The organism is Nonomuraea sp. NPDC000554 (genome assembly GCF_040300065.1).
Taxonomy (GTDB): Bacteria; Actinomycetota; Actinomycetes; order Streptosporangiales; family Streptosporangiaceae; genus Nonomuraea.
The window spans coordinates 74614-120023 of record NZ_JBEPDC010000033.1 but is presented as its reverse complement, the minus strand read 5'-3'; the positions used below and the strand labels follow the sequence as shown (position 1 = coordinate 120023).

Genomic DNA, 45410 nt, shown 5'->3' with positions numbered 1-45410 from the left:
AGACGCTCGACGAGATCGGCAAGGTGTACGGGGGGGACCGGCCCCCCAGGCCGCACGCCCGGACGGCGGGCGGGCGGAGGGCCGGGGTGCGGCGGCGCGCCGCGCCGCCGCCTTGATGCCGCGTAACAGGACTCGCACAGAAGGACCCCGGGACATCTCGGGGTCCTTCGTCGTTGTCGCGGAATCTCTGAAGAGCGCATCCGAATTGCCATCTCGACCTGGGGAAACGCGTCAAGATCCATTCCGCGTATATTCCGGGAAGGGCGGCATACGGCTGCTCCGGGCGGCCTGTGGCTGCATGTTGGACACCCCGCGTTAGGGCAAAACCCCAGGTCAGAAGCATGATCCGAGGTGGAGGGTGGTAGGGCGCCCGGGGCTCGAACCCGGAACCTACGGATTAAAAGTCCGCAGCTCTGCCAATTGAGCTAACGCCCCTCGCAACAGCAAGGGTACAGAGATTACCGCCCCCTACGCGACGTCCCCTCGCATACTCGTCACCGGTACGCCGGAAGCCCCGTCAGGGCCTCGCCGAGCACCAGGGTGTGGATCTCTTCGGTGCCCTCGTAGGTGAGCACCGACTCCAGGTTGGTCATGTGCCTGATCACAGGATATTCCAGGGTGATGCCGTTCCCGCCCAAGATCGTACGGGCCTGGCGGGCGATGTCCAGGGCGGCCCGGACGTTGGCGAGCTTGCCGAAGCTGATCTGCCGGGGTTCCAGCCGGCCGGAGTCCTTCAGCTGGCCGAGATGGAGGGCCGTCAGCCCCGCCTGGCCGGCGGCGACGTACATCCAGGCGAGCTTCTGCTGCGTCAGCTGGAAGGCGCCGATCGGCTTGTCGAACTGGACGCGGGTCTTCGCGTACTCCACGGCCGCCTCCAGGCAGGCGCGGGCGGCGCCCACGACGCCCCAGAGGATCCCGAACCGGGCCTCCGACAGGCACGACAGCGGGCCCTTCAGCCCAGTGACCCCGGGCAGGACCGCGGAGCCCGGCAGCCGGACGTCGTCGAAGTACAGGGACGAGGTGACCGATGCCCTAAGGGACAGCTTCTTGTGGATCTCAGGGGCGGAGAAGCCGGGGGTGTCGGTGGGGACGACGAAGCCGCGGATGCCGTCGTCGGTCTGCGCCCAGACCACGGCGACGTCGGCGATCGACCCGTTGGTGATCCACATCTTGGACCCGTTCAGCACCCAGTCGGACCCGTCGCGCTTGGCGTGGGTGCGCATGTTGGCGGGGTCGGAGCCGTGGTCGGGCTCGGTGAGGCCGAAGCAGCCGATCGCCTCGCCCGCGGCCATCCGGGGCAGCCACTCGTCCTTCTGCTCGTCCGAGCCGTAACGCCAGATCGGGAACATCGCCAGCGAGCCCTGGACGGAGACGAAGGACCGCAGCCCCGAGTCGCCGGCCTCCAGCTCGCGGCACGCCACGCCGTAGGAGGTGGCGTCGGTTCCCGCGCAGCCGTACCCGTCGAGGTGCATGCCGAGCACGCCGAGGGACCCCAGCGCGGGGGCGAGCTCGCGCGCGGGGAAGACGGCCTCCTCGAACCAGTCGCCGACGTGCGGGAGCACACGCTCGGCGACGAACGATCGCACCGTGTCACGGATCAGCCTCTGGTCGCCGTTGAGCTGGTCGTCCAGGCGCAGCAGATCGTCCATCACGGGGTCCTCTCCTCGCATAGGGGGCTACCAGGGTTCTACCAGGGGGAATCCCGATGTGCGAACGCCGACCCGGCAGGCAGTCTTGAGACATGAGCGAATACAACGTCAAGCAGCTTCGTCGGACGCACCAGGGCAGGGTCATCGCGGGCGTGTGCTCGGGCATCGGCGAGTACGTCGGCGTCGACGCCAACCTGGTCCGCATCGCCCTGGCCATCGCGACGCTCTTCGGTGGCGTGGGGGTCGGCGTGTACGCGATCGGCTGGCTCCTCATGCCCGAGGAGGGCAGGGACACCTCGATCGTCCAGGACCTGTTCAACAAGCAGCAGGCCAAGTCCACCTGGCAGAACAGCACCGACTGGAGCGGCGAGCAGAAGCCCCAGCAGTGATCAGGCGGCGGCCTGGGCACGCACCCGGGCGGACCCGTCTCCGCGGGACTCGGCCCAGATCATGGCCAGGACGGCCGCTGCCGTCACCCCCGTGATGCCGGCCAGCGCCACCACCGGCTCCGGGCCGAGTCTCTCCGCGGCGAGCCCGCCGACCAGGATCCCGATGCCCTGCACCGCCATCAGCCCCGACTGCACCAGGCCGAAGGCCTGGCCCCGCTGCTCGTCCGGCACGCACTGGACGAACGCGGCGTTCGCCGCAAGCTGGTACGCCCCACCTATCCCCGACAGGACCCAGGCGCCGAGCACCATCGCCAGCGGCGGGTGAGTCGCCGTCACCACCAGCGGCGCACAGCTCAGCATGGCCAGCCAGCCCATCATGCGCAGCCGCCGTGACGGTGAGACGAATCGGCTGAACACGAACGCCCCCAGGACGGTGCCGGTCGGCATCGCGGCCATCAGCAGCCCGGTGATCACCGGGACCGACAGCGCCCCGGTGTGGAGCTTCGCCGCGTACGGCACCGCGAGGCCCTCGGGCAGGATGTAGAAGCCGCAGAGCCAGGCGAACAGGACGAGCGTGCGCAGCTTCTTGTCGCCGAAGACGAGCCGCGCCCCTGCGCGCGTCATCGTCCACATGGACGGTTTCGCGGCGGAACGCACCGCGGCGGGACGCGGGCGCACGCCGGAGAGCAGGATCAGCGCCGACCCCAGGAACGTGGCCGCGTCGAGCGCCAGCGCGCGGTACGGGCCCATGGCGGCGATCACTGCTCCTCCGGCCGCGAACCCCAGCATCTGCACGGCCTGGTTCGTCATGTTCTGCAACGCCGAGCCCACGACGTACCGGTCGTCTTCGAGTACCTCGGGCAGCAGCGCCGCCCGCGCGGCCGAGAACGGCGCGCTGAGCAGCACCACCAGGAACACCAGCGCGCAGAGCGCCCAGAACGGCATGATCGGCAGCGCCATCGCCGCGACCAGCAGCGCACGGATCAGGTCGCACGTCATCATGACGCCCCTGCGCGCGAACCGGTCGGCGAGCCCGGCCAGCAGCGGGCCGCCCGCGATCGACGGCAGGTAGGTCAGCGCGTAGACGCCCGCGGTGGCGAGCGGCGAGCGCGTGCGGTCGTACACGAGTACGGCCAGCGCGACCTGCGCGAGTTGGTCGCCGAGCAGGGAGAGACCCTGGCCGTACCAGAGCGCGCGGAACTCCTTGACGGCGATGACCTCGCCGTATGTCGTTTGGCGTTCTTCGGCACGGCGATGCCGTCCCGGCAGCCGTCGCGTCCGCATGGCCCCCATTGGACTCCGCTGTGCCTGACTCACAGTGTTCGCTATGTCACCTAAGGTGCCCGATCACGCGGCCTGCCGCAACCCAAAGAAGCCAACACGTTGCAAGCGGTTACCAGCCGAGTTCGTGGAGCCTGTCGTCGTCGATCCCGAAGTGGTGGCCGACCTCGTGGACGACCGTGACGCGCACCTCGTGGACCACGTCCTCCTCCGTGTCGCAAATCCGGCATATCGGATTGCGGTAGATCTCGATGCGATCGGGCAGGACCGCGGAGTACCAATCACCGCGCTGCGTAAGGGGGATTCCGGTGTACAGGCCCAGCAGGTTGGGTTCGGGCGGATCGTCGACGACGGTGACGACGACATTGCTCATCACGCGGGTCAGGTCGGGCGGGATCGTGTCCAGGGCCTCGGCCACGAGCTCCTCGAACTTCTCCCGCGAAACCTCGATCACAGGTGCCATTCTGCCCCGGCGGTCGGGTAAGCAAGAAACTGTATGAAGTTCGTCGACAGGCTGAACGCTGTCATCCGGTCGCGGTCGTCGAGGGTGCTCGGGGTGCTCCTCGTGGCCGCTACAGGCGCCTGGTTGGGCATCTTCTTCAGCGGGACGGTCACAGCCGAGGTCGGCCCGGTCGAAACCGGGATGTCCCTGCGTCCCGCCTGGCGGGGCGAGACCGTCGTCGACGCCAGCCCGCTCGGCACGCTCACCTTCCGCACCCACGACGCCCCTCTGCGGCTCCGCATCACCCTCGAGAACATCGACCAGGACCGCGCCAAGGCGCTCATCGAGGACCCGCGCCTGGCCGACCGCCTGCCGGGCCTCATCGAGAGCGATCTCCTGGACGGCGTGCGCGCCCTCGTCATCCGCTCGCTGCTGTGCTCAGGGGCGGGGGCGCTGGTAGCGGTCCTGTTGGTCTACAGGCGTCCGAAAACGGCTCTCCTGGGCCTTGTGGCGGCCTCTGTGGCCCTCGCGGGGACGGGGGTGCTCGCGGCGCTCACGTTCCGCCCCAGCTCGCTCGTGGAGCCGCGCTACTCCGGGCTGATCGCCGCCGCGCCGTCGCTGGTGGGCAGCGCGGAGTCGATCGTGACGCGGTTCGAGTCGTATCGCGCGCAACTCACCAAACTGGTCACGAACGTCTCCAAGCTGTACGACACCGTCTCGACCCTGCCGCTCTACGACGCGGATCCACGATCCATCCGAGTACTCCACGTCTCGGACATCCACCTCAACCCGATCGCCTGGAACGTCATCCGGTCCCTCAAGGACCAGTTCGCGGCCGACCTCGTCGTCGACACGGGCGACATCTCCGACCACGGCACCAAGGCCGAGAACAAGTTCGTCGACGAGATCCGGCGGCTCGGCGTCCCGTACGTCTACGTCCGCGGCAATCACGACTCCATGGAGACCCAGAAGGCGGTCGAGAAGCAGAAGAACGCCATAGTCCTGGACGACAAGACCCGTAAGGTCGCCGGACTGTCCATCTACGGCCTCGGCGACCCCCGCTTCACACCCGACAAGTCCGTCGCCGTCGACTCCGACCCGGACGCGCTTGAACAGTTCGGACGCTCCCACCTGCCACACCTGTCCCGCCCCGACCTGGTGGCCGTCCACGACCCCGAGATCGGACGCGGCTTCTCCGGCGCCACCCCCATGATCCTGGCCGGACACACCCACGAAAGATCGACCACCCTGCTACCCACGGGCACCCGCATGCTCGTGCAGGGCTCCACCGGCGGCGCCGGGCTGCGCGCGCTCGAACACGCCCAGCCCACCCCCGTCCAGGCCTCGGTCCTCTACTTCGACAAGCAGACCAAACGCCTGCAGGCCTGGGACGACATCACGCTCGGCGGCCTCGGAGAGCAGTCGGTGTACATCCAGCGTCACGTGGAGCCGGACCCTGGACGTATGATTTCTCCGGAGCCGACGAACGCCCCGACGCCATCGGGAACGATCAACGGCACCACAACGCCGGCCGCCGGTCCGCCGCTTTGGCATCAGAGGCAATCGTCCCCTATGCTTCAGAGGTCTCCGACGGAAGGCGACAGGGAATCCTGAGCCCCCATCGTCTAGCGGCCTAGGACACCGCCCTTTCAAGGCGGCGGCACGGGTTCGAATCCCGTTGGGGGCACTGCGAGCGCCTGGCGCACCCGCAAAACGGTCGGTCGAAGACCACCGAAGAGCTGGTAAGCTAAGCGAGCGCAAAGCGGAAAGAAAGAAAAGCAAGGTCCTGTAGAGCAGTTTGGAGTGCTCGCCACCCTGTCAAGGTGGAGGTCGCGGGTTCAAGTCCCGTCAGGACCGCTCTGGGTCAGGTAGCTCAGTTGGTACGAGCGTCCGCCTGAAAAGCGGAAGGTCGGCAGTTCGACCCTGCCCCTGACCACCTCTCTTGAGCAGCACGAATGCCCCGAAGCGAAGATCGCTCCGGGGCGTTTCTGTGTCCGGTGACGGCAACGTCCAACTCGACCTCGTTCAACACCACCACCCACCACTCTCGATCGACGAGCTCAAGCCCACGTAGAAGGTGTCGGATTCGTCTCCCGTCCACACCGTCAGATCGGTGTCCTTGCCGTCGATGGCTTTGGTGAAGCAGAAATCGTCCGCTTCCCTCATCTCCGGTGATGGCTTCCATCCGTCTCTCAGGGCGAGCTTGCGGTAGAAGTCGATCACATCGTCTCGGCTGCTGGGGAGCCGGTATTCCTGAGACACGTCCACCACTCGATCGTCGTCGTCGCAGGTGGATTCCCGTTGACCCTGTGCCTGAGCGCCTGGCGGGTACGTTTCAAAGATCCGATGTGCCTTCATGGACTCAGCCAACTGATCCTCGGCACCATGGCAGCCATAGGTCACGAGGAACGTAAGCGCGGGCGCGCCAATGGTTGACACTGCGACCACGGCTATGGCGGCGAGAGCGGCGATGACGCCGAGGGCTACCTTCATCGCTACCTACATTTCGGTGGGAGTCCCATCCTGGCGTTTGATCGCATAAATGATCAAGCCGTCCTGGCGCAGGAGGCTCATGCAGGTGTGTCGGAGGTCGTGAAGCCGCATGTCTCCCAGGCCCTCTCGGGATGCCTTGAGGACACGCCGGGCTTGCTCCGTTGTCAGGCCACGGTTCACGTTGTACTTCAGCGTCGAGATCGTGACCAGCGTCGCCATGTTGCGCGGGATGACCTCCTCCCGGACCGCGCATGCCAGGGAGTTCCGAAGGGCAGCGTGGATGGACTGCACCATGCGCGTGGACAGATAGGACTGGCAGCAGGTCCCGCCCTTGAGCGCGCAGCACAGCGGCCGGGCCTTGAACGCATCCCACCCGTGCTTGCAGCACTGGCACTCCTTGCGAACTCGGGTGATGAAGACCCGAACGTCCTGAACCGTGAGCTTGCCGAGCCGCTTCTTGCCCAGAGCAGGGACGAGATGTCGCGGAGTTGTTCGCCAAGCGGTAGGCGCACGGGCGGGTGACCGCCGGTCGGTTCGGTCGGGGACCGGTCGCCAAGCCGGAGGCGGCCTGGCCGTCGGCGGACGGTGATGCCGTTGCCCGCCTGGACGGTGACCGGGAAGTCGGCGGCCTCTGGCGACGACGCGGGGGCGGTGGGGGTGGGGGCGGCCGAGGCGGTGTCGACGGACCACCCTTTTCCACGAGGGGTGATGGCGTCGGCGCGGCATGCAACCAGCCTGGACGCCGCGCGGGACCGGCGGAACGCCACGTACGGGGCCGGCACTCTCGACCGAGTTTCACCGGTTTTGGGGAGCTCCGTGGATTCAACGCCGTGAGGCAACACCGGCATGTCGTCTTGGGGCGGCTATCGGCCAGACCGACCTTGCTAACAACGTCCCTGGAGACTGGTGTCTGTGACAGCAACGCTGACAGTAACGTCAGCGAGCGATGGGCATTGATGTATCACGGCATGAGTGCCGCCGCATCTCACCGTCGAGTTGGCGGACGCAGAGGCTTCAGGTTCGCGTGCGGGGTGAGCCGGATGCGACTGCGGCCGGCCGGGAGCGTGGTGCGGAATCAGGCGGGCGCGCCGAGCCAGGCGGTCAGCGCCGCGCGGAGACCGACGCCGTCGGTTTCGCCGAGTGCGACCCAGGCGACGTGGCCGTCCGGGCGCACCAGCGCGGCCATCGGCTGATCTGGGTACGCGGTCGGCCGCGCGGTCACCACCGTGACCCGGTCGCACCATGCCTCAGCCGTCGCGGCGGCGCCGGTGCCCGCGTCGAGCAGTACCGCGCGGCCGTCGCGGAAGTGCCCGGAGAGGGTGGTGCCGTCGTCGAGCGGCAGGACGGGCACCCGGCGGCCGATCAGGGGATGACTGCCCGGTAGGTCGTAGCGTTGCCAGTTTCCACCGATCATCGACACCACGTGCGTGGCGCCGTCAGGTGTGTCGAGCAGGTCGGACATCACCTCGCGCAGCGCGTCCGCGCGCGGTCCCCGCGCCGTGCTCAGCGCGGTCTGCGCCATGCTCCACCGCTGCACCCACGCGCCGATCGGGTGACGCTCGGCCGTGTAGGTGTCGAGCAGCGGGTCCGGCGCCGCGCCGCGCGCGACGAGTGCGAGCTTCCACCCGAGGTTGATCGCGTCGCCGATGCCCAGATTCATGCCCTGCCCACCGGCGGGCGAGTGCACGTGTGCCGCGTCCCCGCACAGCAGCACCCTGCCCCGCCGGTAAGTGGTGGCCTGCCGGGTCGTGTCGGCGTAGCGGGTGCCGACGTGCACACGGGTGACTCTCACGTCGGTACCGCTGACCCGGCGCAGGCTGGCCTGCATCTCCTCCGCCGTGACGGGTGCGTCGCGGTCGGAGGGAGGGGCGTCGTACTCGACGGTGTGGACGCGGAGTGGACCGTCGCCGTCGGCCCAGCCGCCGAGCGTGTAGGAGCCGTTCTCACCCGGCTGCCAGCCGCCCGCGGTGAGCTTGCCGGGATCGTCGAGGTCCACTATCGCCTGGCGGCCGGTGAAGACGGGGTCCACGCCGGGGAAGTCGAACCCGGCGAGTCCGCGCACGGTGCTGCGACCGCCGTCGGCCCCCACCAGCCAGGCCGTCCGGACATCGCCGCGTCCGGTGCGGACGATGATGCCGTCGGCGTCGGTGTCGAGTCCGGTCAGCGCGACCCCACGGCGCACCTCCGCACCCAGCGCCGACGCCCGGTCCCCGAAGACCGCTTCCAGGTCTCCCTGGCTGATCACGCCCGCGCCGAGAAACTCCTCGCCGGGTCCGGGGGGCCTTAGGCGGTCGGCGCGGATGTCGATCCCGGCGAAGTGGCCCACGAAGATCTCAGGGCGCTCGCCTGTCGTGGGCTCGGGGATCTCGGGGATCGCGCCAATCCACATGATGGCGGCCTTCTCGACGGCGGGCAGCAGGCCCCGCAGGTGCAGCGCGTGCACCGATGGCGCGTTGACCGCGCGGGCACCCATGGACCCGAACTTGGCCGGCGGTGTGTCCGCCTCGCGTTCGAGGACCAGCACGCGAGCGCCGCCCAGCCGGAGTTCGCAGGCCAGCAGCAGGCCCACCGGGCCCGCGCCAGCCACTACCACGTCGTAGTCCACGTTTTCCTCCAAACCCGGCAACACTGTTCTCAGTATCGTCACGGTAGGGCACTGGGTACAGTGTTCGCAATATCGACGGAGGCGAGAGTGGCGGATGACTACCCGGTGATCTGGATGCGTCCAGAGCACGGAACACGGGGCCCGAAGCCCACTCACAGCAGGCGCGACGTCGCGACCGCCGGGGTCAGGATCGCGGACGCGGAGGGGCTCGACGCCGTGTCGATGCGGCGGATCGCCGCCGAACTCGGCACCGGGACGACCTCGCTGTACCGGTATGTGGCCAAGAAGGACGACGTGCTGGAATTGATGGCCGACGAGGTCATGGGCGAGTTGCGTGGCACGGTGTTGTCCGGCGACTGGCGGGCCGACCTGCGCACCATCGCGCGCCTGCTGCGCGAGACAGCGCTGCGGCACTCATGGCTGCCTACACTGTCATCGGGCCGTGCCAACCACGGCCCGAACAGCCTCTGGTGGATGGAGCTGTCACTGTCGGTGTTCGACGGCATGGACCTGGACACGGACGAGATGCTTGCCAACCTCGGCACGCTGTCGGCGTTCGTGCTCGGCCACGTGCTCGGGGAACTGGGAGACCGGGAGGCGGCGCGGCGGTCCGGGCTGAGCCACGAGCAGTGGATGGCACGACAGGGCGAGTACGGCCCGGCGATCATCAGCAGCGGTCGCTATCCGCGGTTCACCAGGGTGATCATCGAGGCGGAGACCCCGCACGCCGCCGACCGCCAGGACCGCGCGTTCGAAGCGGGGCTGGAACGAGTACTGGACGGCCTGGCCATGCACCTGCCGACACGGAGCTGAAACGGTTCCTTCCGGAACAAGCTGAACGCGCTGGCCTGCGGCACGTCATCTTGATCTGGCCGGTCTCGGGTGGGTCGTGCAGGTCGTGTGGTCGGTGACCATCCAGGGGTAAACCGTCAGCCCCGTCTTCAGGCGATCCGCTGCAGGGTCTCCCCTCTCGCGCCGGTGACGACGATCGTCCGCACTTCGGCTCCCGAGGGATACTCGACGGCCCAAAGCCCGAGCCCCGCGGCGACACCCCGCGTGAGGCTTCCTGGAAACTTCCGCCCGTCCTTGGTGATGACCGTAACTCCGTGAACGTCGTCCTTGGCCACCCCGAACCAGACCCCCACACCGCGAAGCTTGCCCTGAGGGCGGGCGAACTCCTTGGCGGCAAGCGGAGGAAATCCGCTGCAGGAGCCACCGTTCGGCCCACTCTCGCAAAGGAAGAGCTCGTTCTTGCTGGGCGCGTCACTTACCCACATCAAAAGTGGCGGCACGGAGGCGATTTTTCCCTTGGGCGGAAACTTCTTCTTCAGGGACGCGAATCCCTTGTAGGTGGGCCGTGGCGTGGCCGTGGCGGATGGCACGGCGGGTGCGGTCGGCACGGGGGCGGCGACGGCGACGATGTCCCGCTGCCCCGACCACGGATGAACCGTCCAGGCCACGAGCGCGGCCGCGACCGCCACCGCCGAAATCCCGGCGACGGCAGCACGCTGACGTCTGCGCATGGCGTGTCCTGCCGCAATGGCCTGGCTCACGTCCACCGCGATAGGTGGCTGCTCCTGCCGCGCCAGCGAGTCGAAAACCTGCTTTACGTCCATCAGCATTTCTCCGTACGTGCTAGACCGGATTCCGGTGCGGCGAGCATCGAGCGCAGGGTGGCGAGGCCGCGGGCGGTCTGGCTCTTGACGGTTCCGGTGGAGCAGCCCAGCGCGTGGGCGGTCTGCTCCACGCTCAGATCGCAGTGAAAGCGCAACACGAGGGTGACGCGCTGGCGCGGAGGAACGGCGGCGAGGGCCCGGTTAACGTCCATGGCTATGTCCCGGTCGCCGCCTTCGAACGGCTGGTGGGGTATTGCGGACGTCAGCCGTACCCGAGAGAACCAGCCCCCTCGCTGTTCGGCGAGGAAGACCCGGATCAGCATCACCCGTACGTAGGCGTCGAGGTCGTCGGCGGCCCGCGCCTGGCGCCATTTGACGTAGAGCCGTGTTATCGCCGTCTGCACCAGGTCGTCCGCGCGGTGCCAGTCCTGGCACAACGGGTAAGCGATCTTCCGCAACCAGGACAGCCGGCCACTCACGTAGGCGGTGTACTCCTCGTCGTCACGGCTCATTGCTCTCCCAGATAGATGGCTTCACATCAGAGGAGATGCGTCCTGCCTGGGCGGGGGTTGCATGGAACGGGCGGGATCTCTCTGGTGCCGAGCAAGACCCGCGCAGGATTGAACGGTAAGGAGTTTCCACGACATCGGCCCAGCGCCCAGCCGCTGCCTTTCGAGAAGTGCTGGCAGTCCAATGCCCTTCGGAGAACGCCGGGAGGAATGTCACCGGCATCCGATTGGATGGAACTCATGATTGCTCACGATGTGGCCCGTTTACTACCCGAGGTCCCGGTGCTCCGCGACCTGTGCCGGTCCATGGCTGTACTGGAAGCCATCCTGAGCCCGGAATGGTCCAGCCGTTACCACTCCTTCGATGCGAGTTGGAGCCCCGGGGAGGAGATGGCCTCGATGCGCAACGGCTCGGGAGACGAGTACTCCATCGTCTTCTCAGCGGTAGGCGCCTACATCCGCGGCTTCGACCACGAGGCGGTGATGAGCCCATACGGCAACGACGGGCCGTGGCCGGGGGTGCTCGACTCCGTCCCCGAGGTGTTCCGCCACTGCGTGCAGGAGCCGGCGTTCTGCGACGAGGACGGCATGCCGATGGTTACCGCTTGTCTGTGGCGGGAAACCGGTGATGAGCGCTGGCGGGTAGGCGAGATCGACTACCCGGACGGCGTGAGCGACCCCGATGGAGCGGCATACCTGTTCGCGCGGCTCGTCGATCTGTCTCCGGAGGCGTTTCGGCGGTTTGCCGAGGACTACTACGAAGTCCCCGTGGACCTCGATTCGGTGCGGCACGTCTACGCCCTTCGCCCGCTGACGCAGGCGGTGGTCACCGAGCTGAACGCCGATCTCGCCGTGCAGGACCTCGCCGATGACCTTGCGGAATGCCGGTACCCGTCAGCCGACGGCTGAGATGCCGAAAGGTCGGCGTCGCACCTTCCGAGCGGCGAACCAGGTGACAACTGCGCCACAGCAGGTTGACCGAAATGCTGTACAGCAGCCCCGTACAGCAACGCTGCCTTACGTGATCACACGCCACCGGACCATATCTGCCAAGTGACCAGGGCGGCGGCTCCCGTTTGCGATCAGGCACTCAATGTGTCGTTCAACCTCGGGCCCATAGGGCGAGGGATCGGCCTATTTCAGACGGGTAGCGGCGAAGACGTAACACGTCGTGCTGTGTACTGTCCTCATCGTGGCTGCCGCCCATCACCCGCGCTTGGCGGAGGTATTTCCCGGCCTCGCCGCTGACATCATCGCGTTACTGCGTGCCGAGGATGAGGGTGATCCTTTAGCGGACACGGTAGAAGATCTGCTGTTCTACGGCGTGTGCACCTGTACTCCCACCTGCACCAACCTTTTGACCGCCCTGCCGGGGTCGTCGGGTTTCTGGGTGGTGCAGCTGGAACGTGATGGTGAGGACGTCATCTGGCTGAGCCTGAATCCAACTGCGACGGTCATCACCGACATCGAGGTCCTCGACGGACGCGACCTTGGAGCTGCGGGCCACCGACCTCACGCCACCCGCACGACCTGCTGAGGTCGAGCGGATGGCAGGGGCCGAATCGCTGGCTCCCACCATCCTGCGCCGGCTACCGGCTACGAGCGTCCCCGAACCGTGATGATGATCTGCCTGGCCACCGTGACGGTCGCCAAGGTCCTGCTCCACCGGAAGTTCGAGTTGCCGTTCCAGAGCACGTCATACGTGATCGCCCCGGAGACGGACGGAATGTCGGCGAAGGTGAACGCGCCGTCAGGGCCAGCGCGGACGCCGGAAGTGCGGCGCCTTCCGCCCGTCACAGGTGGAGCCGCCGTGCAGACGTCTGCTCCTCCAGTACGTCGAACACGTCGGCGCCCGAGAACGCGAGCGTACCTGTAACGAGCCAGGCGCCGGAGGCGCTGGAGCCCACGACCTCGCTGATTCGCCGCTTGACGATCTCGTCTTGACCCATGAGGCATTTCTCGAAGGCCCGACCTCCACACCGTTGCCTGCCACTCGGCTACCTGCTTCGGCGGAACGCCCGCGTTGAGCCACGTGAAGAGGCAGGCAGTGAGGCGTGGTCCTCGGCGCTCCGAGCCGTCTCACGGGCCTTTCGCCAGATCCGCAGGAAAGCTCGGCCACGGATGAAAAGGGCTCAGCGCCTCCTGATTAGTTCCCATGCTCCTCCGAAGGGGACGCCGCTCCGGCGGGAAAGATGTAAGCGAGTTGCCCGCCGACGTCGGTTCCTTCTTGGCGCAGGTTAGAAGGGGCCGCTCTCCGGATAGCCAGCCTTTATGACGGCCTTGCGGGTCTTCGCGTTGAGTTTCGTCTCGCTGATGACCTTGTTGGCCGCCGGTGCGGCGATCTTCACCTTGACGCCCCAGTCCGAATACTTGGTATCGGTGTGGAAGACCATCTGGTCATAGGCCGTGGTGTCGCCGTCCGGGTAGGCAGTCGTGTCGACGACCGTGCGGGTGAGCAGGTTGTGCGCATCGAAGTACAGGTGGAACTCGACGTTGCCTTCCCCGGCGGACTTGTCGTGCCGGAAATCGGCGAGTGTGGCGGTGCCCTGATATTCGCCGGTCGCCACTTCTGATGCGTTATCCAGCATGAACTGGAGTTCCGTTGGAGTGACGCCCACGTTGAGGACGGCGTTTTCGTGCCCACTGGTCTTCGACTGGATCCAGGGACGACCAGAAGGCAGTGCCTTGGCGATTCCGGCGTTGGTCACGTAGGCGTTTCTGCCCTCAGCGATGACCCGATAGGGAGGGTTGGGCCCTTTCTGGCGTGAGGACATCCGGATACGGAGGTCGGCAGCCGCTGCGTTGCCCTTGCCGAAAGCCAGGGTGCCGAACGTGCGGGTGCTCACCTTTACCTGCATAGCCTGGTCGTTGGCGGTGAAATCGAGGGTGATGTCGCTTGATTGGTTGATCTTTACGCCTTTGCCCGGGACCAGCTGGGCCTTCAGGGTTTTCACCAGGTCCACTGGAGCGGCCTGCACGGATGCCGCCTGAGCGGGTACGGCCACCGCGCACACGGTCGCGGCCGTTGCGACGAGGCCTGCTAATAAGAGCTTCATCAGCGTCCTTGCTTGGGGGGATATAGCAGGGAAAGAGTATGAGGGTGGTGGTGGCGAGATAAGAGATGTCTTATAACGATCCTGTGCAGACCGGTGATTCCAAGTGGTAGGCGCACAGCGCCTGTCAGCGGCATGCTGGAGCTTCCCTACAGATCAGAAGACTGCGGGTGGTCGCTGAGGCCGTGACGATGCTCAATGAAGTTGTCAAGGTGTAGGAATGCGGAGTTGAGAACGGGTAAGCGTGTAGATCCGTGACTGGCCGTCGTCAGGTGCCTGACATGCAAGGATGTCCTATGAGCAAGCTAACCGGACAGCAGATCGCAGACGAAGGGCTGGACGGGTGGGCGTACCTGCTCGGCGGCCTGCAGACCCGCATCCACACCAAGAACTTCGCGACCGGGCTCTCAGTCGTCAACGCCATCGGCGCGGCAGCCGAGGAGATGAACCATCATCCCGACCTCAACCTGCGCTACACCCACGTAGACGTTCGGTTGAGCAGCCACGACGAGCGCGCGGTCACAGACCGCGATATTCGGTTGGCCCGCGTCGTCTCCTCCATCGCTGCCGACGCCGGGGTGCAGCTGGAGTCCTCGAACGTCTCCCGGCTCGAACTCGCCCTCGACACCCCGGTCCAAGAGTCGATTCTGCCCTTCTGGGCCGCGGTGCTGGCGATGGAGCATCTGTCCGGCCCTGACATCGGCGACGAACTCCGCGACCCAGCCGACGTTCATCCGACCGTGTGGTTCCAGACGTCCGGCACCGAGGAACCCCGCCAGCGCTGGCATCTCGACGTGTGGGTGGATCCTGCGCAGGTCCAGCCACGGATAGACGCGGCACTCGCCGCCGGTGGCACGCTGGTCAGCGACGATGAGGCGCCGAGCTTCTGGGTACTCGCCGACCCCGAAGGCAACCGGGCCTGCCTGTGTACCTGGCAGGCTCGTGGCTGATAGCACCGACACCTGTCCGCGGCCTGGCAACAGAGCAAGAGCGTCTAAAGATCACACCTGGCACCTGGCGATCATCTCTTCACGGAGATCTGAACCTGGTCTGCGCTGGAACCCGTACGCCGACACAAGGTGAACCGCTATGCCGCTTGAGGAAGTGGCGAGATCGCCTCGTAGCAGCGCCCCTGACCGCCATCTTTGGACAGCCAAGATGCTGACGTACGAGGTGGCGTAGCGGATCCATGCGGCAGGCTGGAATCACGGCAACGCCCTGGAGCGGGTGTGCTCATGGCGGTGCGGTCGGTGCCGTTTGTCAACCGAGGGAGTGGAATTGTTCGCGCCGAGTCCTCTGTCTCGGGCTTGACGAACTGGGGGCGACCGCCGACCCGTTGGAGGGTGTGGGCCACTTCCAGAGTGCCGAACTCCAAGTGGACGTCTTGCCGGCGGGGCCCGAGGAGTTCGCCGCGCCGCAGCGGGATCGCCAAGGCATTCCTTCAGGGCTCCTGCGGGATCTCCATACGAATCGGATCTGTGCTTGCGGGAGGTTTTCCTGGAAAGACGCCGGTAAGCAGGGCGGCGACCGTGTAAAGGTTCCAGGCCAGTGCAGGCTGCTTCACGACAGGTTCGGAGAAGAAAGCCTTCAACTCGTCGCCGCGTACGAGGGAGGCCAGGGCGTCGGCTCGCTCGAGCACGAACTCTGCGAGCAGAGCGGACAGATGGGGCCCTGGGCTGGTACGCCAATTCCAGTTGTTGCCACGCTTCGGAGCGGGCGGCATGGAAGTCCGCACTCGCTGCCACCATCTACGCGGTGCTTTCGCCTCCCCGGTTTGGAAGCGCCAGGGCTTGCCCTCAAGTTCGATCTCCTGCAGGCCGGGAGCCAATCGGCTGATCAACGCGTAGACGACTTCTTCCGAATGCCGCCATTGCGGATCGAGTGACAGCGCCTCGACCACCATGCGATTGTCGAGGAACGGCTGAATCGGATCCCCGCGCCGCAGGGACCCTACTCTTGCCGAGGCGTGCCAACGTCCCACGCGGTACGTGACATACAGGTGGTCGAGCACTTCCCACGGGTTCTCGCCAACTCGTCGCAGCCATGGCTCCGCAAGCCCGCGGGCATGCTCGTTCGCTTCGTCGGTGAACAGCGGTTCGTTCTTGAGGAAGAAGTCATTGACCCTGCGATGCATCGCCTTGTCGGTGGTCTGCCCCTGACTGTAGAGGAAACCGCCCCTGAGGATCTCACCGCTCTGCCCGGACATGGTCGGCATCGTGGAGTACGGGCGGTAGTCCACGATGCTCTCGTACGCCGAGGTCATGCCTTCGCAGGCTCGGATGACCTCATAGGTGCGCAGGCTCGGGTGCGGGACGAGCACGGCGTCCTTCGCCTCGGTCTGCACAGGTGGGATGACCGTGTGGTGTATACGTAACCGAGCGGCGATCGCCCTGGCGATGATCACGTCGGGGTGGGTATCGAGACCGTTGGTCGTTACGCGGAAAGGGATATGGCCCGCGTGTAGAAGCGCCGCCATCAGACGGCTGTCGCGCCCACCGGTCAGCGCTAGATTAACCGGTTCAGATACGGCCATCAACGGCTCAACGGCGGCGACGAGGGCGTCACTCAACTGCCTGATCGACTTACGTTTGGCTCTGGCCGATGTCGGCGCTGGTGGTGCCGGCGGCAGCGGACGCGTGATGATCCTCCTACGACCGTCCTTGATCGTGATCACGGAGGATGGCCCAAGCGCCGTCACACCTCGGTAAGGGGTCTCATCGGAGAGGAAGTACCCCTGACGGATCATGGTTTGCAGGGCTATCTCGTTCCAGGAGACCTTTCCTCCGTTCGCCACGAGGTGCACGTGCAGAGCGCGAGTTCCCACCAGATGGAGATCTTCGTTCTCAGCGTAGAAGACGGAAAGAGCCCTGGTGCTTGCCGTTGCTGCTTGAAGCTCTCCCTCCGCCACGCGGAGGGCGGAGAAGCAACCAGCGATATCCGCCACCACATCACTCAGATCGGAAGCTTGGATGAGACGCCGTGCGTCCCGCTGTGAGGCAAGCGTGCCGCTTATGCCTAAGCCGCCATGGTCCCCCCGCACGATCAGCAGTGGGTGTGCACCGGCCCCTTCCTCATTGGACCAGGCGAGCAACGCGGCGCCCCTGCCTGCCCACTCGGCGGCATCGACGGTTTCCAACGGCACAGGAAACACGTCACCGAGAAGCGAACGGGCCAAGGAGAGAGGTTGACCGATATCCACCCCCGGACGCTTCGCGGCCATACCTAAGAACACGCGCATTAGCCTCGGCCTTTCGATTTTCATGGGGCCGGCTGAGCGGTTCGGCTGGGGCAGCCACCAGGCCGCTGCCTTGAGCTCGTGCCCGCCGCTCAACCGTCTGGCTCTTCAATGACTGATTGCCGCTGAGCGGCCTTCGAGTTCGCGTGGTCGGACTGCTGCAAAAGGCACACATCTGCTGAGACTTGGCCAGTCAACTGAGAACAGGCGACAACGGCCCCGGAACACCGCTGCGGAGCGCTCTACCTGGCGCACTCGATCGGCACGTCATGGACGGGGGAGCGGTGGGGTGGGACGCCGGCGGCGCTGGGCGACTCCGGTGCGACGTACGATGCGCAGGTGGCCAGCAGACCCGCCGCAGAGCAGCACCTGCGCGACCTCGCGCGGCTGCGCCGCGTCCGCGACCGGATCGACCGGGAGTACGCACAGCCGCTGGACGTCGAGGCGCTCGCCCGCGGTGTGAACATGTCGGCCGGGCACCTCAGCCGCCAGTTCCGGCTCGCCTACGGCGAGTCGCCGTACGCCTATCTGATGACGCGGCGCATCGAGCGCGCGATGGCGCTGCTGCGTCGTGGCGACCTCAGCGTCACCGAGGTGTGTTTCGCGGTCGGCTGCTCGTCGCTGGGCACTTTCAGCACGCGCTTCACCGAGTTGGTCGGTGTGCCGCCCAGCGTGTATCGGCGCCAGGCGGCGCGCACGACGGCGGGGATGCCGTCCTGCGTGGCGAAGCAGGTGACCAGACCGATCAGGAATCGAGAAGCGCCGATTGCCGAACCGCGCCTAGCGTGACCGCCATGGACATCACCATTCACGCGAGCTTCCTCCCGCACAACGACCCGGACGAATCCCTGGCCTTCTACCGCGACACCCTCGGCTTCGAGGTCCGCAAGGACGTCGGATACGGCGGAATGCGCTGGCTCACGGTCGGCCCCGCCGGCCAGCCCAGCACGTCCATCGTCCTGCACCCGCCGGCCGCCGACCCCGGCGTCACCGACGACGAGCGTCGCACCATCGCCGAGATGATGGCCAAGGGCACCTATGCCGGCATCCTCCTGGCCGCCGCCGACCTCGACGGCACCTTCGAGCGGGTGGAGGCCAGCGGCGCCGAGGTCGTCCAGGAGCCGACCGAGCAGCCGTACGGCGTTCGCGACTGCGCCTTCCGCGATCACGCGGGCAACCTGATCCGCATTCAGGAGCTGCGCTGAGCCGTCCGGCGCTCGCGGCCCTGACCTGCACAGACGTCACGTGAAGGAGGCCGCGCACGACCGGGACGGCGAGGCGCCGCTGGTTCCGTATCTCCTCGCGCCGCATCCAGGCTTGGCGCGAGGTGAACGAGATGCGCGACGGCCGGGGCCCGGAGGCTCCACGGGCCGAAGCGGCCTGGATGCCGTGGTTCTTGCGCCGAGCGCGACCCCGGCCGACCCCGCCGATCAGGTAGACAGGGGACCGTTGCCGCGACCCGCGCCAACGACGGAGAAACCAGACATAATGCTCAAAACTGGTCAGATTGAGCCGGGCGGCGCCAACGGAGGCCGCGAAGGCGGCCCCGCCGAACAGATGGAGACACGATGACCATGGCCACGAGGACGGACACGCAGTCGTCCGCGCCGCACGTTGCCGACAGCCACGATCTGATCCGCGTGCACGGCGCGCGCGTGAACAACCTCAAGGACGTCAGCGTCGAGCTCCCGAAGCGCCGGCTGACGGTCTTCACTGGCGTCTCCGGCTCGGGCAAGAGCTCGCTGGTGTTCGGCACGATCGCCGCGGAGTCGCAGCGGCTGATCAACGAGACCTACAGCGCCTTCGTACAGGGCTTCATGCCGACGCTGGCGCGGCCCGAGGTCGACGTACTCGATGGGCTGACGACCGCGATCATCGTCGACCAGCAGCGGATGGGCGCCGACCCCCGCTCCACCGTCGGCACCGCCACCGACGTCAACGCGATGCTGCGCATCCTCTTCAGTCGGCTCGGGCAGCCGCACATCGGCTCTCCTCAGGCGTTCTCCTTCAACGTCGCCTCGATAAGCGGAGCGGGTGCGGTCACGCTGGAGCGCGCCGGGAAGACCATGAGGGAGCGTCGCAGCTTCAGCATCACCGGCGGCATGTGCCCGCGCTGCGAGGGCAGGGGCGCGGTCAACGACATCGACCTGACCCAGCTGTACGACGACTCCAAGTCACTCGCCGAGGGCGCGTTCACCATCCCCGGCTGGAAGTCCGACAGCTTCTGGACGGTGCGGGTCTACGCCGAGTCGGGCTTCGTCGACCCGAACAAGCCGATCCGCCAGTACACCAAGAAGGAGCTCCAGGACTTCCTCTACAAGGAGCCGACCAAGGTCAAGGTCGACGGCGTCAACCTCACCTACGAGGGGCTGATCCCCAAGATCCAGAAGTCGTTCCTGTCCAAGGACCGGGAGGCGATGCAGCCGCACATCCGGGAGTTCGTGGACCGGGCGGTCACCTTCACCACCTGTCCCGAGTGCGACGGCACCCGGCTCAGCAAGCAGGCCCGTTCCTCGAAGATCGAGGGCATCAACATCGCCGACGCCTGCGCGATGCAGATCAGCGACCTCGCCGAATGGATCCGTGGCCTCGACGAGCCGTCGGTCGCGCCGCTGCTCGCCAAACTGCTGCACACCCTCGACTCGTTCGTGGAGATCGGGCTGGGCTACCTCTCGCTCGAACGGCCGGCGGGCACGCTGTCGGGCGGCGAGGCGCAGCGCGTCAAGATGATCCGCCACCTCGGCTCCTCGCTCACCGACACCACCTACGTCTTCGACGAGCCCACCATCGGCCTGCACCCTCATGACATCCAGCGGATGAACGACCTGCTGCTGCGGCTGCGGGACAAGGGCAACACGGTGCTCGTCGTGGAGCACAAGCCGGAGACGATCGCGATCGCCGACCACGTCGTCGACCTCGGCCCCGGTGCTGGTACGGCGGGCGGCGCCGTCTGCTTCGAGGGCACCGTCGAGGGGCTGCGGGCCAGCGGCACCATCACCGGCCGCCATTTCGACGACCGGGCCGCCCTCAAGGAGACGGTGCGGAAGCCCACCGGCACGCTGGAGATCCGCGGCGCCACCCGTCACAACCTCCAGGACGTCGACGTCGACATCCCGCTCGGCGTCCTCTGCGTCGTCACCGGCGTCGCCGGCTCCGGCAAGAGCTCGCTGATCCACGGCTCCATCCCCGCCTCCGCGGGCGTCGTGTCGGTCGACCAGGCGCCCATCCGCGGCTCGCGACGCAGCAACCCGGCGACCTACACCGGGCTGCTCGACCCGATCCGCAAGGCGTTCGCGAAGGCCAACGGCGTGAAGCCGGCGCTGTTCAGCGCCAACTCCGAGGGCGCCTGCCCCAACTGCAACGGCGCCGGCGTCATCTACACCGACCTGGCGATGATGGCCGGCGTCGCCACCACCTGCGATGAGTGCGAAGGGAAGCGGTTCCAGGCATCGGTGCTGGAGTACCACTTCGGCGGCCGCGACATCAGCGAGGTGCTCGCGATGTCGGTGACCGAGGCCGAGGAGTTCTTCGGCGCCGGGGAGGCGCGCACGCCTGCCGCGCACGCCGTCCTCAACCGGCTCGCCGACGTCGGGCTCGGCTACCTCAGCCTCGGCCAGCCGCTCACCACGCTGTCCGGCGGCGAGCGGCAGCGGCTCAAGCTGGCCACCCACATGGCCGAGAAGGGCGGCGTGTATGTCCTGGACGAGCCGACCACCGGCCTGCACCTTGCCGACGTCGAGCAGCTGCTCGGCCTGCTCGACCGGCTCGTCGACTCCGGCAAGTCGGTCATCGTCATCGAGCACCACCAGGCGGTCATGGCGTACGCCGACTGGATCGTCGACCTCGGCCCCGGCGCCGGTCACGACGGCGGCCGGATCGTCTTCGAGGGCACTCCCGCGGACCTCGTCGCCGCCCGCTCCACCCTCACCGGCGAGCACCTCGCGGCCTACGTCGGCACCTGACCCCGACAGCACTCAGCCTGTTTTGATCTTGTTGCCCTCCGGGTTGACCACGTACCACTTCGCGCCAAAGGAGTTGAGACCCTGCCCGACGGTGTCGCCGGGCTTGATGTCGTTGACGAAGTAGTACAGCGGGTGGCCGTTGTAGGTGACCTGGGTGGTGTGGTCGGTCCTGGTGGTGGTGCCGAGCAAGGCGGCTGATGCGCCGCCGGCGGCCTGCGGCTTGTCCGTGGTGGTCAGTGGCGGCCAGGCGTTCGTGCACGTGCTGTAGCAGGTCGAGCTGGTGCCCTTGTCCGCCTCGAACACGTACACCGTGCGTCCTTGGCCGTCGACGAGGATCTTGCCGAGCTTGGAGTCTCGGACCGTGACGGTTGCGCTGGCGGGGGTGGCGCTGGCCGCCGGGGTCATTCCGGTCGGCGAACCCGGGACGGCTGGGGCGAGCTTCGACTGGCCGAGCACGTAGCGGGCGATGGAGGTGCCGAGTTCATTGCCTGCCTGATGATCGAGCCGGCTGTGCAAGCCTCCCCAGATGCGGCTGAGCCCGGCTTCGGTCGCGGTGGCGCTCAAGCTGGTATAGGGCTTGCGGTAGGTCTGAGGGCCGCCGGCGGGTGAAGTGAGGGTGAAGGCGTTGCGGTCGCCGTAGAAGCGGGTGAGGACTGTGGCGGCGGCCGTGCTGATCTCGCTGTGCATGCCTGGGTAGGACGGGTCGGGAGGGGTGACGACGAGCGGGGACCAACTCGGGTCTCGTTTGACGTTCGGGTTGTCGGCGGCGAGGCGGATGGCGGTGATCGGTCGCCAGAACCGGTATGTGTACTTGGCGTCGTAGATGCCGATGGTGGCATCGGCGAGGGTGAGGTTGAGCAGGGCGAACAGGTCCGCCGACTGGTCGAGGTCGCTGTGGCGGGCGAGGGCGATCTGCTGGGCGGTGTCGTACCAGTAGTTCTGGGCGGGGCCGCTCCAGAGCTTGGCGAGCGTGGTCTGTTCCGCCGTGCGCGTGGTGCTGTGGGCGGCGCCGACGGCCTTGACCTCGTTGATGGCGGCCGAGTACGCAGGGCTGGTCAGCGCCGGGGGCGCGGCGGGACGGAACTGGTGGCCGGTACGGAGTACGAATGGGGTGACGTTGCCCCAGTGGGTGAACTCCGGTGGCTTGAAGCCGGGCGGGGTCGGCCGGTAGTCGCCGGGCTTGCCGGTGGTGGTGTAGTGCGGCGGGGTTGCGTCGGCGCCGTCGTGCGCGCGCAGGGCGATGATGGCGTGGGCCGCCTGGGCACCGACCTTGATGCCCTCCTGCTTGGCGCGGCCGTCGGGAATGCCGGCGAGATCGGTGGACAACTGGCGGTCCAGGCTGACCTTACGCGCCGGGTACAGGGCGGTGAGGGTGTCGTGCGCGGCTGCCGCGGCTGCGGCGGGGCGGGAGGCGTCCCCCGGTGCGACGAGGCTGGAGCCGTAGAGGGGATGAGCGTGGCTGATCGCGTTGACCGCGTCATAGACGGCTGCGCTCATCATGGCGAAGTTCCGGGTGGGGTGGATGGTGGACGGCTGTGCGTGCGGACTGCGCACGATGGTGAGCAGCGTCCGGTTCCACTCGATCACCACGTTGCCCCGAGCCTGCCGCGCGACGACGTTCGCGGTCGCGAGCGGGACGGCGTGGGCGGCGGGTACTGCGACGTGCTGGGCGCCGAGTGTCAAGACGGCCACCGCAAGCGTGAGCACAGGCCGCCGCTGGGTTCTCCGCGGTTCTGGAAGCGCGAACACGATCCTCTCCTGTCAGGTAGCGGAGGGAGGAAAGGGTGAAAAGCACCGCAGCTAAAAGCCGTAATCTCGGTCGTTCTTTTCGGAGAACAGTGCCCCTTACGTTGGCATTGGCTCGCTGGTTCGAAACTTCCCGAACGGGTGGCTGGCGGCGAGCATTCTTCTGCTCACGGGCCGTTGCAAGCAGGGCGCACTCGGTGTCGAATGTCACCAAACGTCCCGTACTGTCGCATTTACTACCATAGCCGACAGCAAGGGCGCGTAGCCATCGCCGAGGCAAAGCCCAATGCAAACTGGGCCATTCAACTCCGCGGTGCGGGTAAGCCTAACCTCGATCGGAGAAAAGGGCTCAGGCACAAAGCTGGGAACTGTAAGACAACGGTGCACGTCCTGATCATGGTCTGCTGCGCCCGTCTGCTGGCCGATCGCCAGAGAACCGGGCGCCCCCGTCAGCGAGCCGTACGGCGGCCACACCCGGACCTCGTCGCTCCACGACCACATCACCGAAGAAGTCGCTCTCGTCGGAGACTTCTCCTGGGGTGGGACGCCGAGGTTGAGCAGGAGCGTCACAACGTCCATGTCGTGACCGGCGCCCGCTTGCAAGCAGGCCCTCCTTGTGCGCCACGCGAAGGGACGCGTCAGTCGTGCGGTCTCATGAACGCCCCCGGCGGTTCGGTTCATGGGATAGTCGCCCTGATTCGGAATCGTGTGGGTGATCGGAGATGGCGGGTGTCGGACGGTCTCGCTCAGCTCGTATGGTCCTTCGTGGACGAGGAACTGGTTCTCGACCAGGGGAATGTGAACGCGGAGGCGCGGGGCAACCTGGTGGCATTCGGCATCGCCCCAGAGGGCTTCGATGTGCAGCGGGCTCTCGTCGCGGTCGGCGAGCGGCTGAGTGCGCGGTTCGCCGATGTCGCCGGACCAGTGACGTTCTATGCCTGGTATGACGAGCAGGCTGGCCAGTTGCGGTGTTCGGTGGCCTCTGTCGAGCCGGACGATCTGCCGTTCGGGGGCCCGTTTCGGTCCGTGGACAGTCCCGCACCTGTGCTCGCCCTGATGGCGGCGGACGCGCAGCCCGGTGTGGTGCCGTGGGCTGATCTGCGCGAGGTCTCCGCGGAGGAGGATGCCGACTCGGATGAGCAGGTCGAGTACTCGTTCCCGGTGTTCGCCGTGAAACTCACCCGATGAAGCGCCTTGGTACTGCGGAGCCTTTGCGGCTCAGGGCACACTTGGCTACTCGGCTGATCAATGCGTGGCTTCAGAAGCGCTGAAGCAGGACGACTCCCCTGGACCGGGCCAGGGGAGTCGCAGTGGAGAGGGTCAGCCTAGAACGGGCGTCACGTTATGAGGCGGGCGGGATGTTCTGGTTCAACCGGAAGAGGTTCGTAGGGTCGTAGACCGCCTTGATCTTCGTGAGCCGCTCCCAGGCGCCTCCCGGGTAGGCCGCACGCACACGTGCCTCGCCCTCGTCGCCCAGGAAGTTGACGTACGCACCGTGGTCGCTCTGACGGAGGGCCACGACGTAGTCGTCGACCCAGGCGTCGTGGACCGGTGCTTCCCCCAGGTCCTCGTAGATGGCGGCCAGGTTGACCATGATCCTGCTCTGACGGAGGGCGAAGGCGGTGGCGTCGGCGGGCACGTCCGCCATGGCACCGCCGAGCACCCGCACCTGTGTGGCGGCCATCGACGCGGTCGACGCCTGGATGCGCTCGACGATCGTCTCCGCCGTCGCCCGGTCGATCCGGTCGATGAACATCGTGCGTGAGGAGGCGATGGGGCGGAAGTCGTCCTCGTCCGGAGGGAACATGCCGGAGTACGGCATCGGCTGGACCATGTCCGCGAGCGGCGTGGCGATGGCGCGGAAGGGCGCGAGGGCCCGCTCTCCGTCCTCTGCCCCGCCCGCGTAGCACATCATCGCCATGATGATGAGTTGCCCGTGCTGCTCAGGGGGCAAGAACGGCATCGGCGGCGCGGGCATGATGTTGCCGATGGTCGTCAACTCCAGCGGCGCCGCCTCGGACGCCGCAGCGAACGCCTCGATGGTCTCGGCGGTCGCGGGCAGGATGAGCATGCCTCCGACGATCGACTCGAGTTCATGGAGGCGGAACTTGAACCGGGTGGCCACCCCGAAATTGCCTCCGCCGCCGCGGATCGCCCAGAACAGGTCGGGGTGGGTGTCGGCGTCGGTGTGCAGGATCTGGCCGTCTGCCGTCACGATCTCGGCGGCCAGCAGGGCGTCGATCGTCAGCCCGTACTTGCGGACGAGGAAGCCGATGCCGCCGCCGAGGGTGATGCCGCCGACCCCGACGGTACCGGTGTCGCCGAACCCGGTGACGAAACCATGGGCGCCGACCGCCTCGGTGTAGGCTCCGGCGCTCATCCCGGCCTGCACCCACGCGGTACGTCCCTCAACATCGATGTCGATCTCACGCATGTCGTTGAGATCGAGCACCAGCCCGCCGTCGCACACGCCGTATCCGGCGTTGCTGTGGCCGCCGCCGCGAACGGCCAGTTCGAGGTCGTGCTCCCGGGCGATCGACACGACCCGGGAGACCTGCGCCGCATCCCGGGGCCGGACGATCGCCGCCGGACGGCGGTCGATCCCGCCCTGGTAGACGGTGCGTGCCGGATCGTAACGCGGATCATCGGGGGTGATGACCTGCTCACCGAACTCAGAAAGCAGTTGGGCGACCGGAACGAGAGTCTGATCAGAGGAAGCAGTTGTCACGAGGCTTTTCCTTATCCATTGGATACGGCACTCACGAGCAGATCTGACGGCGAAAGGCGGCATGAGCGCGTGGCCTGGCCAAATGGCCGCCCTCCGGCACGTCGATGAATTCCCACAGGTGATCCACACTATCAAAAGTAAGCCCTCAGCCCGCAGCCGCTTCTTCGAAAATACGGAACTGGTGCCGTGATCTGCCTCGTGCCCGCGGTCCCTTTCCGCGGCAGGCGGGCCTACCAGTCTCCCGGCTGAGGAAGCCTCGGAAACGGCCGGCACGCCCGTGCGAGTCGCGCGAGATCTCCTGGGAGCCACCGGGACCGACGGGATGGATTTGGACTTCCGGAAACCAGCGCGACGAACGGACCTAAACAAATCTGGAAATCCTTTGGGGCGCCACGGATCAGAAGGGCAGGGGTTCGAGTCCGCTCGTCCGTCCATCGTGGAAATGGCCCGTGACCACGCTGAACGCGTCCCGGAAACGTGCTGCCTTACAAGGTGTCAAACGCCGGGCCCCGGCCCGCCGAGGCCCGGCTGGTGGTCTTCGAGTGGCTCATCCGCTACAACACGCGCAGGAAGCACTACTCCAATGCGAACGGCGGACCGATTAATGTGCTAATCGCTGCATGACAGTCGGTGTCCACATTCCGGGGTGAATCCCCGAGCAATGATCACGGCAGGGAGACCAACGACCATGGTTGATGATCCGCGCCCGACAGTCCACCTTCCGGCCCGCGACATCGCGGTGCCCGCATCGGTGAGCCCGGAAGCCCAGGCCGTACTCGCGCGAGGGGTGGCGGGGCCGCCCTATCAGTGGCCGGCCTCACCGCCGCCCGCGATCGACGACCTGGACGGCTGGCGGCAGATGGTCGCCGCGCAGGAGAAAGCGATACTGGAGCTGTTCGGCGGCGCGTTGCCCCCCGGCGGGGACAACGTCCAGGAGATCGACCTCGGCGGCTTCCCGGTCTACGTGGTGACCCCGGAAGACGTCTCACCCGACGACCGGCGCGTGTATCTCGACATTCACGGTGGTTCCTGGACCCTGGGCGGCGGGCAGATGTGCCGAGCCATCGCCGTCGTCACCGCCACGCTGGTGGGGGCCCGAGTGTGGTCGGTCGACTACCGGATGCCGCCCGATCACCGCTTCCCCGTGGCGTTGGACGACTGTCTGGCCGCCTACCGGGCCCTGCTGCAAGAGCACCGCCCCGAGGAGATCATCATCGGTGGCGTGTCGTCCGGCGGCAACCTGGCTGCCGCGCTGATCCTGCGGGCCCGTGACGAGGGTCTACCGCTCCCGGCCGCGGTGGTGCTCAACACCCCGGCCACCGACCTGACCATGACAGGCGACACCTACCAGACCAACCTCGGCCTCGACATCGTGCTCACCGCGACCTTGAGGCCGGCCATCCTGCTCTACGCCGGTGGTCACGACCTGCGCGATGCGTACCTGTCGCCGTTGTTCGGCGACCTGGGCAAGGGCTTCCCGCCCACCATCCTCCTGTCCGGCACCCGCGATCTGCTGCTGTCGGACACCATCCGCATGCACCGGGCCCTGCACACCGCAGGCGTACCCGCCGAACTGCACGTCTTCGAAGCCGCCGGCCACGGCATGTTCCTCGGACAAGCCCCCGAAGACCGCGAACACGCCCGAGAGATCCGCCGCTTCGTCGACGAACACTGGGCCGCCGCAAGCCGTTCCTGAAACGCATCACGTTCCACCCAGGGCGAGCAGGTCGAGGGCCTGCTCGCCCTGTCGTACGTCGAAGTGCGGCGGGCTTCGGGATCCCGGCTGACGATCTCCCGGAGTTTCTCGACGGGACTGAGCGCAGACGCTTTGATTTCTCATCGTTCTGGGAGCCGGCAAGAAGATCGTGCGCGCCGTATGGTCGCCTCCGGCTCGGCCTCGGCGCATCTCCCGCATTGCCGTGCCCCCAGCGGACGGTGAAATTCAGCAATTGGAAAGATGCCGTCCGAGCCGGAGGGCGTCACGGTAAGGGCGTCGAACCGGCGGACGTGATTCCGGAGGGACGGAGGAACGCCAGACCGTCGGCTGAACGATTCCGATAACGATCAGAACGAAGGTAAGGAGTCTTCTGATGATCGTAAGGGCCAAAACGTTCAATGAGCCTCCCGGAGCGGCGCCTTCGCTACCGCAACGGCTGCCGACGCTGACCGCGATGCGCTTCATCGCCGCGGCAATGGTCTTCGTCTTCCACGTCACCCTGGCGCAGTTCTTCGCGGAGCGGGGCGCTGAGCAGACCCTCTTATCCATCTTCACCCAGGCCGGCTGGGCGGGTGTCGGCTTCTTCTTCGTGCTCAGCGGCTTCGTCCTCACCTGGTCGAGCCGCCCAGGGCACTCGGCCCGCGGGTTCTGGCGGCGGCGCTTCTTCAAGATCTATCCCAGTCACGTCGTCACGCTGGTCGCCGCCTTCGTGCTGCTGACCTGGGTGACGGGAGTCCATGTCGACGCCTGGCAGGCACTGCTCAACCTGCTCCTGGTGCAGTCGTGGTTCCCCCAGTTCGAGATCCGGGCCAGCCTCAACGGCGTCTCGTGGTCGCTCTCCTGCGAGATGCTGTTCTACCTCGCGTTCCCCCTGCTGATCCGGCCGATTCGCGCGATCCGGCCCGAGCGGCTGTGGGCATGGGCGGCCGGCGTGGCCGTTGTGATCTTCCTCGTCCCGGTGGCGTCGAGCATGCTGCCGCGGGACCCGCTTCCGGGGGCGGGCGTCGCGGCCTACGACTTCTGGATCATCTACCAGTTCCCGCCCGTGCGGATGCTGGACTTCGTCTTCGGGATGATTCTGGCGCGGATCGTCATGACCGGCCGACGGCTGCCGCTGGACCTCGGCGGTTCTATCGCCCTGGCCATCGCGGCGTACGCGCTCGCGCCGCTGTTCCCGGCGGCCTACACCCTGACGGCCATCATGGTGGTGCCGATGGGCCTCGTCATCGCGGCGGGGGCCGCCGCCCCGCCCCGCCCGCCGACCAGCCTGCCCGGCCGCGCCGCGGTCTGGCTCGGCGAGATCTCCTTCGCCTTCTACCTCTGGCACCAGTTGGTGCTGACGTACGGCCAGCAGTGGCTGGGCGCGGGCCGGGGCCTGTCGACCCCGGCCGCGCTGGGCGTGGTCGTCCTGCTGCTCGCCGTCACGCTCGTACTCTCCTGGATGCTGTTCGCCCTGGTCGAGCGCCCGATCATGCGGCGGTTCGCCGGGCCGCGGCGCGACCGCCTCGCCGCGTCGGGGCCGCCGCCCGCCGTTCCGGCCGGGACCGCCGTCGGCGCCGAAGCCGATGAGGGTGCAACGCGCGACGCCCACCCATGAGCCCTCGCTCGGCGCGTTGGTCACTGGACGGGCTGGGTGCCGGGTACGACGAGGCCGAGCCTCTAGGTGACGGCGATGGCGGGAGCCACGCGCGCGGATCCGATGCCGCGGTCGGGCTTGCCGAGACGAAAACGCACCCTGCCCTTGAGCACGGTGCCGGACTCGGCCTGACCATCGGTGAGGCCCTCGCCGGGGAACAGCGTGAACGTCCACCTCTGGTTTGATTCGCAGTCAGGCAGGTCACGGCCGCTCTGCAGAACTCGGGCACCCCAGAGTTGACGGATCATCAGCGCCCTGGTGTCAGCGTCGGCCACCGTGAACGACGCCGCCGGCCCGTTCACGATCTGGTTGTGGCTGCCCAGAGAAGGCCCATGGACACCAGTGACCGTGGCGACCATGGTCCACGGCCTACCGGGCCGGATGCCGAGGGAACCTGCGGGCAACCGCTGGTCGAACACGTCCTCGGTGGGCGTGCCGAGCTGATCCGCCCGCACGGCCGCGGTCATCGGGCGTCGGGTGTCCAGCTTGCCGGGGTCGGGGAGCAGCAGGATTCCGTAGGTCGTCTCGTCCGCGAAGCGAGCCGAGGCGAAGTGGTGGCGGAGGGCGAGCACCGTGCGCTCGGCGACCTCCCAAAGCTCGTCGGAGAACGCGGTCGCCAGGTAGTCAGGCGTCACCGCCGGTAGCCCGGCCTGCGCCACCGCTTCTGCCACGGATTCGCAGCCAGACCACCCGGACTCGGCCAGCCTCGCTATCTGCTCGGCCTTGAACGACATCACTCGCCTGCGCACTTCACAGATCCTGTCACCGAATACTGACAGACCACCAAATCGCGTACGCCACACTGCCGGTCGACGCCTTCGTCGAGGCGTGGCGCGGAGAGTTGATCTCCTACCTGGAGCAGCCGTTCCGGATGCGGTACGGGTTCGCCCGGCGGGAGCAGGTCAGCCCGGAGGAGGCGTTGCGGCGCTCCCTGCCCGCCGCGCTGGCCTGGCTGGCCGGCCGGACGGACGTGGAGGTCTCTCCCGGCACGCTGGGGCAGGCCGAGGCGGCCGAGCGCACGGCCGAACTGGTGGAGGAAGGGCTGGATCCCGAGATCAGGACGTTGTGGCAGGCGTTCGCGGTGCGGGTGGGCGCCCGCCGCCTCAACGACCTGGCGGTCTGCCTGTCGTCCCTCGGCCTCGATACGGGCGCGGCCGTCGCCGCGGAGCAGGCCCGTATCGTGGGCGGACTGCAGGGCCCGCTCGTGTCGGGCGACGACGCGGCGCTCGCGGCCGGCCTGCGCCGGTTGGCTCCGACATACGAACGGCTGCGTGCCGCCCTGACCGACCCGGTCGCGGGCAGCCGGAACCAAGAGGCGGGCTGAGGCCCTCATAGCCACGACGTTCGTGACGGAGCCCCTGACCCACGGGGCACGGCCTGACGCGGTTCCGTCCCGTACCGTCATGTCGTCGGCCGTCCGCGGTAGGCGCGGCGGTAGGCCGTCGGTGTGGTGGCCGCGTCGCGGGACAGGTGCAGGCGCAGGTTGGCGGCGGTACCGAGGCCGCAACGCCGGGCCACCTCGTCGACGGTCAGGTCACTGGACTCCAGGAGTCGTCGCGCTTCGAGGAGGCGTTGCGCGGCGAGCCAGCGCAGCGGGGTGGTGCCGGTCTCGGCGACGAAGCGCCGGGCGAACGTGCGGGGCGCGAATCCCGCCTCGCGGGCGAGGTCGGCGACGGTCAACGGCTCGGCCAGCCGGTCCAGTGCCCACGCGCAGACTGCGGCCATCCCGGTGCCGGTGGGCGGCACCGGGCGCTCCAAGAACTGTGCCTGGCCGCCGTCGCGGTGGGGCGCGACGACCAGGCGCCGCGCGATCCGAACCGCGGCCTGCGGGCCGTAGTCAGTCCGCACCAGGTGCAGGCAGAGGTCGATGCCGGCGGCGAAACCGGCACTGGTCAGGACGTTCCCGTTGTCGACGTACAGCAGGTCGGGATCGACGTCGACGGCCGGATAGCGGGCGGCCAGGTCGGGCGCGTCCATCCAGTGCGTGGTCGCCCGGCGGCCGTCCAGCAGGCCGGCGGCGGCGAGCGCGAAAGCTCCCGTGCACACCGAGACGACCCGCGCGCCACGCCGGGCGGCGGCCCGCAACGCTTCCAGCACCGGTGGCGACGGCGCGTCCAGCGGCGCGTATCCCGGCACGACGACGGTGTCGGCCGTGGTCAGGGCGTCCAGCCCCAGGGGGACGTACATGTCCCAGCCGGTGGTCGAGGGCACCTGCCCGGGCGACTCGGCGCAGACGGCGAAGGAGTAGTGGTCCCGGTCGCTGAAGACCTCGGCGGGGATCGCCAGGTCGAACGAGACCACGGCGGGCAGCGCCAGGGCCATGACACGATGCATGGCAGCATTCTTACGTATAGAGGCATTCCTGCTACTCGTGCTCGGTGCCGTCGTGGACCAGGCTGGTGGCCCAGCGGGGGCTCGGTCGGGGGAGGTCCGGGCCCGACGAACCTGGGAAAGGACCTCATGCTCTTCCTTGACGCCCGCTCCTACACGGCCGAGCGGCCCTGGGGAGCCCTCGACGTCACCGAGATCGACGACGCGACCGTGCGGCTGCACTGGACGGACCAGCCTTACGTCTGGCACGTCAACGACGGGCCGGAGGTCTTCGTCGTTCTGGACGGCGTCGTCGACATGCACTACCGCCACGACGGCCGGGAGCAGGTCGAACGGCTGACTCCTGGCCGCATCTGCTACGCCGAGCCTGGCGACGAGCACGTCGCACATCCCGCACCGGAGGCGCGCGTCCTGGTCATCGAACGCAGGGGCAGCATCTGACCAGCGTCCCCATCAGGTCACTCGCATGGCCATAGCCGGCGCACTGTGCGAGTCAGGCCGCTTCGCCTGCGGCCGGTTCCCGCCACGCCCGAGCGGCCGAGGTCGATTAGGGGACCATGCACAAGAGACTGAGGAGTGGAATGCTCAGGCGAATTCTCACCGTTCTTACGGCGGCGGCATCAGCGTCCGCGGTGACGGTGACGATGCCTACGGCGGCGAACGCCGGTGCGTACGGCTGCAGGGGGTCGCTCGTCGGAACCTGGCCGGTGCCGATGAAGGACGCCCTCAACGGCGGGACGTACTACCGCAGCGACATCAAGCTCTACTACAACCCCAGCAGCGGCTGGAACTGCGCGGTCCTCGTCAAGCGACCGGGCAAGCCGCGTTACGGCGAGAAGACCCCGATGTTCGTCGAGATGTACAACGGCCGCTGGGCCGAGGACAAGTGGCGGAACAACCACGACCGCGACAATGGCTCGTTCAGGTACCAAGCGGGTCCCGTCAAGGTGTACGGCAAGAACATGTGCGTGGACATTCTTGCCATGCACGGCGACCACACCGGGTCTGACACGGACTACAACGGCAGGCGCAGCGTTGTCCGCGCCGGCTGCCGCTGAAGCGGAACGCTGACGCGGGGGCGCGTCCTGCCGTGCAGACGGCAGGACGTTTACCGCACTCCGCTGCTCGCCGCCTTACAGCCGCCCCGTCCTTTGCTGAAGGACGCTGGGTGGCTCCTGTTCGCTTCGCCGGGTAGCCGGGGGCCTCGGCGGGGCTCAGGCGATTCCCGTACTCCTGCCTGAAGCGGCCCGTCCTCGCCTTTTCGCAGAGCGATCCATTGCGCGGTCCTACACAGGCCACGAACCGGTACGCCTACCGCGCGGGGAAGCCCCTTGGAGTGGCCCCCAACTGGGCAGCTTGGCAAAGCATATTAGGCACCTGCTAAGTTCTGCTTGCATGTATCGGGATGCGTCATGAGCACCCCGGCGCCGACCGGGGACGAGCTGTTGACGGTGATGGCCACGCTGGCCAACCCGCACCGGCTGCGCGTCCTCGCGGCGCTGGCGGGAGAGCGCGACTACGTGAGTCGACTCGCCCGCAAGCTGGGCATCAGCCGGCCCCTCTTGCAGGTTCACCTGCGCAAGTTGGAGGCGGCAGGGCTGGTGACGGGCCGGTTGGAGCTTTCGGAGGACGGCAAGGCGATGAAGTTCTACGAGGTGAATCCGTTCGTCATCGAACTCAGTCCCCAGACAATCCAGGACGCTGTGGGCACGCTGTCCGTGCCCGAGGTCGGCACGGAGGGAACGGAATGATGAACGGGCACAGCTTGGCGGAGGTGTTCGGTGCCGTCGGCATCTTCGCCTTCGTCACCACGGTGATCACAGTGATCATCGTGCAGATCGGCGCGACGGTCCGGGCCCGCGCGGCGCTCGCCCGCGAGGACGAATACCGCAAGCTCGCCTCAGGCGGCGCGGACGCACAGCAGGGGATCGAGCGGCACCTCGGTGAGATCAACGAACGGCTCGCCGCGATCGAGAAGGTCCTCAAGACGGTCGAATAGCTCCGAGAGCATGCCCTGGGCCGCCGAGCTGCAACTCGACGACCCAGGTGAACGAAGAAGTACGCACCCACTCACAGGAACGCTCCTTCAGGGAAAGGACAGCAGTTCATGCTGCCTGAAAGCAAATCGCGCGGCCCGTCGGTGGAACGGATCGCCGGTTGGTCGGTCCGCCATCGGGTGGCCGCGATCACCGGGTGGTTCGCCCTGGTGATCGTTTCGGTGCTCGCCAGCACCGTCCTGGGCCTGGATTCGGTGCAGAGCACCGATCCGGGGGAGTCCGGCCGCGCCGACCGGGTCCTCGATGCTCAGACCGGCTATGTCCCGCTGCAGGAGAACGTCCTGGTCCAGCCGCTCAAGGGCGGCTCGTCCCTCGCCGTGAACTCACAGGTCAGGGGCGCCATCATGGATCTGACCGGCAGGTTGCGGGAGGCGCCGGGCGCGGTCGCCAAGCTGCGTTCGCCTCTGGAGCCCGGCGGGGCCGACCTGGTCTCCGAGGACGGACGCTCCGGCCTGGTCACTGTGCAGATCGCCGGGCCCGACGAGCAGTTCCGCGATCACTACTCGGCCATCGAGCAGGCGGTCAAGGAGGTGGCGGCCAGGCATCCCGGTGTACGGCTGGCTCAGGCCGGAGACGCGAGCCTGTCGGCCGCGGTGAACGACGGCATCAAGGACGACATGAAGCGGGCCGAGTTCATCTCCTTGCCGCTCACCGTGGTGATCCTGCTGGTGGTGTTCGGCTCGCTGATCGCCGTCGGGATTCCGCTGCTGCTGGCGATCACGACCGTGCTCGCCGCGTTCGGCCTGCTCCAGGTGGTCGCGCACTGGGTCCCGGTCAACAGCGCCACCTCTTCCGTCGTGCTGCTGATCGGCATCGCCGTCGGCATCGACTACTCGCTGTTCTACCTGCGCCGGGAACGAGAGGAACGGGCCGCCGGACGTACCGTGACAGAAGCACTCAAGATCACCACACGGACCTCCGGGCACGTGGTGGTCATCTCCGGCCTCACGGTGATGCTGTGCCTGACCGGTCTTCTGTTCACCGGGCTGGATAACTTCCGGGGGCTGACGGCAGGAACGATCCTGGTCGTCGGTCTCGCCATGATCGGCTCGGTCACGGTGCTGCCCGCCGTTCTGGCCGTGCTCGGCCACCGCGTCGACAAGGCTCGTCTTCCGTGGCTCGGCCGCCGCCGTACCGCGGTCGGTGAGTCCCGTTTCTGGACGGCCGTGGCGCGCACAGTCGTACGGCGTCCGCGGCTGTGGGGCGGACTGGCCGCGCTGGTCCTGATCGTCCTGACTCTGCCGGCATTCGCGATGCGGCTCCAGGACGCGGCGGTCACGGACAGCCTGCCCCGAGAGGTGCCGGTCGTGGACGCCGCGATCCGCATGCAGGAGGCGTTCCCCGGCAGCCCGTTGCCCGCGTGGGTGGTCATGTGGGAGAAGCGGCCCGGTGCCCTGGACGCGCCCGGTGTGCGGCAGGCGGTGCGGAAGCTGGACCCGATCACCACCGTGCGCGTCGACCGGATCATGGTCGCTCGCGTGCCCCTGGCCGACTTCGGCACGGGCGAGACGGCCAACCGATCCCTGGAGGAACTGCGCGCCGTCAAGGCTCCGGCCGCGCTCGGCGCCGTGGAGGGCCTGGACTACGCGGTGGCGGGCAAGACCGCGTTCGCCTACGACTTCACTGAACAGATCACCGAACGAACACCGCTGGTGATCGGATTCGTGCTCGTGCTCGCGCTCGTACTGCTGGCCGTCTCGTTCCGGTCCCCGGCGGTGGCCCTGGTGTCGATCCTGCTCAACCTGCTGTCGCTCGGCGCCGCGTACGGCGTGCTGACCTGGGTGTTCCAGGACGGTCACCTGAGCGGAGTGCTCGGCTTCACCCCCTACGGCGGAGTGATCGGCTGGTTGCCGCTGTTCATGTTCGTGATTCTCTTCGGGCTGAGCATGGACTACCACATCTTCATCCTCAGCAGGATCCGGGAGCGCCAAGCGGCCGGCGCCTCGGTGCGTCAGGCCGTCGTCACCGGGATCGGTGCCAGTTCCGGCGTCGTCTCCAGCGCCGCCGTCATCATGACCGCCGCGTTCAGCGTCTTCGTCGTGCTGTCGGCGATCGAGTACAAGATGATGGGCGTCGGGCTCTCGGTCGCCATCCTGATCGACGCGACCCTCGTCCGGGGCGTGTTGCTGCCTGCCGTGATCACTCTGCTCGGCGAACGGTCCGGCGCGGCCCGTCCACCCGCCTGATCCTGGACACCGGGATGCTCGTCGCCGCGGCGAGGGCAGCACGGCGCAGCCCCTCGGCGGTATCAACCGTTCGGTGGATTTTCGGGTCAGCAGCATGCGCGGACGAATATGGCCGGCAGATCGATTCGCCACAGGAGCAGGCGAAAGATGCTTGAGCCATGGCAGTCATCGAAGTCACAGACCTCCGCAAGAGGTACGCCGACCTGACCGTTCTGGACGGGGTGTCGCTCTCCGTGGAGGAGGGCGAGATCTTCGGCATCCTCGGGCCGAACGGCACCGGCAAGACCACCACCGTGGAGTGCGTGGAGGGACTGAGGCGGCCCGACAGCGGGTCGATCAAGGTGCTCGGGCTCGACCCGGTGAAGGACGGGCGCAGGCTACACGAGCAGATCGGAGTGCAGCTCCAGCACACGCAGCTGCCGGAGAACATCAAGGTGTGGGAGGCGCTCGACCTGTACGCCTCCTTCTATGCCAACCCGCGCTCGTGGCGTGAGCTGCTGGAGGAGTGGGGGCTGGCGGACAGGCGCAACGCCCGCTTCGGGAAGCTGTCGGGCGGCCAGAAGCAGCGGCTGTTCATCGCGTTGGCGCTGGTGGGCAATCCGCGGGTGGCGTTTCTCGACGAGCTGACCACGGGGCTCGATCCGCAGGCTCGGCGTACCACCTGGGAGCTGATCAAGCGGGTCCGGGCGAGCGGTGTGACGGTGGTGCTGGTCAGCCACTTCATGGACGAGGTGGAGGAGCTCTGCGACCGTGTCGCCGTCTTCGACCGCGGCAGGGTCGTCGCGCTCGACACCCCGGCCGGGCTGGTCGACGGGATCGACGCCGAACACCAGATGCGGTTCACGCTGATGGCGGGGGACATGGTCGAGCTGGGCGGGCTGCCCGGGGTGACCGGCGTGACCAGGACGGGGAGCCGGGTGGTCGTCACGGGTAGGGGCGATTTCGCCACGGCGGTCACCGCTCAGCTCGCCCGTCACCACGTCCTGGTCAGCGATCTGCGCATCGACAAGCGCACCCTCGACGACGCGTTCGTCGCCCTGACCGGCCGCTCGTTCAACTCCACCCACTGACGGAGGACCACCATGACCAAGCTCACCATCGTCGAACTGAAGCTGCTGACCCGGGAACCCGGGGCTATGTTCTCGCTGCTCATCCCGCTGTTCATCCTGGTGGTCTTCGGAAGTTCGATCGAGCCGGGCGACACCACGCTCCTGCCGATGGCGCTGTCGATCGCCGTGGGGCTCGTGGGCCTGTACCTGCTGCCCACCACCATGGCCGCCTATCGCGAGAGGGGCATCCTGCGCAGGCTCTCCACCACCCCGGTACGCCCGGGGAACCTGCTGGTGGTGCAGCTGCTCCTGCAGCTCGTCCTCGCGCTGACCGCGTGCGCGCTGCTGCTGGTGGTGGCGGGCACCGTCCTCGGGGCTCACCTGCCCACCCGGGTGCTGCCCGGTGTGCTGGCCTTCCTGTTCGGGACGGCGGCCATGTTCGCTATCGGCTTGCTCATCGCGGCCGTCGCTCCGAACGGCCGATCCGCCAACGGGATCGGTGTCCTGCTGTACTTCCCGATGTCGTACCTCGCCGGGCTCATCCAGCCCACGGACCAGATGCCGGATATCGTGGCCCGTATTGGGGAGTACACCCCTCTGGGCGCTTTCCGGCAGAGCCTGCGGGACGTCTGGGTGGGCGGTGCTCCCAGCCCCCTGCTGCTTGCCGTGATGGCCGCGTACGCCCTGGTCATCAGCGTCGCGGCGGCCAAGTTCTTCCGCTGGGAGTGAGGTATGACCGGCCGGCTCGACCGATGGGAACGGCTGCTGGAGCGCCAGATGGCGGCTGCGCCGTACGTCCTGCTGGCGACGTCCACGGTGCTGTCCGTGCTCACCGACGGCTGGTCGTGGATCATGCTCGGCCTGGCCGTGTCCGCCGCCGCCTGGATCTGGTTGGTGCCCCGAGGCGCGGTCTACGTGGCCGGGCTGGTGGTGCTGATCGGAGCGCTCTGCACGCAGGGGATGTGGTTCGCGAGCTTCTTCGCCTTCACCGGATATGTCCACTCCTGGCAGTACCTGAAGGGGAAGTGGCGGTTCGCCGGGGTGACCGCCACGGCGGCGATCAGCGTCGCGACCTACAACGGCGGTCTGCCCGACCCCACCCCGTCCAAGATCTTCGCCTATCTGTTCTTCACCTCCGCCATCGTGGCAGTGGTCAGCCTGTTCAGTTTCGTCGGCGAGATCACGGCCGAGCGGAGCGCCGAACGCAAGCGGATGGTGGCGCAGCTTGAGGACGCGCTGCGGGAGAACGCGGGGCTGCACGCCCAACTGCTGGTGCAGGCCCGCGAAGGGGGCGTGCTCGACGAGCGGCAGCGCATGGCGGCGGAGATCCACGACACCCTCGCGCAGGGCCTGACCGGCATCATCACCCAGCTCCAGGCGGCGCGGCAGGCCGAGGACTGGCGGCGTCATGTGGACAACGCGGTACGGCTGGCGCGGGAAAGCCTGGCCGAGGCCCGGCGCTCCGTGCACGCTGTCGGCCCCGGCCAGTTGGAGGCGGCGCCGCTGCCCGAGGCGCTGCGGGACGTCGTCACCCAGTGGGGCGAGCTCAACGGGGTACGTGCGGACTTCACCACGACTGGTACGGTCCGTCCCATGCATCCGGAGGTCGAGGAGACGCTGCTCCGCACCGCACAGGAGGCCCTGGCCAACGCGGCCAAGCACGCGGGAGCGTCCCGGGTCGGGCTGACCCTGTCGTACATGGAGGACGTGGTCACCCTGGACGTGCGCGACGACGGCGTCGGATTCGACCCCGAGTGCGTCCGCGACGGCGGCGGCTTCGGCCTGACCTCGATGCGCAAGCGGGTGAGCCGCCTGGCGGGCACGCTGGAGATCGAGTCGGAGCCCGGCCTCGGCACCGCGATCTCCGCGAGCGTTCCGGCGGTGGCGCGTGGCTGAGACCCCGATCTCCGCGAGCGTTCCGGCGGTGGCGCGTGGCTGAGACCCCGATCCGGCTGCTGATCGCCGACGACCATCCCATCGTCCGCGACGGCATCCGCGGCATGTTCGCCGGCGACCCGGACTTCGAGGTGCTCGCCGAGGCCGGAGACGGCGCCCAGGCCGTCGAACTCGCGCGGGCGCTGAACCCCGACGTGATCCTCATGGACCTCCGCATGCCCAGGATGGACGGCGTCGCGGCCATCAAGGAACTCGCCAGGGTGGGCAGCGCGGCCCGCGTCCTCGTCCTCACTACCTACGACACCGACCGGGACGTCCTGCCCGCCATCGAGGCGGGAGCCACCGGCTACCTGCTCAAGGACACCGGCCGGGACGAGCTCGTCCGTGCCGTCCGTACGGCGGCGCGAGGCGAAGCCGTGCTCTCCCCGTCGGTCGCCACCCGTCTCCTCGGCCAGGTCCGCGCGCCCGCCGACCCGCTGAGCGCCCGGGAACTGGAGATCCTCCACCTCATCGCCGAAGGCGCCACCAACCGCGAAGCCGCCGCCCGCCTGTTCATCAGCGAGGCCACGGTGAAGAGCCACGTGCTGCACATCTACACGAAACTCGGTGTCAACGACCGCGCCGCCGCCGTCGCCGCCGCCTTCCGACGCGGCCTGCTCACCCTGGAGGACGGCTGACCGCGGGACACCGTGCCAAACCGGCCCGGTCTGCGCAGATCAGGACCGCGATGCCCGTCCCACTGTCACGCCGGCGAAAGCCGACACGCCCGGCCAGCGCAAGGTGTTCTGCGGGGTCGTCCACAACACGTTGACGAAGCCGGGCGCCGGTTCGGGGCCACACGCTCAGCGACCCGTCGGCCGGGCGCGTGGTCTCCCGGACGTGCCGGCGGGCTACCTGGCGTCGCGTTCCCGCAGGTAGGCGTCGAGTTCGGCCGCGGCTGCCAGCATGGAGCGGCTGCGCATGGTCAGCCGGCGGTGCCAATCGCTCAGGGTGGCCGCCAGCGGCGCCACTCCTCCGGCCGTCCGCACCTGCGTGAGGAGCGGGGCGATCTGGTTGAGCAGGTATCCGCCGCGCCTGAGCTGGTGGGCGAGCTGGACGTCGCGGACGTCCGCGGGCCCGTAGACGCGGTACCCGGTCTTGGGATCTCGCTGCGGCTGGATCAGACCGGCCTGCTCCCATTTGCGCAGGGTCGCGGGCCGGATCCCCAGCTGCCGGGCGAGCGGCCCGACGAACGTCACGCCGGACGGGGGAGGGGCGGGCTCCGCGGACGTCAGGTCGCGGAGCGCCTTCTCGACGCTGGAGAGAGTCCGCCGGTCCTGGAGGAGTTGCGCATGGCTCTCGTCGATCAGCGTGAGGGCGTTCTCGACCGCGTCCTGGTTCACGGCCTGCATGATCGCCGTCGCCGTCTGGTGGCCGTGTGCCGGTGCCAGAGCGACGAAGACGCGAAGGGCCTGGGCATGGAGAAGGGTGTAGACCCGGTACCCGTGGGGTGTCCGGTCTGCCGGCGGGAGGATGCCCGCTTCCTCGTAGTTCCGGATCGCCTGCGTGGACAGGCCGTGGGCGCGCGCCAGGTCGACAGGCCGAAGCCGGCCGCGGCTCACGCGGTCTCCGATGTTTGAAGGTTGGTCGCGGAAAAGGTCATCATCAGGCGCCAAAGTTTACACAGAAAGTTCAGCGATACGGTTGAAGGCATAGCAACCAACTCCGAGGAGGGCGGGTTCGCCATGACCAGTTCAGTCCACGATGCCGGTTGGGCCTTCGCCGACGACAGTGGCGTCGGAGCCGCGCTCAAGGGGTTCCTCCAGTCGCTCACGGCGAGACCCCGCCTGCTCGGCCTGGGGGAGGCCATGCACGGTGAGGAAGCGCTTCCGCGGCTGCGGAACCAGGTGTTCCAGCAGCTCGTCGAGCACGAGGGGTACCGGTCGATCGCGATCGAGAGTGACTGCGTGGCCGGCCTGACGGTCGACGCGTTCGTCGCGGACGGTGCGGGGTCGCTCGACGAGGTCATGCAGTGCGGCTTCAGCCATGGATTCGGGGAGTCGGCGGCGAACCGCGAGCTCGTCAGCTGGATGAGGGAGTACAACACCGGCCGCCCCGTCGCCGACAGGCTCCGGTTCTTCGGGTTCGACGCACCGCTCGAGATGATGAGCGCCGCCAGCCCCAGGAGCGCGCTCACCGCACTCCGCGGCTACCTCGCGGCCCATGTGGACGCCGGCCTGATCCCCTGCGGCGATGACGTCATCGACCGGCTGATCGGCGACGACGACCGGTGGACCAACACCGACGCGGCCATGAACCCCTCCCGGTCGGTGGGATCGTCCCCCGACGTCACGAAGCTGCGCCTGATCGCGGACGACCTTCAGGCCCTGCTCGTGGCGGAGGCGCCGCGCCTCATCGCCGCGACGTCGCGTGACGACTGGTGGCGGGCCTGCATGTACGGGCGTACCGCCGCAGGGCTGCTCCGCTATCACGCCGGCATGGCGGACACGTCCGCGAAGCGCGTGCCGCGGCTCATGGGCCTGCGGGACGCGATGATGGCCGACAACCTCAAGGCCGTCGTGGAGAGCCAGGCTCGGCGCGGCCCGACACTGGTGTTCGCGCACAACCGTCACCTGCAGAGAGACCCGAGCCGCTGGCAACTGGCAGACCAGTTGCTGGAGTGGTGGAGCGCCGGCGCGATCGTCGCCTCGCAACTGGGCGACCAGTACGCCTTCGTCGCCTCAGCCCTGGGGGGCGCGCCGCACCAGGGGCTCGACGTGCCGCGGCCGGACACGCTCGAGGGAGTCCTGTCCACCCTTCCGGAGAACCGCCACCTTCTCAACTCGCGACGCCTGGCCGCGGCCCTCGCCGACCTGGGAACCGAGCTGACGCTGCGAACCGACAACTCGACCAACTACAGCTACTTCGCCCTGGATCCCGACCATCTCCAGGAGAGCGACGGGGTCATCTTCGTCAAGCACCTCGCCTGACCGCCGGCCAGGCGAGGCCGCCCGTGCTGCCCCGCGCGCGCACCTTGTAGGTTCAGAGGCATGAACGCTGATGACCAGCGGCCTCGGCTCTTCGAGGCCCTCCCGGAGCGGGACGAGCGGCCTGAGCCGATCACCGTGCACACCTCCGAGGGCACCCTGAGCGTGGCGGCCGACCTGACTGCCGAGGAGTTCGAGATCCTCGACGAGCTCAGGCGCGGGGCGGCGAAGGCGCGGAAATGATGGTGTGGGCGAGTCCCGCGGTGCTGCCGTGATGCGTCCGGGCGAAGGCGTATGACGCGCTCGGGTTACGGCGCGCACCCTCAGCGGATCCGGCAGCACGGGCGTGCCGCGGCCGAGGAGGCCGAGCGCGTCCGCGATGTGCTGAGGGACGTGCGCGAGGCGTTCGCGGCGGCCGGGCGGCCGATGGGCGACGACCAGTACGGCGCCGAGATGGAGAAGAAGTACCCGGCCATGCGCGACGGCGTCATCAACGCCTTCGAGGACTACATCGCCGAACTCGACCGCGCCGGAGCGGGGCTGCACGTCACCGCCGCGACCTACGAGGCCGTAGAGCGTCCGGAGGCGTAACCGGCGGTGTGGCTCGACGGGGGCATACCCGGCTGGACACGACCGTGGATCGGCTGGGTGCTCGGCACGGACTGGCCCCAGGCCGACGAGTCCAAGCTGTTCACGCTGGCCGACGCGCTGGCGGACGCGGCCTACCGGGTCGCGGAGGGAACCGGCGTCTCCCGTCCTGACAGGCACACGTGGGACGGCGAGGCGCTCAGGGCCATGGTCAGGAACAGCTCGCACAAGGTCGGCAGCCGTCAGGGGGAGCTGCTGACCCGCCTGGTGACGATGGCCACGGCGCTGAACGACCTCGGCGTGCAGGTCCAGTTCACCAAGCGGATGGTCAAACTGTCGGTCGCGTTACTGATCATCCAGTTGACCACGCTGCTGCCGGTCATCTCGAACCCGGCCACGGCCGGCCCCGGCCTGAAGGCGGCGGCGTGGCGGGCTCGCTTCACCAGGACGGTCGTGGTGAAGCTGGTCAAGCGGCTGATGCTCAACATCGCCCTGTTCGGCGGCCTGATGGGCTGGATGGACCTGTACGTGCAGACCAGCCAGACCCGGCGCGACCAGATCGACTGGAAACAGGTGCTGACCTCGATGGGCACCGGCGCGCTCAACGGCCTGTACCTGACGGCCACGACCTGGATGATGCCGCCGCGGACGCTGCTGCAGTTCATGCTCACCTCCAGCGTGGCGAGCGGCCTGACCGACGCGACCCTGCAGGCCTTCGACGAGCAGCCGTTCGACCTGGAGCGGCTGCTGAAGGGCCTCTCATCGGGAGCCATCGGCGCCGCGGACGCGCACTGGGCCAGCTGGAACCCGCACCTTGGCAGGTCAGGCGGCGACGGACCGCCTCCGCCCAGAACGCACGGAGGCGACGACGGACCGCCTCCGCCCGACCCGTCCGGCGGCCCCGAGCGCCCCTCCTCGGACCGGCCGGATGCGCGGCGGGCCCCCGTGCGCGGGCCCGACCCCAGCATGATCGAGAGCCTGCTCAACTGGGGCCAGGAGCGGCCCGCCGGGGCTCCGCCACGGTCGCAGCGCGCATTCACCCAGGTCGCGGCGAAGGGCACGGTCGGCACCTGGGAGCCCGCCGGCCTCGACAGCGCCAGGGTCAGGCTCACCGACGGCTCGCACGCCATGCTCGCCGACCTGCCCACCCCTCAGGCCAGGGACGCCAAGATGCTGGTCGCCCAGCTCGGACACGAGCTCAACCTGAAGATGCCCTCGGTCCACCCGATCGGCTCCGCCCAACTGCTGGTCGACTGGGTGTACGGCGATCCCGGCCGGATGAGCTGGAGCGGCGCGGCCTGGAACCTGCCCGGCACCGTGGCCACCCGCGACGGTGTCCTCGCCGGTCTGCTCGGTGCCCTGTTCAGAGACGAGCCCGTGCTGCTGGACGCCCTGTCCGGCGAGGCGGCCCTCATGCCCGATCCCGCCCAGGCGAAGCTGATGAGCAGGTTGTTCGTCCGCGATCTGGGCGCCGGCCAGGAGGTGTGGGCGTCCAACCCGCTGTCGCCGACGGACGTCGTCAGGGTCCAGCGCTTCCTGAAGGCCATGCGGCTCGAGTTCGCCGACGCCGGCCTGGCGGACGCGCACCAGCGGATGACCGCGACCCTGCAGAAGATCGCGGAGAACGCGGTCAGCACCGAGTCCATCCTGAAGGCCGACCCCGACACGACCCTGCCCGAGGTCACCACCCAGCGGCTCAACGCCCGGGGCGAGCGGATCGCCGACGCGGCCGCCGACCTCATGGACGCCACCCCGCCCGGCGCCGGCCGTCCCCTCGTGGATCCCGCTCAGCGACTGGCGGACAACCTCGGCGACATCGTGGCCTCGCGCGAGTCCGACCTCGGCCGCGTCGTCACCTTCGGCGACGGGTCGCAGGCGCTGGCGCTGACCGGCAGGGCCGCCGCCGACGCGCTGGAAGCCGCGCTGACCCGGCGCGTCCTCGGCCTGGACGGCCCCGCGATCCACCAGGCGCCCGACGGCACCGTCTACCAGGCGCACGGCAGCGACCAGCTCCGCTCCGCCCTGGCCACCGGAATCCGCGACAGCGACCTGACGCCGCTGACCAGGGACAACGCCGAGGTGGTGACGTTCAACGACGGCACCAGGGCCATCCGCCACGAGTTCGACAGCGTCGGCAGAGCCGACGAGTTCGAGGCCCAAGCCCACGCGGCGCACGGCATCAGGGACGGCGTCCAGGGCACCTACCGGGCCGCGCCCACCGTCGTCTACGAGCACCGCATCAGCCCGTGGCACTGGAACGACGAGGAGCGCGCCGTCCCCGCCGAGCTCCGGACCGAGCTGGACAGACGCGCGCTGCACGCCTGGCTCACCCGCGCGGACCTGTCCATGCTGGCACGGGAGAACCCGCGCCTGGAGCACCTCGTGCCGGGCAAGGGGCTGCTCACCCAGGCCGACAGCGACGCGCTGCGCGCCAGGTACGAAGCGCTGCGGCCGGAGTTCGAACGGCACGGCCTGGCCGCCCGCTACCAGGAACACCTGGAGCTGATCGGCCGCGTCGACCCGCGCGCCGCACTCGACCTGGGCCCGCTGCACGACCGCTCCCCGCTGGTCCCCGACTTCCGCGAGACGCCGTGGCGGCCGCCGGGCAACCAGGTGCCCGCGCTGCCGCACCTCCTCGAAGGAACCAACCTGCGCCAGGTCAACGAACTGGCCGCCGGGCGCGCCGCCGACCGCGTGCTCGGTCCCACGGCGGAGACGCAGCTCGTCCTGGCGGACCTCGAGCTCGCCGGCCGGGCCACCAAGGCGGGTCACGTCTCCGCGCGCGTGCCCGCCGACTGGCTGCCGGCCGACGTCCGGCCCGGTGGCGAGGTCATCTTCCACGGGATGCTCGACGGCGTCGACGACGCCGCCCACCTGGGCGACCTGCCGGACAGCGTGCGGCTGACCATCAGGGCGAGCCAGTACGCGGACGTCGCGGACCTGTCGGGCAAGCCCGCCCACGCGCTGTTCCGAGCCGGGGTCAGGCTGAAGGTGCTGGCCGTCCAGGAGTCCCTCGGCGAGCGCCACCTGCTGGCCGTCCAGGTGCCTGACGGGCGCAGGGCCGACTCGATCGCCCTCGTGCTGCCGCGGATGAAGCCCCCGCTCACCCCTGAGCTGCGTCACCACCTCAAGGAACACGTCGAGAGGACGCCCGCCGGTGTGTGGCTGCGCGACCTCGGCGACGCGCACGACCGCAGCCTGGCCACCTCCGCTCGCAACGCGCGGCGCATCGAAGGCGCTTTCTACGTGGACGGGCACGGCTCGGAACACGGCATC

Annotated in this window: 43 protein-coding genes and 4 tRNA genes (1 of these 47 running past the window's edge); 29 read left to right on the top strand and 18 right to left on the bottom strand. The window is 68.2% G+C overall.

From position 1 onward, the window contains the following. Positions 1-359: 359 nt before the first annotated feature. Together ABT294_RS42580 and ABT294_RS42575 are read right to left on the bottom strand one after the other, a co-directional pair. A tRNA-Lys gene (locus tag ABT294_RS42580) sits at positions 360-435 on the bottom strand. Between the two features lie 59 nt (positions 436-494). Next, a complete protein-coding gene (locus tag ABT294_RS42575) occupies positions 495-1649 on the bottom strand; it encodes an acyl-CoA dehydrogenase family protein (RefSeq protein WP_350812162.1) in 1155 nt (384 codons plus the stop codon). 92 nt (positions 1650-1741) lie between these two features. Here ABT294_RS42575 and ABT294_RS42570 point away from each other — a divergent pair, with 92 nt between their 5' ends. Continuing rightward, positions 1742-2038, top strand: a complete 297-nt coding sequence (locus ABT294_RS42570; RefSeq protein WP_350812157.1) for a PspC domain-containing protein — start codon at positions 1742-1744, stop codon at positions 2036-2038. Here ABT294_RS42570 and ABT294_RS42565 read toward each other — a convergent pair whose 3' ends face one another. Next, positions 2039-3322 (bottom strand): MFS transporter, encoded by a 1284-nt coding sequence (locus ABT294_RS42565; RefSeq protein WP_350812156.1) that lies wholly within the window; start codon positions 3320-3322, stop codon positions 2039-2041. A 109-nt stretch (positions 3323-3431) separates the two neighbouring features. Continuing rightward, on the bottom strand, positions 3432-3782 hold the full coding sequence (locus ABT294_RS42560) for a metallopeptidase family protein (protein WP_502912213.1): 351 nt from the start codon (positions 3780-3782) through the stop codon (positions 3432-3434). 33 nt (positions 3783-3815) lie between these two features. Between ABT294_RS42560 and ABT294_RS42555 the strand changes: the two genes are divergently transcribed. From ABT294_RS42555 to ABT294_RS42540, 4 genes are all read left to right on the top strand, one after another. Further along, positions 3816-5375, top strand: coding sequence for a metallophosphoesterase family protein (locus tag ABT294_RS42555; protein WP_350812154.1), 1560 nt, complete (start codon positions 3816-3818; stop codon positions 5373-5375). Beyond that, positions 5376-5448, top strand: a tRNA-Glu gene (locus ABT294_RS42550). Between the two features lie 95 nt (positions 5449-5543). Continuing rightward, positions 5544-5618 (top strand) — tRNA-Asp (locus tag ABT294_RS42545). Between the two features lie 5 nt (positions 5619-5623). Further along, positions 5624-5697, top strand: a tRNA-Phe gene (locus ABT294_RS42540). Positions 5698-5786: 89 nt separating this feature from the next. Here ABT294_RS42540 and ABT294_RS42535 read toward each other — a convergent pair. From ABT294_RS42535 to ABT294_RS42525, 3 genes are all read right to left on the bottom strand, one after another. Then, a complete protein-coding gene (locus tag ABT294_RS42535; RefSeq protein WP_350812153.1) occupies positions 5787-6254 on the bottom strand; it encodes a hypothetical protein in 468 nt (155 codons plus the stop codon). Between the two features lie 6 nt (positions 6255-6260). Then, the gene (locus tag ABT294_RS42530; protein ID WP_350812152.1) at positions 6261-6473 is read right to left on the bottom strand and encodes a site-specific integrase; all 213 of its coding nucleotides are present in this window, start codon (positions 6471-6473) and stop codon (positions 6261-6263) included. Positions 6474-7329: 856 nt separating this feature from the next. Then, positions 7330-8859, bottom strand: coding sequence for an FAD-dependent monooxygenase (locus ABT294_RS42525; RefSeq protein ID WP_350812151.1), 1530 nt, complete (start codon positions 8857-8859; stop codon positions 7330-7332). A gap of 87 nt (positions 8860-8946) precedes the next feature. Between ABT294_RS42525 and ABT294_RS42520 the strand changes: the two genes are divergently transcribed. Continuing rightward, on the top strand, positions 8947-9672 hold the full coding sequence (locus ABT294_RS42520) for a TetR/AcrR family transcriptional regulator (protein ID WP_350812150.1): 726 nt from the start codon (positions 8947-8949) through the stop codon (positions 9670-9672). A 128-nt stretch (positions 9673-9800) separates the two neighbouring features. On the opposite strand, the gene ABT294_RS42515 is transcribed toward ABT294_RS42520, so the two are convergent. Both ABT294_RS42515 and ABT294_RS42510 read right to left on the bottom strand, forming a co-directional pair. After that, complete coding sequence (locus ABT294_RS42515) at positions 9801-10475, bottom strand: hypothetical protein (protein WP_350812149.1); 675 nt, start codon at positions 10473-10475, stop codon at positions 9801-9803. Beyond that, entirely contained in the window at positions 10475-10987 is a 513-nt protein-coding gene (locus ABT294_RS42510; protein WP_350812148.1) for a SigE family RNA polymerase sigma factor, read from the bottom strand. Before ABT294_RS42510 ends, ABT294_RS42515 begins: the two co-directional genes overlap by 1 nt. Positions 10988-11215: 228 nt before the next feature. Here ABT294_RS42510 and ABT294_RS42505 point away from each other — a divergent pair, with 228 nt between their 5' ends. Next, the gene (locus tag ABT294_RS42505; RefSeq protein WP_350812147.1) at positions 11216-11893 is read left to right on the top strand and encodes a hypothetical protein; all 678 of its coding nucleotides are present in this window, start codon (positions 11216-11218) and stop codon (positions 11891-11893) included. Positions 11894-12176: 283 nt separating this feature from the next. Next, the gene (locus ABT294_RS42500; protein ID WP_350812146.1) at positions 12177-12521 is read left to right on the top strand and encodes a hypothetical protein; all 345 of its coding nucleotides are present in this window, start codon (positions 12177-12179) and stop codon (positions 12519-12521) included. Between the two features lie 59 nt (positions 12522-12580). On the opposite strand, the gene ABT294_RS42495 is transcribed toward ABT294_RS42500, so the two are convergent. The 3 genes from ABT294_RS42495 to ABT294_RS42485 form a co-directional block, all read right to left on the bottom strand. Continuing rightward, the gene (locus ABT294_RS42495) at positions 12581-12781 is read right to left on the bottom strand and encodes a hypothetical protein (protein WP_350812145.1); all 201 of its coding nucleotides are present in this window, start codon (positions 12779-12781) and stop codon (positions 12581-12583) included. Then, complete coding sequence (locus ABT294_RS42490) at positions 12778-12933, bottom strand: hypothetical protein (RefSeq protein ID WP_350812144.1); 156 nt, start codon at positions 12931-12933, stop codon at positions 12778-12780. The genes ABT294_RS42495 and ABT294_RS42490 overlap by 4 nt, the downstream gene beginning before the upstream one ends. 288 nt (positions 12934-13221) lie before the next feature. After that, on the bottom strand, positions 13222-14040 hold the full coding sequence (locus ABT294_RS42485) for a hypothetical protein (RefSeq protein ID WP_350812143.1): 819 nt from the start codon (positions 14038-14040) through the stop codon (positions 13222-13224). A 293-nt stretch (positions 14041-14333) separates the two neighbouring features. Between ABT294_RS42485 and ABT294_RS42480 the strand changes: the two genes are divergently transcribed. Next, positions 14334-14987, top strand: a complete 654-nt coding sequence (locus ABT294_RS42480) for a 4a-hydroxytetrahydrobiopterin dehydratase (protein ID WP_350812142.1) — start codon at positions 14334-14336, stop codon at positions 14985-14987. 491 nt (positions 14988-15478) lie between these two features. Here the strand turns inward: ABT294_RS42480 and ABT294_RS42475 are convergent, their stop codons facing one another. After that, positions 15479-17368, bottom strand: a complete 1890-nt coding sequence (locus tag ABT294_RS42475) for an asparagine synthase-related protein (RefSeq protein ID WP_350812141.1) — start codon at positions 17366-17368, stop codon at positions 15479-15481. 243 nt (positions 17369-17611) lie between these two features. Here ABT294_RS42475 and ABT294_RS42470 point away from each other — a divergent pair, with 243 nt between their 5' ends. The 3 genes from ABT294_RS42470 to ABT294_RS42460 all read left to right on the top strand — a co-directional run bounded on the left by ABT294_RS42470 (position 17612) and on the right by ABT294_RS42460 (position 21234). After that, positions 17612-18061: a helix-turn-helix transcriptional regulator gene (locus tag ABT294_RS42470; RefSeq protein WP_350812140.1), complete on the top strand. Its 450-nt coding sequence runs from the start codon at positions 17612-17614 to the stop codon at positions 18059-18061. Between the two features lie 5 nt (positions 18062-18066). After that, complete coding sequence (locus tag ABT294_RS42465; RefSeq protein WP_350812139.1) at positions 18067-18477, top strand: VOC family protein; 411 nt, start codon at positions 18067-18069, stop codon at positions 18475-18477. Between the two features lie 363 nt (positions 18478-18840). After that, positions 18841-21234, top strand: coding sequence for an ATP-binding cassette domain-containing protein (locus ABT294_RS42460; protein ID WP_350812138.1), 2394 nt, complete (start codon positions 18841-18843; stop codon positions 21232-21234). Positions 21235-21246: 12 nt separating this feature from the next. Here the strand turns inward: ABT294_RS42460 and ABT294_RS42455 are convergent, their stop codons facing one another. Beyond that, positions 21247-22926 carry a phosphatase PAP2 family protein gene (locus ABT294_RS42455; RefSeq protein WP_350812137.1) on the bottom strand — a complete coding sequence of 560 codons (1680 nt, stop codon included), beginning with the start codon at positions 22924-22926 and terminating at the stop codon, positions 21247-21249. A gap of 819 nt (positions 22927-23745) precedes the next feature. On the opposite strand from ABT294_RS42455, the gene ABT294_RS42450 reads away from it, so the two are divergent. Then, a complete protein-coding gene (locus tag ABT294_RS42450; protein ID WP_350812136.1) occupies positions 23746-24168 on the top strand; it encodes a hypothetical protein in 423 nt (140 codons plus the stop codon). Between the two features lie 154 nt (positions 24169-24322). On the opposite strand, the gene ABT294_RS42445 is transcribed toward ABT294_RS42450, so the two are convergent. Further along, positions 24323-25708, bottom strand: a complete 1386-nt coding sequence (locus ABT294_RS42445) for an FAD-binding oxidoreductase (protein ID WP_350812135.1) — start codon at positions 25706-25708, stop codon at positions 24323-24325. A 688-nt stretch (positions 25709-26396) separates the two neighbouring features. Between ABT294_RS42445 and ABT294_RS42440 the strand changes: the two genes are divergently transcribed. Both ABT294_RS42440 and ABT294_RS42435 read left to right on the top strand, forming a co-directional pair. Beyond that, positions 26397-27404, top strand: a complete 1008-nt coding sequence (locus ABT294_RS42440; protein ID WP_350812134.1) for an alpha/beta hydrolase — start codon at positions 26397-26399, stop codon at positions 27402-27404. Between the two features lie 475 nt (positions 27405-27879). Next, positions 27880-29022: an acyltransferase family protein gene (locus ABT294_RS42435; protein ID WP_350812133.1), complete on the top strand. Its 1143-nt coding sequence runs from the start codon at positions 27880-27882 to the stop codon at positions 29020-29022. A 62-nt stretch (positions 29023-29084) separates the two neighbouring features. On the opposite strand, the gene ABT294_RS42430 is transcribed toward ABT294_RS42435, so the two are convergent. Next, positions 29085-29810, bottom strand: a complete 726-nt coding sequence (locus ABT294_RS42430) for a hypothetical protein (RefSeq protein ID WP_350812132.1) — start codon at positions 29808-29810, stop codon at positions 29085-29087. A gap of 92 nt (positions 29811-29902) precedes the next feature. On the opposite strand from ABT294_RS42430, the gene ABT294_RS42425 reads away from it, so the two are divergent. After that, on the top strand, positions 29903-30385 hold the full coding sequence (locus ABT294_RS42425; RefSeq protein WP_350812131.1) for a YobF C-terminal domain-containing protein: 483 nt from the start codon (positions 29903-29905) through the stop codon (positions 30383-30385). Between the two features lie 77 nt (positions 30386-30462). Here the strand turns inward: ABT294_RS42425 and ABT294_RS42420 are convergent, their stop codons facing one another. Continuing rightward, positions 30463-31395 (bottom strand): DJ-1/PfpI family protein, encoded by a 933-nt coding sequence (locus ABT294_RS42420; RefSeq protein ID WP_350812130.1) that lies wholly within the window; start codon positions 31393-31395, stop codon positions 30463-30465. A 126-nt stretch (positions 31396-31521) separates the two neighbouring features. On the opposite strand from ABT294_RS42420, the gene ABT294_RS42415 reads away from it, so the two are divergent. From ABT294_RS42415 to ABT294_RS42375, 9 genes are all read left to right on the top strand, one after another. Continuing rightward, positions 31522-31833: a cupin domain-containing protein gene (locus ABT294_RS42415; protein ID WP_350812129.1), complete on the top strand. Its 312-nt coding sequence runs from the start codon at positions 31522-31524 to the stop codon at positions 31831-31833. A gap of 140 nt (positions 31834-31973) precedes the next feature. After that, positions 31974-32450, top strand: coding sequence for a hypothetical protein (locus ABT294_RS42410; protein WP_350812128.1), 477 nt, complete (start codon positions 31974-31976; stop codon positions 32448-32450). Positions 32451-32804: 354 nt separating this feature from the next. Next, on the top strand, positions 32805-33143 hold the full coding sequence (locus ABT294_RS42405) for an ArsR/SmtB family transcription factor (protein WP_350812127.1): 339 nt from the start codon (positions 32805-32807) through the stop codon (positions 33141-33143). Further along, entirely contained in the window at positions 33140-33391 is a 252-nt protein-coding gene (locus tag ABT294_RS42400; RefSeq protein ID WP_350812126.1) for a hypothetical protein, read from the top strand. The genes ABT294_RS42405 and ABT294_RS42400 overlap by 4 nt, the downstream gene beginning before the upstream one ends. 108 nt (positions 33392-33499) lie before the next feature. Then, a complete protein-coding gene (locus ABT294_RS42395) occupies positions 33500-35635 on the top strand; it encodes an MMPL family transporter (protein WP_350812125.1) in 2136 nt (711 codons plus the stop codon). A 158-nt stretch (positions 35636-35793) separates the two neighbouring features. Beyond that, on the top strand, positions 35794-36705 hold the full coding sequence (locus ABT294_RS42390) for an ABC transporter ATP-binding protein (RefSeq protein ID WP_350812124.1): 912 nt from the start codon (positions 35794-35796) through the stop codon (positions 36703-36705). 12 nt (positions 36706-36717) lie between these two features. Next, positions 36718-37413 carry an ABC transporter permease gene (locus ABT294_RS42385; RefSeq protein ID WP_350812123.1) on the top strand — a complete coding sequence of 232 codons (696 nt, stop codon included), beginning with the start codon at positions 36718-36720 and terminating at the stop codon, positions 37411-37413. 3 nt (positions 37414-37416) lie between these two features. After that, positions 37417-38580, top strand: a complete 1164-nt coding sequence (locus ABT294_RS42380) for a sensor histidine kinase (protein ID WP_350812122.1) — start codon at positions 37417-37419, stop codon at positions 38578-38580. A 35-nt stretch (positions 38581-38615) separates the two neighbouring features. Then, a complete protein-coding gene (locus ABT294_RS42375) occupies positions 38616-39257 on the top strand; it encodes a response regulator (protein ID WP_350812121.1) in 642 nt (213 codons plus the stop codon). Between the two features lie 213 nt (positions 39258-39470). Here ABT294_RS42375 and ABT294_RS42370 read toward each other — a convergent pair whose 3' ends face one another. Then, the gene (locus ABT294_RS42370) at positions 39471-40181 is read right to left on the bottom strand and encodes a TioE family transcriptional regulator (RefSeq protein WP_350812120.1); all 711 of its coding nucleotides are present in this window, start codon (positions 40179-40181) and stop codon (positions 39471-39473) included. Positions 40182-40304: 123 nt separating this feature from the next. Between ABT294_RS42370 and ABT294_RS42365 the strand changes: the two genes are divergently transcribed. The 4 genes in view from ABT294_RS42365 to ABT294_RS42350 are tightly spaced (at most 60 nt apart) and all read left to right on the top strand, a layout consistent with a single transcriptional unit that may run on beyond the window. Beyond that, on the top strand, positions 40305-41549 hold the full coding sequence (locus ABT294_RS42365; RefSeq protein ID WP_350812119.1) for an erythromycin esterase family protein: 1245 nt from the start codon (positions 40305-40307) through the stop codon (positions 41547-41549). 60 nt (positions 41550-41609) lie between these two features. Continuing rightward, entirely contained in the window at positions 41610-41789 is a 180-nt protein-coding gene (locus ABT294_RS42360) for a hypothetical protein (RefSeq protein ID WP_350812118.1), read from the top strand. Between the two features lie 51 nt (positions 41790-41840). After that, on the top strand, positions 41841-42137 hold the full coding sequence (locus ABT294_RS42355) for a hypothetical protein (protein WP_350812117.1): 297 nt from the start codon (positions 41841-41843) through the stop codon (positions 42135-42137). Positions 42138-42143: 6 nt separating this feature from the next. Beyond that, a protein-coding gene (locus tag ABT294_RS42350) for a DUF8616 domain-containing protein (RefSeq protein ID WP_350812116.1) crosses the window boundary here: on the top strand, positions 42144-45410 show its 5' portion. Its footprint extends 324 nt past the window's final position; only the first 3267 of its 3591 coding nucleotides appear in the window; the start codon lies at positions 42144-42146; its stop codon lies beyond the right edge, outside the window.

Coding starts and splice junctions, on each gene's coding strand:
- ABT294_RS42575 (WP_350812162.1), bottom strand. CDS start 1,649: ATGGACGATCTGCTGCGCCTGGACGACCAGCTCAACGGCGACCAGAGG.
- ABT294_RS42570 (WP_350812157.1), top strand. CDS start 1,742: ATGAGCGAATACAACGTCAAGCAGCTTCGTCGGACGCACCAGGGCAGG.
- ABT294_RS42565 (WP_350812156.1), bottom strand. CDS start 3,322: ATGCGGACGCGACGGCTGCCGGGACGGCATCGCCGTGCCGAAGAACGC.
- ABT294_RS42560 (WP_502912213.1), bottom strand. CDS start 3,782: ATGGCACCTGTGATCGAGGTTTCGCGGGAGAAGTTCGAGGAGCTCGTG.
- ABT294_RS42555 (WP_350812154.1), top strand. CDS start 3,816: ATGAAGTTCGTCGACAGGCTGAACGCTGTCATCCGGTCGCGGTCGTCG.
- ABT294_RS42535 (WP_350812153.1), bottom strand. CDS start 6,254: ATGAAGGTAGCCCTCGGCGTCATCGCCGCTCTCGCCGCCATAGCCGTG.
- ABT294_RS42530 (WP_350812152.1), bottom strand. CDS start 6,473: ATGGCGACGCTGGTCACGATCTCGACGCTGAAGTACAACGTGAACCGT.
- ABT294_RS42515 (WP_350812149.1), bottom strand. CDS start 10,475: ATGGACGTAAAGCAGGTTTTCGACTCGCTGGCGCGGCAGGAGCAGCCA.
- ABT294_RS42510 (WP_350812148.1), bottom strand. CDS start 10,987: ATGAGCCGTGACGACGAGGAGTACACCGCCTACGTGAGTGGCCGGCTG.
- ABT294_RS42505 (WP_350812147.1), top strand. CDS start 11,216: ATGGAACTCATGATTGCTCACGATGTGGCCCGTTTACTACCCGAGGTC.
- ABT294_RS42490 (WP_350812144.1), bottom strand. CDS start 12,933: ATGGGTCAAGACGAGATCGTCAAGCGGCGAATCAGCGAGGTCGTGGGC.
- ABT294_RS42485 (WP_350812143.1), bottom strand. CDS start 14,040: ATGAAGCTCTTATTAGCAGGCCTCGTCGCAACGGCCGCGACCGTGTGC.
- ABT294_RS42480 (WP_350812142.1), top strand. CDS start 14,334: ATGAGCAAGCTAACCGGACAGCAGATCGCAGACGAAGGGCTGGACGGG.
- ABT294_RS42465 (WP_350812139.1), top strand. CDS start 18,067: ATGGACATCACCATTCACGCGAGCTTCCTCCCGCACAACGACCCGGAC.
- ABT294_RS42460 (WP_350812138.1), top strand. CDS start 18,841: ATGACCATGGCCACGAGGACGGACACGCAGTCGTCCGCGCCGCACGTT.
- ABT294_RS42440 (WP_350812134.1), top strand. CDS start 26,397: ATGGTTGATGATCCGCGCCCGACAGTCCACCTTCCGGCCCGCGACATC.
- ABT294_RS42435 (WP_350812133.1), top strand. CDS start 27,880: ATGCGCTTCATCGCCGCGGCAATGGTCTTCGTCTTCCACGTCACCCTG.
- ABT294_RS42420 (WP_350812130.1), bottom strand. CDS start 31,395: ATGCATCGTGTCATGGCCCTGGCGCTGCCCGCCGTGGTCTCGTTCGAC.
- ABT294_RS42415 (WP_350812129.1), top strand. CDS start 31,522: ATGCTCTTCCTTGACGCCCGCTCCTACACGGCCGAGCGGCCCTGGGGA.
- ABT294_RS42410 (WP_350812128.1), top strand. CDS start 31,974: ATGCTCAGGCGAATTCTCACCGTTCTTACGGCGGCGGCATCAGCGTCC.
- ABT294_RS42405 (WP_350812127.1), top strand. CDS start 32,805: ATGAGCACCCCGGCGCCGACCGGGGACGAGCTGTTGACGGTGATGGCC.
- ABT294_RS42400 (WP_350812126.1), top strand. CDS start 33,140: ATGATGAACGGGCACAGCTTGGCGGAGGTGTTCGGTGCCGTCGGCATC.
- ABT294_RS42395 (WP_350812125.1), top strand. CDS start 33,500: ATGCTGCCTGAAAGCAAATCGCGCGGCCCGTCGGTGGAACGGATCGCC.
- ABT294_RS42390 (WP_350812124.1), top strand. CDS start 35,794: ATGGCAGTCATCGAAGTCACAGACCTCCGCAAGAGGTACGCCGACCTG.
- ABT294_RS42385 (WP_350812123.1), top strand. CDS start 36,718: ATGACCAAGCTCACCATCGTCGAACTGAAGCTGCTGACCCGGGAACCC.
- ABT294_RS42380 (WP_350812122.1), top strand. CDS start 37,417: ATGACCGGCCGGCTCGACCGATGGGAACGGCTGCTGGAGCGCCAGATG.
- ABT294_RS42365 (WP_350812119.1), top strand. CDS start 40,305: ATGACCAGTTCAGTCCACGATGCCGGTTGGGCCTTCGCCGACGACAGT.
- ABT294_RS42360 (WP_350812118.1), top strand. CDS start 41,610: ATGAACGCTGATGACCAGCGGCCTCGGCTCTTCGAGGCCCTCCCGGAG.
- ABT294_RS42355 (WP_350812117.1), top strand. CDS start 41,841: ATGACGCGCTCGGGTTACGGCGCGCACCCTCAGCGGATCCGGCAGCAC.